Source organism: Bifidobacterium saimiriisciurei (assembly GCF_010667655.1).
Lineage (GTDB): Bacteria > Actinomycetota > Actinomycetes > Actinomycetales > Bifidobacteriaceae > Galliscardovia > Galliscardovia saimiriisciurei.
Genome location: NZ_WHZU01000003.1, coordinates 153,213 through 210,883, shown reverse-complemented (window position 1 = coordinate 210,883; position 57,671 = coordinate 153,213). Strand labels below are relative to the sequence as shown.

The window sequence follows — 57,671 nt, the reverse complement described above, 5'->3', positions numbered from 1 at the left end:
ATCGACAACTTCCCCCCGAAATGGCTTGAACCCGGCGACCCGCTGATCCGCGCCGAAATCACCGGGAACAACGCCGGCGAGCGCGTGCTGTGGGGCCGCGGCGCCACCGACATGAAGCCGTCCGACGCCGTGATGCTCTATCTGGCCGCCACGCTCGACGACGCCTCCCGCACGAATTACGACCTGACGTACGTCTTCTACGACCACGAGGAGGTGGAGGCCAGCAAGAACGGCCTGCGCAAGGTCGTCGAAACTCATCCCGACTGGGTGAAGGGCGATTTCGCCATCATCGGCGAGCCGACCAGCTGCGGCATCGAGGGCGGATGCAACGGTACGATTCGGTTCGACGTCGTCTGCCATGGCGTCGCCGCACATTCGGCCCGTGCATGGATGGGCGAGAATGCGATCCACAAGGCGGCCGAGGTGCTGAATCGTCTGAACGCCTATGAGCCGCAGACGATCACGGTCGAAGGCCTCGACTACCGCGAGGGCCTGAACGCCACGCTCATCTCCGGCGGCAAGGGAACGAACGTCATTCCCGACGAATGCCGCGTCCACGTGAACTATCGTTTCGCCCCCGACAAGACGCTTGCCGAGGCGAAGGCGCTGATGATCGGTGCCGATGCGGGCGCCGAGCTCGGCAACGGCGAGCACACGGCCACCGGCGGTGTGTTCGAGGGCTTCGGCATCGAAATGAAGGACGAGTCGCCGGCCGCGCGCCCCGGCATGGACACGCCGCTCGCGCAGTCGCTGGCCGCGCTCGTGAAGGAGCGCACCGGCCGTGACCCGCAGGCGAAGATGGGCTGGACCGACGTGGCGCGCTTCTCGCAGCTCGGCGTGCCGGCCGTGAACCTCGGCGCCGGCGACGCGCTGCTCGCCCACAAGGCTGACGAGCAGATCCCCGAATCCCAGCTCACCGACCTCGCCGACATCCTGGTGGAGTGGCTGAGCCGTTAAGCAAACAGTCCGGTGGACTGTTTGCAGGCTCAGGGCGCGCGATTCATCGAGCGCGCCGTCGGGCTTGGCGGGTGCGAGGCCGGTTCCGTCAATCGGCTCCCCCCCAATATGAGGGGAGCCGTCGGCGAAGCCGACTGAGGGGAGTTTCCACGCGTCATTGCGTCGTTGCACACCCTCATCCCGACGGTGTGTCATACTTATAGACGGCGGTTCTGCATGCCGCCGATTGTGCGGGTGACGTTGATCCCCTTCCGTGGCGCATTGAACATGTGAAAGCGCCGGAAGCGCCGGTATCCGTCGCCGTCACCAAAGACTTTGTTGTAGTGCCTGAGCAGTTGCGTGTAGCGCGGCCGTAGTGAGAGTGCGGTGTTGACAAGCTGTGTCAGGGTGGAGAACCAGGGCGTGATGCAGCATGCCCCCAAGGAGCATTTGTGATAACCGAAAACAACGACGGCGTGGAAGCCGCCGCAGACAACAACGCCGTTATGCCCAATGGCGCCGAGGCCCAGGCCGTGGTGTCCGCGGAATCCGCAGGAACCGCCGCTCCGGCCGCCCCGTCCTCGTCTTCTTCCGTGGTCAGCTCGCCCGCCCCCTCGACGCGTCGCCGTCGCGGTGGCCGTCGTGTGGTGCGTGTGGCCGGCGCCGCCGGAGCCAAGCTGCCGGTCAAGGTGGAATCCGCGCCCGTGGCCGAATCCAACGTGGATGCCAACGCGTCGAAGCCGGCCGATGAACCTTCCCAGACTACTGCGGACAAGACCGGTGCCAAGGCCGCCTCCGAAAACGACGCCAGGCCGGCCGCCGGCAACGTCGAACGTCGTGAGCCGAAGCACGCCGCCAGGCACGCCAAGCCCGCGGCCGCAGCCAAGCATGACGCCGACGCCGATGACGACAACGCGAACGGCGACGCCTCCCGTCGCAAGCGCATCAAGGCGCTCGCCGACGAACTGTTCACCGACAAGGGCATCCGCTTCGAACGTCCGGCACGCCCGTCGCGTGCGCATGACGACGAGACGAACGACGACCGTGGCGACGCCCGCAATACCCGCAGCGCCCGCGATGATCGCGACGAGGCCCGCGAATCCGTGAAGGCGGCCATCCGCGGTCTGGCCAAGTCCGCCCACGGCCGTCGTCCCGGCGACGTGCCGCTGGAGTTCTCGTCCCCCGAGGCCGAGGAGAGCAAGCCGGCCGGCCGCGTGCGTCCGATGACGTCGCTGCTGTTCCAGGAACCGGTCCTGCCGGTCGCCCGTCCCGTCCCGGCCGCGCCGGTCCATGACGACGAATCCGATGACGACGATCATCCGAGCGAGGGCATGTCCCGTCGCCGTCGCCGTCGCCGCGGCGGCGATCGAGACCACGCCCGCATCGACGACGCCGAGCAGAGCCTCCGTTCCGACGACCGTGACTCCCACGACGACAAGCATGCCGACCGTGACGCCGACCGTTCCGGTCGCGACGTCGAATCCCGCGGTCGCGCCGACGCCGACCGCGAGGGAGACGGCGAGCATGACGAGTCCCGTCGCTCGCGCCGTTCCCGCCGTCTGAACGCGCAGGAGCGTCGCGCTGCCGCCGAGGTCGAGCAGATCGAGCAGGACCTCGAATACGACGACATCCACTATTCCCCGATCGACACCGATGCCGACGACAACGAGTCGGCCGGCGAGACCCGTTCTCGTCGCCGTCGCCGTCGCGGCCACGACGACGATGCGGAGACGCCTCGTTCCCGTCGCGAGCGCGAGCGTGAACGCGACCGCGATCGCGAGGAGGACGAGGACGACGGCACCGTGACCCGTCGCCGTCGCCGTCGCCGCGGCTCGAAGGGCGAGACGGAGCAGCAGGAGCCGCAGATCCGCCGCAGCCGCAAGCAGCAGTACATCGACGAGATCACCGACATCGAGGGCTCCACCCGCCTGGAGGCCAAGAAGCAGCGTCGTCGCGACAACCGCCGCGACCGCAGCCGTCAGTCCACGCTGCTCGAACAGGACTTCCTCGCCCGCCGTGAGAACGTCAACCGTCTCATGGTCGTGCGCGAGAAGGAGAAGCACACGCAGATCTCCGTGATCGAGGACTCCATCCTCGTGGAGCATTACGTCTCCGACATCCAGGAGGTCTCGACCGTCGGCAACATCTACCTCGGCCGCGTGCAGAACGTGCTGCCGAGCATGGAGGCCGCGTTCGTCGACATCGGCCAGCCGCGCAACGGCGTGCTGTACGCCGGCGAGGTCAACTGGGATACCACGCGTCTTGAAGGCCAGCCGCGCCGCATCGAGCTCGCGTTCCGCTCCGGCGACCCGGTGCTCGTGCAGGTGACGAAGGACCCGATCGGCCACAAGGGCGCCCGACTGACCTCGCAGGTCACGCTCGCCGGCCGCTTCCTCGTGCTCGTGCCCTCCGGCGGCATGACCGGCGTGAGCCGCAAGCTGCCCGAGCGCGAACGCACGCGCCTCAAGGGCATCGTCTCGAAGATCGCGCCGAGCGAGATGGGCGTGATTATCCGCACGGCCGCCGAAGGCGCCTCCAAGGAGGCCATCGAAAAGGACCTCGAGAACCTCACCAAGCAGTGGGAGCATGTGAAGGAGGCCGAGACCAAGGCCCGCAACTCCAAGCGCCCCAAGCTGCTGCAGGGCGAGCCCGACGTGGCGATTCGCGTGGTGCGCGACATCTTCAACGACGACTTCAACAAGCTCGTCGTCGAGGGCGACAAGGTCTACGAGCGCATCAGCGACTACCTCGAGTCGATGGCGCCCGACCTGCGCGACAAGCTCGAGAAGTGGAACCCCGAGGAGCACGGCGGTGCCGATGTGTTCGACCAGTGGCGCATCGACAGCCAGCTGCGCAAGGGCATGGAACGCAAGGTGTACCTGCCGTCCGGCGGCTCGCTCGTCATCGACCGCACCGAGGCCATGACCACCATCGACGTGAACACCGGCCGGTTCATCGGCAAGGGCAAGTCGCTCGAGGAGACCGTGACCCGATGCAATCTCGAGGCCTCCGAGGAGATCGCCCGCCAGCTGCGACTGCGCGACATCGGCGGCATGGTGATGATCGACTACGTCGACATGGTCATGCCCCAGAACCGCGACCTCGTGCTGCGCCGACTCGTCGAATGCCTGGCGCGCGACCGCACCAAGCACCAGGTGGCCGAGGTCACCTCGCTGGGCCTCGTGCAGATGACGCGCAAGCGCGTCGGCCAGGGCCTCGTGGAGGCGTTCTCCGAGGAATGCCCGACCTGCAAGGGCCGCGGCTTCATCCTGCACGACAAGCCGACCGTCTCCGCCTCGTATGACGACCCGTACGCCCTGAAGGGCGGCGATCCGTTCATCAAGACGAACAAGCACAACCACGGCACGGCGGCCCCTGCCGCCCCCAAGGAGGACCCGGCTCTGCCGAAGGGCTCCACGCCCGACGTCAAGGCCAAGCTCGCCAAGATCGCCGCGGCTGCGCAGCGAGGAGCGGAGGAAGAGCGAGGCTGAGGTTCGCTCTGAGAACGTCGGCGCAGCCGCCGTCGCGGGCCTTGGCGGCCCGCTCCCCTCACCTACGGGCAGTCCACTGGACTGCCCGCTTGACGGTTCGGCTGCGCAGCGAGGAGCCGAGGAGGAGCGAGGCTGAACGGGGCTGTCCGACAAAGCTCCCCTCATGATTGAGGGGAGCTGGCCGCCGAAGGCGGTCTGAGGGGAGTTGAACGCCGTCCCTCGGCGGCGCCGTATTCTTCGTCTTCGGCACCGCTCGTCGGCGGCTTTCCGCCGGAGGGGCCGACGGCACCAAAAATTCAAGTAAAATCCACGCCGGAGTTGCGAAAGTCCGGCGTGTTGTGTAAATTAGATTGTCGGTGTCTAGCCATGCCTGTGTGAGGGCAAAAATCGTGCTAGACGACAATTAGCTTTCAAAACAGGCAAGGTAGGGCTATGTACGCGATTGTGAAGGCCGGTGGCCATCAGGAAAAGGTCGAGGTCGGCGACGAGATCATCGTCAACCGTCTCGCAGCCAAGAAGGGCGAAACGGTGGAGTTCCCCGTCGCTCTGCTCGTCGACGGTTCCAACGTGACCGTCGCCGCCAAGGATCTGGCCAAGGTCACCGTCAAGGCTGAGGTTGTTGACGACGAGGCCAAGGGTCCGAAGATCAACATCCAGAAGTTCAAGAACAAGACTGGCGTTGCTCGTCGCAAGGGTCACCGTCAGCCCCAGACCGTGGTGAAGATCACCGCGATCGCCTGAAATATTTTAATATTTTAAAGGCTTAGGTTATCCCGAAAGGACAAGTCAAATGGCACATAAGAAGGGTGCGTCCAGCTCTCGCAACGGTCGCGATTCGAATCCTCAGTACCTTGGTGTGAAGAAGTTCGGCGGTGAAGCCGTCGTCGCCGGCAACATCATCGTTCGCCAGCGTGGCACCAACTTCCACGCCGGTCACAACGTCGGCCTGGGCAAGGACCACACGCTGTTCGCTCTTGCCGACGGCACCGTGAAGTTCGGTGTTCGCCGTGACCGCAAGGTCGTCGACGTCATCGCCGCCTGATTTCCGGCAGACGATTCGTCGAATTCTGACTTCCAGCCGCATCCCTTGGGATTCCATAATTCCACGGGGGCGGCTTTTTTATTACCGATTACCAACCGATTCATGACCAACGATTTTCGTTGATACCAGTAAGGTTTGAACCATGAGTGATTTTGTCGATCGCGTGACCGTACACGTGAAGGGCGGCGACGGCGGAAACGGCGCCGCGTCGATCCGCCGCGAGAAGTACAAGCCGCTCGCCGGCCCGGACGGCGGCGACGGCGGCGACGGCGGCTCGGTCATTTTCGTGGCCGACACCAACGCCACCAGCCTGCTCGACCTGCGATTCATGCCGCATCGCAGCGCCGACTCCGGCACGCAGGGCCTCGGCGACTACAAGGACGGCCGTCGCGGCGCCGACATGGTGCTGAAGGTGCCGGTCGGCACCATCGTGTTCACCGCGAAGGGCGCCGCCGGCGAGCAGAAGCGGCCGGGCGAGCCGCTGGCCGACCTGCGCCATCCCGGCGACCGCTTCGTCGCCGCGAAGGGCGGCGCCGGCGGTCTCGGCAACAAGGCGCTGGCCAACCGTGCCCGCCGCGCCCCCGGCTTCGCGCTGCTCGGCGAGCCGGGCGAGGAACGCGACCTTGTGCTCGAGCTCAAGTCCATCGCCGACGTGGCGCTCGTCGGCTTCCCGAGCGCCGGCAAGTCGTCGCTGATCGCCGCGATGAGCGCCGCCAAGCCGAAGATCGCCGACTACCCGTTCACCACGCTCGTGCCGAACCTCGGCGTCGTGATGGCCGGCGACGGCCGCTTCACCATCGCCGACGTGCCGGGCCTGATTCCCGGCGCGTCGCAGGGCAAGGGCCTCGGCCTCGAATTCCTGCGTCACATCGAACGCACCGAGGTCATCGCGCATGTGATCGACTGCGCCACGCTCGAACCCGACCGCGACCCCATCTCCGACTACAAGGCGCTGGAGAAGGAGCTGGCCATCTACGCCGACGAGCTCGACCTGCCGCTCGGCGCGATCCCGATCGCCGAACGCCCGCGCATCATCGTGCTCAACAAGGTCGACGTGCCCGAGGCCAAGGAGCTTGCCGAGTTCGTGCGTCCCGAATTCGAGGAGATGGGCCTGAGGACGTTCGTCGTCTCCACCGCCTCGCATGAGGGTCTGAAGGAGCTGTCGTTCGCGCTGATGGGCATCGTGAACGAGATGCGCGAGCGTGTGCAGGCGCAGGAGGCCGCCGAGGAGGACGAGCGCGTCGTCATCCGTCCGCTGGAGACGAAGAACCGTCGCCGTCGCCCGAACGAGATCGGCCTGGGCTTCGACTTCGACATCGAGCGCGAGCAGGACGCCGACGGCAACTTCTGGTTCACCGTCACCGGCGAGAAGCCCGAACGCTGGGTCGTGCAGACCAACTTCGACAACGAGGAGGCCGTGGGATACCTGGCCGACCGTCTGGCCAAGCTCGGCGTGGAGGATGCGCTGCGCACGAAGGGCGCTCGCCCCGGCGACGAGGTGCGCATCGGCCGTGGCGCCCGCGCCGTCTCGTTCGACTGGGATCCGACGATCGCCGCCGGCGCCGAGATGCTCGACGGCACGCCGCAGTCCAGCCGAGGCGAGGACCTGCGACTGCAGGAGGGCGCCGGCCATTCCCGCCGACGCACCAACTCGGAGCGCCGTCGCGAATACCACGAGTGGATGGACGCGAAGGCCGCCGTGCGCGCCGCCATGCAGGCGGAGCACGAGGCCGGCCACTGGTCCGACCCGACCGTGCTCGACGATCCCGAGGACCACACCAGCCTCATCGACCGCATCGGCGAGAACAAGGACGCCGACGGGGACGAGGACTGAGTCCGTGTGATTCCGTAACCTTGGCCGGAGTATTCTCATTCTCATGGGAGTCTCCGGCCAATCGCATACCTGAGACAGCGCGTATTGCATGTCGTGGTGGTGAGCGCCGGTGTCGATGACGTTTTGATAAGAAGGCAGCATGTCCACGCAGTCACAGAGTGAAGTCCGCCGGTCCATCGCCGAGGCGCGCACCATCGTCGTCAAGGTGGGATCGAGCTCGCTGACGTCCAGTTCCGGCCACCTCGACCCCGAACGGCTGTTCAACCTCGTCTCGGCCCTCGCGCAGACCGTGCGCATGGACGCGCGCATCGTGCTCGTCTCCTCCGGCGCCATCGCAGCCGGATTCGGACCGCTCGGCTTCGACTCGCGCCCGACCGACGTGGCCACGCAGCAGGCCGCCGCATCCGTGGGCCAGGGACTGCTCATGAGCCAGTACGAGGCGGCGTTCGCCCGCTACGGGCTCAAGGTCGGGCAGATTCTCATCACCGCGCGCGACACCATCCAGGCCACGCAGTACCGCAACGTGCAGCGCACGCTGAACCGGCTGCTTGACCTCGGCGTCGTGCCCATCGTCAACGAGAACGACGCGCTGGCCAGCAACGAGATTCGATTCGGCGACAACGACCGGCTTTCCGCGCTCGTGGCGAACATCGTGCGCGCCGACGCGCTGATACTCCTCACCGACGTGGACGGCCTCTACACCGCACCGCCCAAGGAACCGGACGCGAAGCAGATTCCCTATGTGCCGAACGTGCTCGATACGCTCGACAACGTGCGCATCGGCGGCACCGGATCGGGCGTCGGCACCGGCGGAATGGTCACCAAGCTGGAGGCGGCGCGCGTGGCCGCGGTATCCGGCATCCCCTCCGTGCTCACCAAGGCGACGAACGCCGGTCCGGCGCTGATGGGCGACCGCGTCGGCACCGTGTTCGCGCCCATCAAGCGCCGCGGCACCTCGCGTCGGCTGTGGATCGGATTCGCGGCCGACCCGCGCGGCACGCTCATCGCCGACGCCGGCGCGGCCAAGGCCATACGCGGCGGGCACGCCTCGCTGCTCTCGGCAGGCGTGGTCGGCGTGACCGGCGAATTCTCCGCCGGCGACCCCGTGCTCATCGTCGACGAGCAGGGCAACAAGCTGGCCAGGGGGCTCTCCGGATTCGACTCCGAGGAGATCCCCGCCACACTCGGCCGCACCAGCGCCCAGCTGCGCAAGCTGCTCGGCAGCGAATACGCCCATCCGCTGGTGCATCGCGACGATCTCGTGCTGCTGTAGAGGATGGGGCCGAAGCGGATCGGCTCTGAAGAGGAGCTGACGGTCCTGCAAAAATGCCAAATGTAGGGACGACATCCTACATGCGGTATCGTGTTCTCGGCTTATCGGGGAGCCTTCCCCGACGATGGCTCCATTGATTGACGTTGATTCAACGAATGTAGAGAGCATAGAGAACACATCATGAGCGGCATGACACATACCGACATCACCGATACCGTCAACGGCAGCGACGGTGAACGCACCGACATCGCGCATGGCAACGCGGATTCCCGAACCGCCGCCGCCTCGACGGCCGACTCCGCCCGCGCCTGCACCACGCTGGGACTGGCGGCCGGACTCGGCTCGTTCCTCGGCGCCGGCACCATCCTCGCGCTGAGCTCCACGCTCGCATTGTGGCGCACCGGACTGGGCCTGAACGCCGCGCAGGTCGGCGCCGTCTCCGCGGTGCTCACGTTCGCCTTTGCCGCCGGTTCGTTCTGCGGCGGCTTCGTGGCCCAGCGCTTCGGCCTCGTCCGGCTGTTCAACATCAACGCGTTCCTGTGCGCGGCGGCGTTGGCCGCCTGCACGCTCGCGCCGAGCTTCATCGTATTGGCCGTCGGTATCGGCGTGGCCGCGCTCGCCGTGGGCATGGACCTGCCGGTCTCCATCAGCGTGATCACGCATGACGTGCCCGACGAGACGCTGAAGGGCCATCTCGTCAGCCGTACGCAGGTGCTGTGGTCGGCCGGCATCCTCGGCCCGTACGTGCTGGCGCTGATCGTGGCGCCGGCCGGCTTCCTCGGCGCGCGCATGGTGTTCGGCATCATCACCGCGGTCGCGCTGTTCACCGCCGTCTGGCGCGTGGCCGACCCGCGTATCGCACGACTCCATCGCGAGGCGGCGGAACGCGAGGCCGCCGCCGGCGCCGCCTCGAATACGGTCGCGGATCCGTCGTCCGTGACCGCCCGGCCCATGGGCATGGCCGAGGTCCTGCGCTCCATCGACGCACGCACCGGCCGCCGATACGCGCTGCTGTTCGCCGTGCTCGCGCTGTTCTACGTGATGTGGAATCTCATGGCCAACACCATCAACCAGTTCCAGACGTATCTGCTGGTCTCGCAGCACGCCAGCCAGATGCAGGCCGTGTTCATCGGCATCGTCTCCGCCGTCCTGTGCGTGCTCGGCGGCATACTGTACGGCCGTGTGCCCGCCTCCGGCCCGTGGCGCGCCCGCATGTTCTGGCTCGGCGCCGCCGCCCAGGTGGCGGCCATGGCCATCATGGCGGCCGGCGGCACCATGTGGTCCACCGCCGTCGCCGTGGTGCTGTTCCAGTTCTTCGGCAACTTCGCCGGCGAGATGAACGCCAAGGTATGGACGCAGGAGACGTTCCCCGTGGCCGTCTCCGCCGAGGCACAGAGCCTGATCCTCGGCATCGGGCGCATCCCCTGCGCGTTCGCCTCGCTCGTGCTGCCATCGCTGCTCGTGCCCGGCGTCATCGACGTGGCCCTGTGGGCGTTCGTCGCTGTCGCCGCGCTCGCCGGCCTGTTCGGCGGGCTTGTCGTGCGTCTCACCACGGTCCGCAACACGGCGGCCTTGGCGATTGCGTAGCATAGGGCGATCGCGTAGCATAAAGCCTCACAACTCGGGCTTTCATGGTTTACACCCTGAAGGTACGAAGTTGTGAGGCCTTTGTTTTCAGAATCGAATATCTGCACGATTCCCGGCGACAATACGAAGTGGGGGCAACGGCGAAACACCGTTGCCCCCACTTACATGTTCAGTTGATGGCGCGTAATGCGAGCGCGATTCATCGAGCGCGAAGCTCCAGAAGGCATACAAAAGGTACGTCGAGTCCTCCGCAACGACGAAGCTGCGCCTCACGTTCTCAGGTGATTTGCAATGATGCGTGCGGCTTCAAGGCGTGGGAGACGAAGGCGTACGAAGGTACGTCGAGTCTCCCACAACGACGAAGACGCTCCATCATTGCAGATCACAGTACGGAGCGGGTGTCCTCCTCGTAGTTATTCCGTCCCTGTCCGGTGGCCGCGGTGGTGCCGCCGTCGACGGGGACGACGAGGCCGGTGAGGTAGGAGGCGCCGGGGGAGGCGAGGAACAGCGCGAGGTCGGCGCAGTCCTCGGGGCGGCCGGTGCGGCCGAGGGCGACGCGTTCGATGTACGGCTTGAGGCGCTCGGGGTCGGTCCACACCTCCTTGTTGATGTCGGTTTCGATGAAGGCGGGGGCGAAGGCGTTGATGCGCACGCCGTACTGGCCATAGTCGAGGGCGACGCAGCGGACGAAGCCGTTCATGGCGTGCTTGGTGGAGTTGTAGGCGGTCTGGCCCCAATCGCCGAACAGGCCGGAGACGGAGGTGTCGACGACGATGTTGCCCTTGGTCTCCTTGAGGTAGGGGAGGGCTTCCTTGGTGAGGTAGAAGAGGCCGTCCATGTTGACGGAGAAGAGCTTGTGCCATACTTCGTCGGAGACGTTCTCGATCTCGCCGCCTTCGAAGATGCCGGCGTTGGAGACGACGACGTCGAGGTGGCCGAATTCCTTGACGACGTCCTGCACGAGGTCGTGCACCTGTTCGTGGCTGGAGACGTCGGTGATGTGGGTGTGGCCGTTTTCGTAGCCGGCGACGGTTTCGTCGAGCGGGGCCTGGCGCAGGCCGACCGCCACGACGGTGGCGCCGTTGTCGAGGAATCCGCGGGTGATGGCGCGTCCGATGCCGGTGCCGCCTCCGGTGACGATGACGACCTTGCCGTTGAAGTCGTAAGTGTTTGCGGTCATGTTGTGCATCTCCTATGATTGCCGAAATTCTGGTTGGGATTCGTTGAGCGTTCGACAACGGTGTCAACGTATTCAAGCATCAGTATAGGTAAAATGGACATTCATCCCTATATGTGAAACTTGCTGTTTTTGCCATCACCATGCGTATTGATGACCACCACAAAACCCGGCGTCCCGCTGCGGCCTACGCCGGCAGGAACGCGCTGAGCGCCGCCATGACGATCAGCGATATCACCGCCGAGACCGTCAGCGAGAAGCCGGCGAGCTTGGCCTTGCCGAGCGTCATGTCGGTGAACTTCGTGGCGAAGATGGCGATGGGGGCGAACATGCAGATCACGGCAATCTTGCGGGCGAACGGGGATATGGGAAGCAGGTACCATGCCGCCAGCGACCCGACGACGGCGATGACGAAACGCCATGCCAGCACCTTGAGCATCTCCCGGCGGTCGTCCGAAAGCTCGGGGACGTCCATCATCATGCCGACCATCGCCATGGAGCAGAAGGCGTTGGCATTCGACAGCGGTTCGATGACGGTGACGACCTCCTTGGGGATCGCGATGCCGGCGAACAGCAGCACGACCATCACCACATAGGTGTCGAACGCCGCCGACGTGTAGAAGTTCCGCGCCGCCGAACGCAGCTTTTGCCCGACGGTCTGCCGATGCCCACCGTCCGAATCGAGATGCAGCAGCGCGTTGGTGAAGACCAGCGAGCCGGCCGAGCACATGATGGCGTTGCCCATGTCGAACATGACGACGGGGACTCCGGCGGCGGGCCCCATGAAGGTCGTCACCACCGGAAGCGTGAAGTTGCCGATGTTGAACGTCGTGGCGTTGAGCATCTCGAACGTGCGGTGCTCGACGCTTTCGCGCCGCGTGGCGAAATAGATGACGAACAGGGGGATGAACGCGCCGAGGAAGCCAAGCAGCACGATCCAGAGCATGCTCATGTCGTGCCTGTTCAGCGCGAACGAATGGATGACGGCCGCGGGCAGCGTGACGTTGAACACGAAGACCTGCAGGATCTTGTAGTCGCGCTCCTTGAACATGCCGGCGCGCTTGAATGCATAGGCGCCGACGATGATGAGCAGCAGCGAGCCGGTTTTCAATATGAGTTCCATGGAATCCCCCTATCCATCATGACCAGCATAGGGCGGCCGGTTGCCCGTCCCATACGGGAAGGCTCCCGTCCCCGCCATGAGACGGGAACGGGAGCCTTCGGACGCCGATGGCATCGGACGGTCGCCGCCGCGGATCAGAACTTGTAGTACTTCTTGGCGTTGTCGACGAACAGCTTGTTCTGCTCGTCCTGGCTGAGGTCCTCGGTGGAGCGGATGAACGCGCCGATGGTGTCGACGTAGGAGCCGTGCAGCTTGTCGACGGGGAAGTTCGAGGCGAACATGCACTTGTCGATGCCGAAGGCGTCGAGCAGGGTGAAGATGGCCGGCTTGAAGCTCTCGATGGTCCAGTAGTGGTCGGTGGACGCCAGGCCGGAGATCTTCATGGTCACGTTGTCGCGCTTGCCGAGCTCGTAGATGCCGTTCTTCCACAGCTGGAATCCGGCGAGGTTGCGGTCGGCCCACATGCCGGAGTGGTTGACGATGAACATGATGTCGGGGTTGGAGTCGATGACCTGCAGGGCGCGGCGGTACTGCGTGGGGTAGAGCTGGAGGTCGAACGCCAGGCCGTGCTTGGCGAGCACGCGCAGGCCGGCCAGCCAGTTCGGGTCGTCCATGTACTCCTTGTTCACGTAGTTGTACAGCGGGTCCACGTGGGTGTTGATGATCTGGCGGATGGCGTGGACGTTGTCGGACGCGGCCTTCTCCTTCTCGACGATCTCCTCGAAGTCGGGGGAGGAGAGGTCGCCGCCGCCGACGATGGAGATCGGCAGGCCGTCCTCCTCGCTCATGCGCTGCACGGCGGCCACCTCGGCCACGGGGTCGTCGGCGTTCATCTGCACGTGCACGGCGCCGATGACCTTGATGTTGGAGCCCTCGGCCTCGGCGACGAGGTCGCGCGGATGGTAGGCGTGGATGATCGGCGTCCAGTCGCCCTCGAACGTGATGCCCTTCTTCGCCGGGTCGAACCACGAGAACAGGTCGGGCTGGATGATGTGCACGTGGGCGTCGATGATGGTGCGCGTCTTGCGGGCGTTCTCCTCCGACTGCGGCACGATGGTGTAGAGGCGGCTGGGGGCGGTGCCGGTGTATTCCTCGTTGAGGGTCATGGCGATTCTCCTTTGAATTCTGCTGAATCCTTACGGTGTTGGATGGTTTGCCGCGCCGATGGATGTCGGTTCATCGACTCGTATGTGCTGTGTGATGTCTCTGGTTGGAATCGTGCCGGCCCTGGTTGACATCGGAGCGGGCCGGCGCGACGGATGGCTGGTGTCGGGCGTTTGCCGTTGCGGATGAGGCGTTACTTCGCGGCCGCGGCGGCGGGCCTGCCGTCGGTCGTCGACGTCTTCGCGGGTGTCTTCGCGACGGCCTTGTCGTCATCGTTCTCGTCCTGTACGCCGCTCAATGCGGTCAGCACGATGGAGGCGCTCACGATGAGCAGGCCGATGACCTCGAGCAGGGTCGGGAACTGTCCGAAGAACAGGCCGATGATGAGGGAGATCACGGGGTAGAGCGCCTGCAGCACGGAGAACACGTTCGGCGCGATGGTCTTGAGCATGACCTGGTCGAGCACGGCGGCGATCACCGATGCGAGGATCGTGAACTGGATGATGCGCCACACGCTGTTGCCGGGGTCGATGGCCATCTGCTTGACGGCGGACGGGCCGACGAACGGGGCGAGCACGAGCGCGGCGAGCGTGATGGCCAGCGACAGGGCGTCAAGGGCGCCGTTGTGGGCCATCTTGTTGCCGAAGAAGATGTAGCCGGCCCAGGCGAGGGCGGCGACGAAGGAGGCGACCAGGCCGATGACGATGGTGTCGGACTTGTTGCCGGAGAGCGACAGGCCGGCGAGCATGGCCACGCCGATGGCCGCCACGACGATGGCGGAGCGCTGCTTCCAGTTCTTGCCGGTGATGGCGCCGATGGCCACCGGGCCGAGGAACTGGATCGGGACGGCGATGCCCATCGCGAGGTTGTCGACGCTGATGTTGTAGGAGGTGTACATGGTGCCGATGGAGACCGCGAACAGCGCGAGCCAGATGATCTGCTCCTTCGTCCACTTCTTCTTCCACGGCTGGCGCCACAGCAGCAATACGATGGCGGTGATGCTCAGGCGGACCCATGCCACCTGCACGCCGCCGACGGTGTCGAACGCCGGGGTGAGGAATCCGGTGCCGACGTAGTTGCAGGAACCCGCGATGACCACCAGGATGATGGCGAAGAGCAGAGGGTTCTTGGACCGTAGCCTCTCCCAGATGGATGGCTGCTTTGCGACTGGAGCTTCCATTGATGATCTCCTTTGACTTCGGCTTCGTTGCCTGGACCTGTCGTATGTTGACCTGTCCGGTGTCGCCTCCCAACGCCTACAACGTTGCAAACATTGGGTTTTCGTAAGTTTTCGGTTGTCTTCTCGTTGTTGCCGTTGTTTGCACAATGGCTGACGAGACCCACTATATGGCGTATGGAAGGGCGTGCCGATATGTGGGATTTCCAATCGTTGTACATCGGTAAATGTCGGTGCCGCGTCCCTATATTTGGTACGCCTGTTCAAGGCGTCTATATTCGGTAACTGAGATCGCCGAGGTCACCACGACAACCGTTCGACAACAACGTCGACGGACGCGAAGACGCGTGACGGTCAGACATAACACTCCAAACCACGGAGGGAGCAACAATGGCACTAGCACCAGCATTGAAGCTGCCCACGATCACGCACATCCGTGCGTACAGCATGGGCGGCGCCGCAGCCAAGATTCACGGTCAGGGCGGCGGCGACTACCACGATCAGGGCAAGGACCACTGGATCGACAACCATATCGCGACGCCGATGTCCAAGTACAAGGAGTACGAGCAGTCCCGCCAGTCCTTCGGCCTGAACGTGCTCGGCACGCTGGTCGTTGAAGTCGAGGCCTCCGACGGCACCACCGGTTTCGCCATCTCCACCGCCGGAACCATCGGCTGCTTCATCGTCGAGCATCATCTGTCCCGCTTCGTCGAGGGCAAGCGCGTCGACCAGATCAAGCTGATCCACGACCAGATGCTCAACTCCACCCTGTTCTACTCCGGTGGTGGCGGCGTGGTCATCAACACCATCTCCGCCGTCGACCTGGCGCTGTGGGACCTCTACGGCAAGGTCGTCAAGCTCCCCGTCTACAAGCTGCTCGGCGGCGCCGTGCGCGACGAGATCCACTTCTACGCCACCGGCGCCCGTCCGGACCTGGCGCAGAAGATGGGCTTCATCGGCGGCAAGCTGCCGACCCACTGGAGCTCCGCATTCGGCGACGAGGGCATCGAGAAGGATATCGCCACCCTCGCCGACATGCGTGAACGCGTCGGCGACAAGTTCTGGCTGATGTTCGACTGCTGGATGAGCCAGGACGTCAACTACGCCACCAAGCTCGCCCACGCGGCCGCCCCCTACAAGCTCAAGTGGATGGAGGAGTGCTTCCCGCCGAACCAGATCGAGTCCTACCGCGAGCTCAAGAAGAACATGCCGAAGGGCATGCTCATGACCACCGGCGAGCATACCGGCACCCTCGAGGGCTTCAAGGAGCTCTCCGACGCCGGCGTCGACATCCTCCAGCCCGATGTCGGCTGGTGCGGCGGTGTGACCTCGCTGTGCGAGATCGCCGCTATCGCCAAGTCCCGTGGCCAGCTCGTGGTGCCCCACGGTTCCTCCGTCTACTCGCACCACGCCGTGATCACCTTCACCAACACGCCGTTCAGCGAGATGCTGATGACCGCGCCGAAGGCCGATCATGTCCGCCCGCAGTTCGACCCGGTCCTGCTCGACGAGCCGGTTCCGCACGACGGCATCATCACCGCCGAGGAACTCGACAAGCCCGGCTTCGGCGTCGAGCTCAACCGCAGCTGCCCGCTCGAGCGTCCGTTCGAGCACTGATCGGCCGCCCGGCCGAATCAATCGGCCGGGCCGATCGCCGGCGCATGTGAGCACATGCTGCATATAACCGAACACGCATAATTCAATACCGATACCAACCAGGCGACCGAACGGCGGGAATCCTCCCGTCCGGCCGCCTCCCGACTTTTCCGTCGCAACGATTCGTCGTCAACGCACCGCATCCCCGCAGCCCGCGCCAAAGGAGACCGATGAGCTACGGCACCCATACTGGAGAACACGCAATGACATCATTACCGCACAACGCTTTCAAGCAGGCACTGAAGGAAGGCAAGGAGCAGTATGGTCTGTGGATGGCCATGGCTTCCTCCACCGCCGCCGAGATCTCGGCCGACGCCGGCTACGACTGGCTGCTGGTCGACGGCGAACACGGTCCCTACGACCTCAACACCATCCTCGACGTGCTGCGCGCCGTCGCGCCATACGACACCACGCCCGTCGTCCGTCCCGCCGCCGCCGACCCCGTGCTCATCAAGCAGGTGCTCGACCTCGGCGCCCAGACGCTGCTGCTGCCCATGGTCAACAGCAAGGAAGAGGCCGAGCTGATGGTCAAAGCCGTCAACTACGCGCCCGAAGGCATCCGCGGCGTCGGCTCGCCCATCGCCCGCTCCGGCCGCTGGGGACGCATCCCCAACTACATGCGCGACGCCAAGAACGAGATCTGCCTGCTGCTGCAGTGCGAATCGCAGGAGGCGCTCGACCACATCGACGACATCGCCTCCGTCGAAGGCGTCGACGGCATCTTCATCGGACCCGCCGACCTCTCCGCATCGCTCGGCCACCCCGACGACGCGGCCGCCATCATGGACCAGGTCTACGACGCGTTCGACGTCATCAAGTCGCACGGCAAGGCCGTCGGCTTCCTCGCATTCGACGTGGCCACCGCCAAGGAGGCCTTCGCCCGCGGCGCCAACTTCGTGGCCGTCGCCGGCGACACCGACCTCTACGTGCGCGCCCTCGCCGAAGGCATCAAGCCCTTCAAGGGCTGACGATCGGCGTGTCTCTCGCCTCTGCAGCCGCCGAAGGCGGTCTGAGGGGAGCTCGCCCAAGATTCGCAACCCACCAACACTTACCTCTCCTTCCTGTTGCTGACGCATGCAGCCGCCAGTCGATGGCCTGGGTCTTCGGCCCGTCCATCGTCCGGCGGCTGCACGCATTTGCCGACACACCATCCACTAAGGTTGAATCCCATGGCAGAAAACACCGCCGCCCCATCGGGTACACGAACGCTCATCCACGGCATCGAGGTCATTCGCAGCGTAGCGAACGGCGCCGCATCGCTGCGCGAGGTCGTCGAGGCCACCGGACTCAGCCGCAGCACCGCGCATCGCCTCATCCAGGCCCTGCGCATCGAACGCTTCCTGCGCGAAAACTCCGACGGCAGCCTTCTGCTCGGTCCCGCGCTCATCGAACTCGGCTTCCAGGCCCTCAACAGCGTGTCGTTGCAGGCCGTCGCCCACCCCATCCTCCTCGACCTCGCCCAACGCGCCAAAGACACCATCCACCTCGCCGTCGAGGACTCCGGCATGGCCCTCTACCTCGACAAGATCCACGGCACCCGAGGCATCGAGATCCGATCATGGCCCGGCTGCCGCATGCCGCTGACCTACACCGGCATCGGCAAGGCCCTGCTCCTCGACTCGCCCGACCGCTGGCGCTCGCAATACATCCAGGACCGCAACCTCACCGGACGCGATCCCGAACACGACTACGCCGACGAATCCGCATTCTCCGCCGCCATGGCCAAGTTCGCGCGTCAGGGCTTCGCCTACGACCTCGAGGAGAACGAGCCCGGCATCCGCTGCGTCTCCGCCCCCGTGCGCGACGGCCGCGGCAAGACCGTCGCCGCCATATCCGTCTCCGGCGCCATCCAATTCATGCCGCCCAAGCGCATGCGCGCGCTGGGCCCCGTCGTCGTCGACGCCGCCAGCCGCATCAGCGCGGAATTGGGGTATAAGACCGCCGCCAACGAAAATATAGAGTGATGCCGCACGCATTGCGCCGGGTTTTGCGCACGAATCGTTGAATACGTTCATATTCTCCCGATCGTGAATTCACGAATCGATGGATATCCCCATATCCGATGAATCATCCATCCGAAAATCATGCACGAATCATCGAATACGCGTCTATTCGATGATTCGTGCACGAAAATGTCGGGGATGAATCCGCAGAAAGGCCCATATTCGTCGATTCATGCACGGTATATGAAAACGGCGCCGCTGTTTCTCGAAATCATCGCCATCTGGTTATAGGCTTGAGACCATGGCTGAACTCGAATCATGGCAGACCCTGAGCGATCGAATCAATTCCGTTTCCCCCTCCGCCACGCTGGCCGTGGATGGCAAGGCGAAAGCCCTCAAGGCGGCGGGCGTGGACGTGATCGGATTCGGCGCAGGCGAGCCGAACTTCCCAACCCCCGACTACATCGTCGACGTGGCCGCCGCCGCATGCCGCGACCCGAAGAACCACCGCTACACGCCCACCGCCGGCCTGCCCGAGCTGCGTGAGGCCATCGCCGAGAAGACCCTGCGCGATTCCGGCTACGAGGTCGCCCCGAGCCAGGTGGTCGTCACCAACGGCGGCAAGCAGGCCGTCTTCGAGACGTTCCAGGTGCTCATCAACGATGGCGACGAGGTCATCATCCCCGCACCGTTCTGGACGTCCTACACCGAGGTCGTCAAGCTCGCCGGCGGCAAGCCCGTCGAGGTGTTCTCCGGCTCCGACCAGAACTTCACCCCCACCGTGGCCCAGCTCGAGGCCGCCCGCACCGAGCGCACCAAGGCCATCGTGCTCAACTCCCCGTCCAACCCCACCGGCGCCGTCTGGCCCGAGGAGACCGTGCGCGCCATCGGCGAATGGGCCGTCGCCAACCACCTGTGGGTCATCTCCGACGAGATCTACGAGCACCTCAACTACGACGGCGCCAGGACCACGTACGTCGGCGCCGTGGTGCCCGAGGTGCGCGACCAGCTCATCGTGCTCAACGGCGTGGCCAAGACCTACGCCATGACCGGCTGGCGAGTCGGCTGGTCCATCGCCCCCGAACCGGTCGCCAAGGTCATCGCCAAGCTCTCCGGCCACATGACCTCCAACGTCGCCAACGTCTCCCAGCGCGCCGCGCTCGCCGCCGTCGCCGGTCCGCTCGACGAGGTGCACGTCATGCGCGAGGCGTTCGACAAGCGTCGCCGCGCCATCGTCGCCGCGCTCAACGCCATCCCCGGCGTCGACTGCCCGACCCCCACCGGCGCGTTCTACGCGTTCCCCAACGTCGAGGCCCTGCTCGGCAAGCCGCTCGGCCCCAACGGCTCCGTGGCCGCCACCAGCTCCGACCTCGCCGCGCTCCTGCTCGACGAGGCGCACATCGCCGCCGTCCCCGGCGAGGCGTTCGGTGCCCCCGGCTACCTGCGCTTCTCCTACGCGCTCGCCGACGACCAGCTCGCCGAAGGCATGAAGCGCTTCCAGGACTGGGTCGCCGCCTGACGGCCTGACGGGCCTCGCCCTCCGAGCCGGGCCGATCGGGACGACCGTGCCGAATAGGTCGAACCTTACCGATCGCGCCGGCCGGATCTGTCGTGCCGAATGGCGGGGCATATGCAGCGAGACGCGGGGCTTCGTCGGGCGAAACGCCGTCCGACGAAGCCCCGTATTCATGCATTGATGCAAGACCGAGACGTCGGGATCCCGACCTGATATGGCATCGCGCCGGCCGTCGTTCGGAACGTCATGAAGACAAGGCGCCGCAGCCTGCGTTCCCATATATACCGTCGGTCGCGACTCGCCGCGAATTCCCAACGTTTTTCGGCGACTTCGCCCCTCGACTGGACGGAATCGCAAAAGACCGCTATTATCTTCACTTGGCGGTTTCACCGCCCGTCTAACACCGATGTTCGCATATGTGTGTATGATAGGCGAGGTTACTTAGGGAAGTGGCGCAATTGGTAGCGCAACGGTCTCCAAAACCGTAGGTTGTGGGTTCGAGTCCCGCCTTCCCTGCTAGAGATGAACAACGGTTCCGCCAACCAGTGAGGATGAATGATGGCCAAGAAATCAGACGCTGAAGCGCAAACGGTGAAGCCGAACATCTTCATGCGTATTGGCCTGTTCATCAAGCAGATCATTGATGAGCTTCGCAAGGTCATCACTCCCACGCGCAAGGAACTGCTGTTGTGGTCCATCGCCGTGTTCATCTTCGTTATTTTCCTGATGCTGTTCGTCTCCGCCCTTGATTTCGGACTGGGTAAGCTGGTCTTCTGGGTATTCGGCTGAGCCGCAGCTGCTGCGCCGGCACGTCTGAACCGCGGTTCTCGAACAACGAACGCCATTGGAATCTCACTGCTTTAAAGGATGCATGGTATGACTGACGAACTTGATGTGAACGAAGAATCCGTCGAAAACCCGGTCGACGTCGAAGCCGTCGCCGAGGAGGCCGTCGCGGACGAGACCGAGGCTCCCGTCGAGAACGCCTCCGATTCCGAATCCGACGTCGAATCCAGCGAGGACGCCGTCGAGGCCGGGAACGCCGACGACGAGGCTTCTTCCGAAGAGGACGTCGAAACCGAGGCCGAGACCGCCGACGCCGCCGACGAATCCGGCGAGCCGGCCGAGGCCGATGCCGCCGAAGGCGACGAGACCGCCGATTCCGAGGACGAGGATGTCGACCCCGGCCAGGCCGCCGTCAACGCCTTCTCCAAGAAACTCCGCGGACTGCCCGGCAAGTGGTACGTCCTGCACACCTACTCCGGCTACGAGAAGCGCGTCAAGACCAACGTCGAATCCCGCGTCACCTCCTTCGGTCTCGAAGACCAGATCTTCCAGGTCGAAGTCCCCATGGAGGAAGTCGAAAAGCATACCGACAAGGGCAAGAAGATCATCACCCGCGTCCGTATCCCCGGCTACGTGCTCATCCGCATGACCGACGACGAGGAAGCCCGCCGCATCGTCCGCGAGACCGAGGCCGTCACCGGCTTCGTCGGCCCCACCAAGGACCCGGCGCCCCTCACCCGCAAGGAAGTCGTCCAGATGATGGCCCCGATGATCGCCTCCGAAGCGCTCAAGGCCGCCGGCGACAAGCCCGCCGCCGCCAAGAAGCGCACCGTCGAGGTCTCCTTCAAGGTCGGCGAATCCGTCACCGTCAACGACGGTCCGTTCGCCTCCATGTCGGCCGTCATCTCCGAGGTCTCCCCGGCCACGCAGAAGCTCACCGTGCTCGTGTCCATCTTCGGCCGCGATACGCCGGTGGAGCTTAACTTCGACCAGGTCGAGAAGATCGACTGACCGAAATCCGATGATGGAGCGTCTCCGTCGTTGCTCCTCAGTCGACGTACCTTCGTATGCTTCCCTCGGTGCGTCTAGGAGACACACGCATCATCGAATTTCATACTGAAATTAACTGATGGAGTGTCTTCCGCGTTGTGGAAGACACGACGTACCTTCGTATGTCTTCGTCCTCCACGCCTTGAAGCCGCACGCATCAGTGAATTTCAGAGGCTGAGAATGTCAAGGACTTCTGCTTGAGCAGGAGTCCTTTTTTTATCCATTTCGGGAAACTTGGTTAAAGCGGTTATGAACGGGTCGTTTTCGGGGCCTTTATATCGGTTTTTGCCAAATTACGGGCCGACGACGCGCAGACGTGTCTTGTCCAACGTCGTCGGCATAATAGGAAAGCTTGTGTCTGGAGGGATTCGGGCGATGCGGAACGCGGCTCGACGCCGCAAACGCATGGTCACCCGCTAGCACAGCACATAGCAATATTCAGGTTGCGGGAGGAGTTCGCCGCCGCCGAACCGGACGGCTCGCCGACCGGCAGGCACGGACGTTCGCCGATATCACCGCTTCACAGAAAGAAGAACCATACAATGGCTCCTAAGAAGAAAGTCTCGGCGCTGATCAAGCTCCAGATTCAGGCTGGCAAGGCCAACCCGGCCCCGCCGCTGGGCCCGGCCCTGGGTTCCCATGGCGTGAACATCATGGACTTCTGCAAGGCATACAATGCCCAGACGCAGGACAAGATGGGTCAGGTCATCCCGGTCGAGATCACCGTCTACGAAGACCGCTCCTTCACCTTCATCCTGAAGACCCCGCCGGCCGCGGCTCTGCTGAAGAAGGCCGCCGGCATCGACAAGGGCACCGACAACCCGCTGACCCACAAGGTCGGTTCCGTCACCAAGGCTCAGGTTCGTGAGATCGCTGAGATCAAGATGGCCGATCTGTCCGCTCGCGACATCGAGGCCGGTATGAAGATCATCGCCGGCACCGCTCGCTCCATGGGCATCACGGTTGAGGACTGAGAGGGGATAAGGACACATGGTAAAGCGTTCCAAGAAGTACCGCGAAGCTGCTGAGCAGATCGATCGCACCAACCTCTACACCGCCAACGAGGCCATCGCCCTGCTCAAGGGCATGCCGGCCTACAACTTCGACCAGACCGTCGAAGCCGTGTACCGTCTGAACGTCGACCCGCGCAAGGCCGACCAGCTGGTCCGTGGCACCGTCAACCTGCCTCACGGCACCGGTAAGACCGCCAAGGTCCTCGTGTTCGCCCGCGGCCCGAAGGCCACCGAGGCCACCGAGGCCGGCGCCGACATCGTCGGTGATGACGACCTGATCGCCAAGGTCCAGGGCGGCTTCCTCGACTTCGATGCCGTGGTCGCCACTCCGGACATGATGGGCAAGGTCGGCCGTCTCGGTCGTGTGCTCGGTCCCCGCGGCCTCATGCCGAACCCGAAGACCGGCACCGTGACCATGGACGTCACCAAGGCCGTCAAGGACATTAAGGGCGGTAAGATCGAGTTCCGCGTCGACAAGCACGGCAACCTGAGCTTCCTCATCGGCAAGCTCTCGTTCGACGAGGCCGCCCTCGACGAGAACTTCAAGGCCGTCGCCGACGAGATCAAGCGTCTTAAGCCGTCCACGGTGAAGGGCCGCTACATCACGAAGGCCACCATCACCTCCACCATGAACCCGGGCGTCCCGCTGGACGTCGCCACCCTCGCCTGATTTTTCCGGTTCGCCGGATGATCGGCCGGCTGCCGAACGTCGACATGGCGTCTTCGCGTCGTCGACATGGGCGGCCGGGTGAAGGACATGGTATTCGGTGAGATTCGTCTCCATCAATATGGCGGAGACGAATCCCGCTCCAGCTTTTAATAAGCAAAGATTGCAACACGAAGGCCCCGAGAGCCGCAAGGCTCCCGGGGCCTTTCGTATGTGTGCCACCGTTTTCGGGCCGCCCAACGAACGGGAATCATGGGGATGGGTTGATTCCCATCCGTTGCACGCACTCCAACAAACAGGAATCTGACGTTCCCTCTGGTTCCTGTTCGTCGTACGTACTGCAACGGATGGGAACCAGGGAGTCGCCGCGGTTCCCATCCGTTGCGTATCGCCTAACCAACGGGAACCCTACGTTCCTTTCGGTTCCTGTTCGTTGTAGACCATCCAACAAATAGGAACCAAAGTGCGGCCACGGTTCCCATCCGTTGCGAGGAACACGCGGGTCGATTCCCTACCCCTCCAGCATCATGCCGATCTTGATGGCGGTGAGGAGCACATACGCCTCGCGCGGGTCCATCGGATCCCAGCCCGTCACCTCCACAGACCGCTTCAGACGGTAGCGCACCGTATTCGGGTGCACGTTGAGTTCGCGCGCCGTGACATCCAGAGAATTGCCCGACCGGAGGAACGTCGACAGCGTCAGCAGCAGCGGATTATGCTCGTCGTCGCCGCGCAGCACGCGATACACGTTGTTGTAGAGTTCGCGGCGCGCATCGTCGTCGCCGAGCAGCGCGCGCTCCGGCAGCACGTCGTCGGCACGCAGCGGCCGCGGCACGTTCGTCAGACACTTCGACGCCTGACGGCTGTGCATCGCCGCACGCATCGTATACGATGCGCCGGCGAGGCCGTCACGCACCGGCCCGACGCATACGGCCGAATCATCGAACAACGGCAGCAGCGCCAACGTGAAATCGGTGCTTTCCATGCCATGACGCGGATCGATGAGCATCACCGTAAGCCCGTCATGCTCGCTGATGAGGCATTCGCCGCCGAGCGTGCGCACGGCCTCGCGCACATGACGATGCGCGAGCGCCAGGCTGATGTCGCCCGTGTGCGACAGCATGCCGACGATGGCGAAACACGAGAAATCACTGCGCCAACCCAGCAGATTCAGGCGCGACGCCACCTGATGGCTGGTCGTGCCGTCAAGCAGGTCGGCGATGGTAAGCGCCTCGAGCCGCGCGTCCCAGTCGCCGCGCGCCTGCGCGCTCGACGCGTATACGTTCGCCGCCGAGAACGCGACCTCGCGCGAATAGTAGAGCATCGCGCCCGACGTGGCCTGCTCCTTGCCCGGCTCGGCGAAGCGCGATACGTTCGCCTCCATCTGGTCCACGATGAACCGCGTCAGCTCCACGACCTGATTGAGGGAGATCGACTTGGTGAACTCCAACGGCGCCACGAAGAAGATCTCGTCGGTGTGCGGGCGCGGCAGGTCCTGCGCGGGAACGTTCGGGTCGAGGATGATGTCCTTGACCTCCTCATACCAGCTGACGAAGTTCGCCACGGCCGTCTCCGCCACGATGTTGAGCTGGTTCTTGTCGTCGGGAGTCAGCGCGCGGTACCAGGCGACATCGGCGTTCATCTTGTCCTGCGCGGTGAGCACAATCTGACGGATGACCGGCGGCAGATCGGGATGCGTGTCGATATGCGGCTGCCTGAGGCGGAAGCGTTCGGCCAGGGCCTGCGCCTCCTCGGCCACGTCGGGTTCGCGTTCGGTGATGTGCCGCACGTCGGCCGCGACCTGGTCGGACGTGGGGGAGTGCGGTGCGGCGGCCGCCGGGGCCGATACGGATGGGATGCCTGACCGCGATTGGTCTGCGGCGCCGGGCCGGGGGGCTGCCTTCGGCGCGGGGACGGCGTTCTTGCGCGTGGTCTTCGCGCGTACGGTTGTTTTGCGTACGGGCTGCCTGCGCTTGGCGGGGGCGGCCTGCGACGTGGCCGTTGCGCTGTCGTCGGTTGTGCGTCCGTGGGCGGCGTCGGCTTCGGGGGACGGCGCCTTGCGTTCGGCGGCCTGGCCGTCGTCGTCGCGTGCTTTGCGGGAGTGCAGAACCGAGAATTTCATACCGATTAGCATAGTCGCCGCATATCGGTCTTCGCGTCGCGGCGGAACCAGAGGGCGAGGAACGCGAACACGAAGACCAGCGGCAGCATATGGCGGTCGAAGTTGTTGGCCGGCGCGGTGATCATCACGCCCATGAGCAGCAGCATCGGCAGATGGAACGCGAGCGCGCGCCAACGCCGCAGCACCACTTCGGCCGCGCCGACGACGAGCACGAGAATCGTCCAGAAGTTGCCGTGGACAGGCCATCCGAGCACCGGGATATGCGACCAGCCGTTGAACACCCAGGCGACGGCGTCGCGCCATCCGCCCAGCCAGCCGCCGATGAACGGCGCGTTGGCTTTGATGACGCCGTTGTCCATGTAGTAGATGGCCGAAACGTAGGGTACGTCGGTCACATCGAAGTATCCGTAGCATTCGGCCAGCAATGCGTCGATGGCGACGACGGGGCTGGCCTTGACGATTTGCATCCACGCGTCGTTGAACCGAGTCATGTCGTCGGCGGTGACGGTCTGCCACTTGTAGGCGATGAGCTTGTCCTCGGCCGAACCGGACGATTTCATACGGTCGGCGTCCTGCGGGAAGTAGGCCTGCGCGGCGGCGTCGAGGTCGACGATCGGCGCGATCTCCTCGCGTGCGCCTTGCGGGATGCTGCCGGGGTCGCGCTGCGCGATGCGGCCGATCTGCTGCAGCTGAATGCCCTTGCTTTCGATGCCGTCGCCGTTGATGATGGTGTTCGTGGCGGTGAGCGCAGTAAGCATGCCCTGGAACGCGATGAGCGGGATGAGCAGCGCGACGGCCCATGTGCGCCAGCGGCGGCGGTCGGCCAAGAGGGCGAGCACGAGCTGCAACGCGACGATGTACAGCGCGTATTTGGCGCTCGCCAGCATGACGAGCGTGGATACGGCCAGCGCGACGACGGTGCGTGCGGGAACGGGGACGGCGTCGGGGCCGTCGGCTGCAGCGCCGGCAAAAGCCTTCGTCGCATGAATCTCGTACAGCACGCCGAACCACCAGACGAATGCGAATGCGAACAGCGGCGACTTCGTCAGGGCGATGGTGCTGGTCACGACAATGGGATTGAGCAGCAGCAGCGCGAGCACGACGATGCGCGTGGTTGCGGAAGCCGGGCGGGGGAGCGCGGCTTCCGCTGTGGAGATGTTCGGGTTGTTCTTCATTGGTTCCGTCGGCTCCCCTTGTCGAGGGGAACCGGCCGCCGTATGGCGGGCCGAGGGGAGGGAGGCGCCTGCGGAGCCGGATGCGTCGTGGCGCAGGAACGGCATGTTGAGGAAGCGGTTCGCGGTGGCGGCGCAGCAGAACGCGGCGAACGCGAACTGCAGGCCGGAAAGCAGTATGATGCCGGCGTCGACCGCGCCGGTGAGCGAGCGGCTCGCGAAGGCGACTCCGCCGTACAGCAGCGTGAGCAGGATGTTGTGCTGGTTCGTCAGGAACGTCGGATCGGCCGGCCACAGGTAATGCGCGGTCGGATAGACGTCCATGATGGTGTTCACCACGCCGGTGCCGTCAAGATAGGTCTGGGGATTGCCATGGGCCTGCTCCCAGAACGACGTGAACTCGCGGATCTGCGAGAACAGGTCGGCGCCGAACGCGCTGAGCAGCGTCACGTAGCACCACAGCCATCCGATGATGAACACCGCGACGAGCTTCCATGTGCGGTCGGTCGCGTGTACAATGGCCGGCTCATGCCTCGCGAGGAATCCGCGGAGTTTTCCACCGGCCGCGCCTTTGCTGCGTACAACTTTGGGGATATTCCACCCGCCGCGCGAAAGCCTCGCCAATCCGACGACCAGGCCGAGATACGCGGCGAACGCCACGATGCCGATCGCCGCGTTGCCCCACGAAAAATCGGCTATCGACCCGTCCGCACGGTAGATCGGTCCGACCGCCGTGCACAGGGCCAGCCACAGGCAGGCCAGGGCGGCCAATATCCATCGCAAAACATTCCAAACCGTATTCATCGCCCCCGATTCTATCGGGAGCACGTCATCTGGTCGCGCGAATCGACGGATGCATACACATCCGTCGATTCGCGCGGGAAAGCGAGATTATTTGCGGTGGGCGAGGCCGGCGCAGACGGCCGACACGATGACGGCCTTGGGCAGGTCGCCGATGAGGAATCCCAACGACGCCGTCATCACGGCGGCGAACGGCACGCCGGTCAGCACCGACTGCACGAACGCGCCGAACGGGTAGAGCACCACGATCACGCCGAGCACGATGGCGCCGAAATAACGCAACGCCGTCAGCACGCGGCCCCTCGCCGAATCGGTGCGAGCCTCGCCGCGCGTCAGCGCCGTGATGGTCACTGCGGGCAGGAACCCGATGAGGAAGCCGGCGCTCGGACCGACCAGCGCCAGCGTGGACGCGCCGCCCGCGAACACCGGCAGACCCATGGCGCCGGCCGTCAGATACGTGGCCACCGCGCCCGCGGCCTCGCGCCAGCTGAGCGTGAGCGCGGCCAGCATCAGCACGAACGTCTGCATCGTGATCGGAACCGGCGTGCCCGGCACCGGGATCTCGCCGGCGGCCGCAGCGGTCCACATCAGGCCGGCGAACAGCAGCGCCCTGGCTCCCGAGACCAGCAGACGCCGCGCGCCGGCGGCGTCCGCCGTCCGGGCGATGCGATCGAGGGCAGGACGATGGTGTTGTGAAATCATACAAATCCCTTCATAAGGTGACGTCGGCAATGATGCCCGTACGTCAAACGTTCTACGGTCGTGATTGTCAAAAACGTTGAAAAATCAAGTATTTTACGTAAGAGATGACCGCTGGTAATCCAGCATAGGAAACGGCCTTACGGAACCGTTTGTATGAACGTACAAAAACCGGCGGTGGATTTTGTCGCTTTCGGGATTCCGTCGCACCCGCGCGGATTGATAGCGTGGCGAATATGCCGATTCATGACTTTGTCTGGCGGGCGCCCGCCCCGCGAACCGCCGCCGAGGCGGATTCGCTGACGATTCTGGATACGGTCGATTCCACCAACACGATGATGACCCGCGACATCGCGGCGGGAGCGCACGGTGGGGATGCCGTGTCCCGCATCGCGAACCTGTACGGCGGGGAGTCCGGGGCCACCGCCGACGCGACGAAGACGAACGCCGCCGCATCGCATGCATTGCCGGTCGCCGTGGCCGTCTCGGACACGCAGACCAAATGCCACGGCCGTCTCGGACGCGTCTGGTACAACCGGCCGGGCCAGTCGCTGCTCGCATCGTTCGCCGTGCCCGCGCCCACCGCGCTCATCGGCGCCTCGATGGGCGGCTGGATCACCATGAGCGCCGGCCTCGCCGTGCTCGACGCCATGCGTGACGCCGCCGGCGAATACGAATTCACGGCGATTGTCGGCGACGACGGCGCCGAACGGGGGAAGCTCACCATCAAATGGCCGAACGACATCTTCTGCGATGGGCGCAAGCTGGCCGGCGTGCTCAGCGAATTCGTTCCCGTCGACGAGCGTTGGTCGGCCGTGGTCATCGGCATCGGACTGAACCTGTTCGTGCCGCGGGACGACCTGCCGACCGACATCGCCACGTCGCTGCAGCTGCACTACGACGGCCTGCCCGGCTATGCGACGCTGCGCGACGCGCTGATGGCCGGCATCGTCCGCCACCTGCGTGAACGCCTCGAACGCCTCTACGCCGATCCGAAGGCCGGCGTGGCCGGCGTGCTGCGCGAAATCGAGGCCGTGAGCTGGACGCTCGGCCGCCGCGTCGAGGCGCGGCTCGCCGACGGCGGCAGCGTCCACGGCACGGCGACGGCCATCAATCCCGACGCCTCGCTGACCATCCGCGACGATGCCGGCGAGACCCACGTCGTCACGACCGGCGACGTCGGCGTCATGCCGATGCCGGGTGTCATGCCGATGGCGGCCGCCTGAGACCCGAATCCTCATACCTCAATATCCAATACGAAAACACGAATCCACGAACCGAAGGACCCTATGCGAAAACTGTTGATCGCCAACCGCGGGGAGATCGCCCTGCGTGTGGTGCGAACCGCCCAGGAGATGGGCATCGGCACGGTCGCCGTGTACGCCGAGCAGGACCGTGACGCCATGTACGCGCAGATGGCCGACGAGGCGTATCTGCTCTCCGGCGACACGAACCTCAAGACGTATCTCAACGAGGACCTCATCGTCGACATCGCCAGGCGTTCCGGCGCCGACGCGCTGCATCCGGGATACGGCTTCCTCTCCGAGTTCTCGTCGTTCGCGCGCAAGGTGCAGGACGCCGGCATCTCATGGGTCGGTCCCAAGCCCGAGGCGCTCGACGAACTCGGCGACAAGATCAGCGCCTGCAAGGTGGCCGCGCGCGCCAAGGTGCCGGTCGTGCCGGGCCTGGCCGAGCCGGTCACCGACATGCGCACGCTGCTCGACTTCGCCAACGCGAACGGCTACCCGGTCATGATGAAGAAGGCCGACGGCGGCGGCGGGCGCGGCATCACGCTCATCCACAACGACGACGAGCTGCGCCAGTTCTACCTCAACCACGACGCCCTGCAGGGCGGCGACCTCGGCGACTACTTCATCGAGAAGTTCGTCGACAAGGCCCGTCACGTGGAGACGCAGTCCGGGCGCGACAGCCACGGCAACTTCACCGTCTACTCCACGCGCGACTGCTCCGTGCAGCGCCGCAACCAGAAGCTCGTCGAGGAGGCGCCGGCCCCGTTCCTCACCGCCGACGTGCGCGCCCAGCTCGAAGGCTTCTCCGAACGCCTGTTCAACACCGTGGACTACGTGGGCCTCGGCACCTGCGAGTTCCTCGTCACGCCCGCCGGCCGCGTCTACTTCATGGAGGTCAACCCGAGGCTCCAGGTGGAGCACACGGTCAGCGAGCAGGTCAGCGGCCTCGACCTCGTGCGCGAGCAGCTCATCATCGCCGACGGCGGCGAGCTCACCAAGGCGCCCGCCCCGCGCGGACACGCGTTCGAGCTGCGCATCACCAGCGAGGACCCGGCCACGAACCTCACGCCCAGCTCCGGCACCATCGAATCCATCACCTGGCCGTCCGGCCCCGGCATCCGCATCGACACCGGCGTGGAGGTGGGCGACACCGTCTCCCCGAAGGACGACTCCATGATGGGCAAGGTCATCGTCACCGCCCAGGACCGTCTCGCCGCCGTCGCCCGCGTGCGCCGCGCCCTGCGCGAGCTGAGCATCGAGGGCGTGCCCACCCCGGCCGGCCTGTTCCAGAAGATCTTCACCAACCCCGACTTCACCGCAGAGAACGGCCATCCGTTCGAGGTGACCACCAAGTGGCTGGAGCGCAACTACCTCAATGCCAAGCCGCAGGCCGTGTCCGCCGGCCAGCCCGCCTCGGTGAGCGGCCGCGACGAACGCCGCCCCTCCATGGAGACGTTCAACGTGGAGGTCGACAACAAGCGAGTGAAGCTCGCCGTTCCCTCCGATCTGCTTGCGGGCATCGGCTCCGGTCGCGGCGCGAGCGGCCCGCGCCGGCCCACCCAGCCGTTGCGCGGCACCGGACTGCACGACGTCGGCGAGAACACCCGTCATACGGACGACGCCGCACGCTCCGGCATCATCGTCGCCACCATGCAGGCCGTCGTCACGCGCATCAACGTGGCCGAAGGCCAGACGGTCGACAAGGGCGACCTGCTCGTCGTGCTCGAATCCATGAAGATGGAGAACTACGTGTACGCGCCCGCCAAGGGCGTCATCAAGGAGATCAGCGTGGGCGTGGCCGACGGCGTCGACCCCGGCCAGACGCTCGTCTCGATGGACATCGAAGGCGCGACGAACGAACATCATCGCGACGCCGACGCCGCCGCGGCCGGCGGCGAGACGGCCGGCGAAACGCATCCGACCGACGGAAAGGAGGCCTGAGATGACCGATACGCTGGGAGTCTCCGTCGACCTGACGAACGCGGCCGCCGCCCGGCACCAGCCGGTGCGCGAGGCCATCGCGCGCGCGGCCGAGCTCGCGCGCGACGCCGAGGCGAACGCCGTCAAGCGCCAGCACGCCAAGGGCAAGTACACGGCGCGCGAACGGCTCGACCTGCTGTTCGACACCGACACGTTCGAGGAGATCGGACGTTTCAACGGCGGCGACATCAACGCCGGCAAGGCCGGCGCCGCCGTCATCACCGGCTTCGGCAAGATCTACGACCGCAAGGTCGCCGTCTACGCGCAGGACTTCTCCGTGCGCGGCGGCACCATGGGACTGGCCGAGGGACGCAAGATCTGCCACCTCATGGACATGGCCATCGACCTGAAGATCCCCGTCGTGGCGCTCATCGACTCCGGCGGCGCGCGCATCCAGGACGGCGTGGCCGCGCTCGCCCAGTACGGCCACATCTTCCGCAAGACCTGCGAGGCCAGCGGCTTCATCCCGCAGATCTCGCTGATCCTCGGCCCCTGCGCCGGCGGCGCCGTCTACTGCCCGGCGCTCACCGACCTCATCATCATGACCAAGGAGAACTCGAACATGTTCGTCACCGGCCCCGACGTGGTCAAGGCCGCGACCGGCGAGACGATCAGCATGGACGAGCTCGGCGGCGGCTACGTGCACAACGCCAAGTCCGGCGTGGCCCACTACCTCGGCGAGGACGAGGCCGACGCCATCGACTACGCGCGCACCGTGCTCGCCTACCTGCCGTCGAACAGCGACGAGCAGGCGCCGACCTACGCGTACGCGTCCGGCCACGCCGAGCAGGAGGCCGCCAAGCGTATCGGCACCATCATGCCCGACAACGACCGTCAGCCGTACGACGTGCTCGACGTGATCCGCTGCATCGTCGACTACGGCGAGTTCGTGCAGGTGCAGGAGCTCTACGCCCAGTCCGCCGTCGTCGGCTTCGCCTGCATCGACGGCCGTCCCGTCGGCGTCGTCGCCAACCAGCCGAACGTGCTGGCCGGCATCCTCGACGTCGAGGCCTCCGAAAAGGTGGCAAGGTTCGTGCGGCTGTGCGACGCGTTCAACCTGCCCGTCATCACGCTCGTGGACACGCCCGGCTACAAGCCCGGCGCCGACCAGGAGCACAGCGGCATCATCCGCCGCGGCGCCAAGGTCATCTACGCGTACGCCAACGCGCAGGTGCCGATGATCACCGTCATCCTGCGCAAGGCGTTCGGCGGCTCATACATCGTGATGGGATCCAAGGCCATCGGCGCCGACGTGAACGTGGCGTGGCCCAGCTCGCAGATCGCCGTGCTCGGCGCGGCCGGCGCGGTGAACATCATCCACCGCAAGGACCTGCAGAAGGCCAAGGAGGCCGGACAGGACGTCAACGCCCTGCGACAGCGCCTGGCCGACGACTACGAGAAGACCACCGTGAACGCCAACCTCTCGCTCGAAATGGGCGAGATCGACGCGATGATCGACCCCGAACAGACGCGCGACGTCATCGAACGATCGCTCAGGCTCCTCTCCACCAAGCGGCGTCGCCGCCTGACCGGCAAGCACCACGGCAACCAGCCGATGTGACCGTCGGGCATGACCGCAGCGATGTCACGCCGCCCCGCAACCCAAGACTTGAATCAACCAACAGACCATAAGGAACACATGATGACCAACGAATTCTTCCTGAGCCGTCTTGCCGAACAGCCGCATGCACTGGCATTCGCAGGCCAGTCCACGCCGTGGCCGGTCGCGCTCGCCGACGAACTGCAGAACCCCGCGCTCGCCGAGACGCTGCACGGCCACGCCGCCGCGGCCCAGCGACTGCTCACGCCCGTCTCCGCCGAACTGCTCGCCACCACCGGACGCCCGGTCGACCTGTTCGGCTTCGAACCGAACCCGGCCCGTCTCGGCGCCGCGGCGGACGCGCCCGCCAGCGTGCCCGGCATCGCCCTCGCTCAGCTCGGTGCGCTGCTTGACGCCGCCGACCTCGGCTATGATGTTTCCGCCGCCCGCCCCGTGGCAGTGCTCGGCCACTCGCAGGGCATCCTCGCCGTGCACATGGTCAGGGCCATGCAGGAGGCCGGCTCCATCGACGCCGCATCCGACGCCATCGACGAGATCCTGGCGATCGCCACGCTGATCGGCGTGGCCGGCACCCGACAGGCCCGCAGCAGCGCGCTCGCCAGCCGCAGCGGCGACGCCACCCCGATGCTGTCCGTCAAGGGCGTGACCCGCGAGCAGATCGACGCGCTCGTGGCCCGCGTGGTCAACCCGCGCGGCCCGATCTCCGTGGCCGTGACCAACTCCGGCAACCACTACGTGCTCTCCGGCTACCCGGAGGACCTCGCCTCCTTCGAGATCGAGGTGGGCAAGGAGCACCGCCACCAGGCCAAGCTGCGTGAGGAGAAGGTGCGCGGCGGCCGCGTGTTCGACCCCACGCTCGAATACCTTGACGTGACCCTGCCGTTCCACAGCCCGATCATGGCCGACGGCGTGGAGCAGGCCGTGGCCTGGGCCCGCGAGTGCGGACTGGACGCCGGCCGCGCCCGCCTGCTCGCCGCCGAAGTGCTGCTCAACCATGTGGACTGGGCCGCCCGCGTGCGTGAGGCCCTGGAATCCACCGACCCGGGCAAGCTGTGGGTCGTGGACTTCGGCCCCGGCACCGTGGTCGGCAAGCTGCTGAGCACCGTGGCCCAGGGCACCGGCGTCGGCGTGGTGGATGCCTCCACCGCGGACGCCCGAACCACGCTCTCGGCGCTTGAGAGCGAGCCGGCCCGCACCCAGAACTGGACCCGCTACGCGCCGCGCGTCGTCGAGACCCCGGCCGGTCCGAAGGTGCGCACCGCGTTCAGCGACCTCACCGGCAAGCCCCCGGTGCTGCTCGCCGGCATGACGCCCACCACCGTGGACCCGGAGATCGTGGCCGCGGCCGCGAACGCCGGATACTGGGCCGAGCTCGCCGGCGGCGGCCAGGTGACCGCCGAGGTGTTCGACCGCCATGTGGCCAAGCTCGAGGAGGAGCTCGAGGAAGGCCGCACCGTGGAGTTCAACGCCATGTTCATGGACCGCTACCTGTGGAACCTGCAGTTCGGCTCGCAGCGCATCGTGCCGAAGAAGCGCGCCTCGGGCACGCCCATCGACGGCGTGGTCGTCTCCGCCGGCATCCCCGAGCTGGACGAGGCCGAGGATCTCATCCGCACGCTCAACGCCGACGGCTTCCCCTACGTGAGCTTCAAGCCCGGCACCGTCGACCAGATCCGGCAGGTCGTGCGCATCGCCAAGGCCGTGGCCCCCACGAAGGTCCTCATCGAGGTCGAGGGCGGCGCGGCCGGCGGCCACCATTCCTGGGAGTCGCTTGACGACCTGCTCATGAGCACCTACGCCGAAGTGCGCGAGCAGACGAACCTCGTGCTCGTCGTCGGCGGCGGCGCCGGCACGCCCGAACGCGCGGCCGACTACATCACCGGCCAGTGGTCGCGTGCCTACGACCTGCCGCTCATGCCGGTCGACGGCGTGCTCGTCGGCACCGCCGCCATGACCGCCAAGGAGGCTCACACCAGCCCGCAGGTCAAGCAGCTGCTCGTCGAGACCCCCGGCATCACCGGCGCCGACAAGGACGCCGACCCGTTCGCCCCGCTCGGCGAGCGCTGGGTGCCGTCCGGCAAGTCCGTCGGCGGCGTGGCCTCGGGCCTGAGCCACCTGCACGCCGACATCTACGAGGTGGAGAACTCCTCCGCCGTGTGCGGCCGTCTGCTCGTGCGCGTCATGAAGCACCCCGAGGAGCTTGACGAGCGCCGCGACGAGATCATCGCCGCGCTGAACAAGACCGCCAAGCCTTACTTCGGCGACCTCGACACCATGACCTACTACGCGTGGGCCAAGCGCTTCGCCGACCTGTCCTACCCGTGGGCCGACGAGACCTACGCCGACCGCTTCCTGCACCTGCTGCAGCGCATCGAGGCCCGTGTGCGCGACCAGGAGTCCGGCGAGTTCGAGTCGCTGTTCACCGGCCGCGACGACGTGCTCGAACCGGCCGCCGCGCTGAAGAGGCTCAAGGACGCCTACCCGCAGTCCGACGAGATCACCGTGGTGCCGAGCGACGTGGCATGGTTCCCCGTGCTGGTTCGCGAATACCCGAAGCCCATGCCGTTCGTGCCGGTCATCGACAACGACCTGCTGCGCTGGTGGGGCCAGGACCAGCTGTGGCAGTCCGAGGACCCGCGCTACTCCGCCGACTCCGTGCGCATCATCCCCGGTCCGATCTCCGTGGCCGCCATCACCACCGTGGACGAGCCGATCGCCAGCATCCTCGGCCGTTTCGAGTCCGCCATGGTCGAGCGCGTCAACGAGGCCTCGGCCGCCGCTGGCGCCGAATCCCCCGCCGCCTTCTCCACGCTCGGCGACTCGACCTCCGCCGAGGAGTTCATCCGCAAGAGCCCGAACATCTCCTGGGTCGGCCATCTCATGGCCAACCCCGCCTACGGCACCAAGGTCGGCGACGAATACTACGAGATTCGCAAGGTCGGCGAGGAGGGCGCCGTCGAGAAGTTCGACCTCGACATCCATCTCGACACTTACTGGGACAACGATCCCGACGGTGGCAGGAGCAAGCACGCCGTGCGCGACATCGTCATCCCGCTCAACGTGAACGGCGATGAGACCGGCCTGTTCCCGGTCGTCGACCGCGATCGCCTGCCCGAGCACGTGTACCGCATGCTGGCCGACACCGCCGGCATCGGCAACACCGCCATCACCGGCGACAAGCTCACCGCCATGCCTGAAATCGAGAAGGTCGCCGACACGACGACGTATCCGTTCGGCCAGGCCCATGCTACGTACACGCTGAGCGCCAACCTCGGCTTCGACCACGAGGCCGCCACCGGCGGCGCGCTGCCGGCCAGCCTCGTGCCGTCTCGCATCGCGCCCGACGCGCTCGTCGGCCCGGCGTGGCCGGCCATCTACGCGGCGCTCGGCTCCGTGTACGTGCATGGCTTCCCGGTCATCGAGGGACTGCTCAACGCCGTGCACCTCGACCATCTCATCCGTCTTGAGGTTACCGAGGACGAGCTGCTCGCCCACACCGGCGACACCATCTCGCTCACGTCGTGGGCCGAGGACTACTTCGAGTCCGCCTCCGGCCGCGTTGTCACCATCCACGTGACCCATGCCGCCGCCGACGGCACCGTGCTCGCCAACGAGACCGAGCGTTTCGCCATCCGCGGTCGCGCCTACTCCGACGCCCTGCCCGCCGAGGCCCCCGACTTCGGCGGCATCGACGCCGAGACGCTGGACACGCCGCGTCGTCTGCTGCGCCGAGTGAAGGTCGTCGCCCCCGGCGAGATGACCGCGTTCGCCCGCACCTCCGGCGACTTCAACCCCATCCACACCTCGCACCGCGGCGCCGCCGTCTCCGGACTCGCCGCCCCGCTCGTGCACGGCATGTGGCTTTCCGCCACCGCCCAGCATGCGGTGCAGGCCGTCGACGACAAGGGCGCCCACTACGAGATCGCCGGCTGGACGTACAACATGTACGGCATGGTCCAGCTGAACGACGAGGTGGAGATCTCCGTCGAACGCGTGGGCAAGGTGAGCCACGGCGGCATGGTGCTCGAAGTCACCAGCCGCATCGACGGCAACATTGTTTCACGTGGAACAGCCATCGTCCGTGCGCCGAAGTCCGCGTTCGTCTACCCCGGCCAGGGCATCCAGAAGCAGGGCATGGTGCTCGACGAGCGCGCCAAGTCCGCCGCCGCCCGCGACGTTTGGGAGCGTGCCGACAAGCTCACCCGCGCCAAGCTCGGCTTCTCGATCCTCGCTGTCGTGCGTGACAACCCGAAGGAGCTCACCGCCAACGGCGTAACCTACCGCCACCCGGACGGCCTGCTCAACCTCACCCAGTTCACGCAGGTGGCGCTCGCCACCGTGGCATTCGCCCAGACCGCGCGCCTGCGCGAGACCGGCAGCGACATCTGGCCCGCCTACTTCGCCGGCCACTCGCTCGGCGAGTACAACGCGCTGTCCGCGTTCGCCAACGTGATTCCGCTCGAGACCGTGCTCGAACTCGTGTTCCACCGCGGCTCGACCATGCACCATCTGATTCCGCGCGACGCCCAGGGCCGCTCCAACTACCGCATGGGAGCGCTGCGTCCGAACCAGTTCGGCGTGGACGACGCCCACGTGAAGGAATACGTGGAGTCCGTGGCCGAGAAGAGCGGCGAGTTCCTGCAGATCGTGAACTACAACCTCGCCGGCCAGCAGTACGCCGTCGCCGGCACGATCGCCGGACTCAAGGCCCTCAAGGCCGACGCCGCCCGCCGCGTCGCCGAATACGGCGGCAAGCCGGCGTTCATGCTCGTGCCCGGCATCGACGTGCCGTTCCACTCCACGCTGCTGCGCAAGGGCGTGCCCGAGTTCCGCGACAAGCTCGACGCCCTGCTCCCCAAGCACATCGACTACCGTGGACGCCTTGTCGGCCGCTACATCCCGAACCTCGTGGCCACGCCGTTCGAGATGACCAAGGAATTCGCCGCGAAAATCCTCGAGGTCGTGCCCTCCGAGCGCATCAAGGCCGCTCTGGACGACGACGCCGTATGGCAGTCCTACGCCGAGGACGACCAGAAGCTCGGCCGGCTGCTGCTGACCGAACTGCTCTCCTGGCAGTTCGCCTCCCCGGTGCGTTGGATCGAGACCCAGGCGCTGCTCTTCGGCGAGCCGGCCAAGGGCGGTCTCGGCGTGGAGGAGTATGTGGAGGTCGGCCTCGGCAACGCCCCGACGCTCGCGAACCTCGGCACCAAGACCCTGCGCCTGCCCGACTTCAAGAACCGCAAGGTCACCGTCTACAACGTCGGTCGCGACGAGGGACGTGTGTATATGACGGATTCGGACTCGCTGGTTCCCGAGGAGGAGCCGGCGGAGGCTCCCGCCGCCGAGCAGCAGGCCGCTCCGGCCGCCGCTCCTGCGGCCGCCGCCGCACCGGCATCCGCCCCGGCCGCTGCCGCCGCACCCGATTCCGCAGTCGGACAGCTCGGCTCGGCTGTATCCGGCCCCGTCGAGGACCTGCCGTTCAAGGCATCCGACGCCATCGGCGTGCTCATGGCCTACTCCACCAAGATCCGCCTCGACCAGATCGGCGCGAACGACACCACCGATACGCTGACCAACGGCGTCTCCTCCCGACGCAACCAGCTGCTCATGGACATCAGCTCCGAGCTTGGCGTGGCCAGCGTGGACGGCGCCGCCGAGGCCACGCTGCCGCAGCTCGCGCAGATCGTAAACAAGGTGGCCCCGAACTACAAGCCGTTCGGACCGGTGCTTTCCGACGCCATCCGCGACCGCATGCGCTCGCTGTTCGGCGCTGCGGGCGTCAAGCCGGCACACATCCGCGACCGCGTGACCGGCACGTGGCAGCTCGGCGAAGGCTGGGTGGCCGCCGTCACCGCGGCCCTGCTGCTCGACACCCGCGAGGGCGCCAGCTCCCGCGGCGACGACCTGGCCAAGCTGCCCACCGGCGCCGTGGCCAACGCGGCCGCCGCCGACAAGCTCATCGATGACGCGGTCGTGCTCGTCGGCCAGACCAAGGGCGTGGCCGTCTCCAAGCCGAACGCCGGTGGCTCCGCCGGCGGCGCCGTGGTCGACTCCGCCGCACTCGACGCCTTCGCCGAAAAGGTGACCGGCGCCAACGGCGTGCTCGCCTCCACCGCCCGCTTCGTGCTGAACGAACTCGGCGTGGCCGCACCCGTGGCCGCACCCGGCGAGGACGAGAACGCCGCCGTGGTCGAGGCCGTCAATGCCGAGCTCGGCGCCGACTGGCCCAAGCAGGTCGAGCCGCGCTTCGACGCCAACAAGGCCATCCTGTTCGACGACCGCTGGGCCTCCGCCCGCGAGGACCTCGCCCGCGCGTTCTACAACAATGACGCCGATGCGCTGAACGGCTCGTTCCTCGGCCTCGGACAGGCCGTGGCCGACGAGGCCAAGTGGTTCGCTGCCAAGGCGACGGACAACGCCGACGCCTTCGCCCGCATCGCCGAGCAGGCCCTCGAACCGGCCTCCGACGACGAGACGGCATCCCGCTTCGCGGGCGACGTGGCCGTCGTCACCGGCGTGGCCCCGAACTCCATCGCCGCACAGGTCGTCAACGGCCTGCTCGCCGGCGGCGCCACCGTCATCGCCACCTCGCACAGCTTCAAGCCGAGCGTGAAGGCATGGGCCAAGCAGACCTACCGCGAGCACGCGGCCGGTGACGCGAAGCTGTGGCTGGTTCCCGCGAACCTCTCCAGCTACCGCGACGTCGACGAGCTGGTCGCCTGGGTCGGCAACGTGCAGAAGAAGGTCAACGGCGCCACCACGACCATCCTCAAGCCCGCCTACGAGCCGAGCCTGTTCTTCCCGTTCGCGGCGCCGCCGGTGCACGGCACCCTGGCCGATTCCGGCGAACTGTTCGAATCCCAGGCGCGACTCATGCTCTGGGGCGTCGAACGCGCCATCGCCGGCCTGAGCCGCATCGGCGCCGACACCGACGTGCAGCACAAGCTGCACGTGGTGCTGCCCGGCTCCCCGAACCGCGGCATCTTCGGCGGCGACGGCGCCTACGGCGAGGTCAAGTCCGCCTTCGACGCCATCGTCAACCGCGCCCGCGCCGAAAAGGTGTGGTCCGGCCGCGTCACGTTCGCCCATCCGAAGATCGGCTGGGTGCGCGGCACCGGCCTCATGGGCGGCAACGACCCGCTGGTCGCCGTCGTCGAACGCCACGGCATCCACACGTACTCCACCGCCGACATGGCCGTGAAGCTGCTCGACCTCGCCGATGCCGAGGCCCGTGCCAAGGCCGTCGAGGCCCCGCTCGACGTGGACCTCACCGGCGGACTCGGCAACGAGCCCATCGACATCAAGGCCCTGCGCGCCGAGGCCATGGCCGACGCCGCCAAGGCCGAAGCGGCCGAAAACGAGGAAACCGCCGAGCGGCCGGCCGAGGCCGCCGCCAAGGGCGAGACCATCAAGGCCCTGCCCACGCCGCACGTGCCGCACCAGGCGCCGGTCGACCTCGCCGACTGGACGAACGTCACCGCGAAGCCCGAGGACGAGATCGTCATCGTCTCCGTGGGCGAGCTCGGTCCGTGGGGCTCCGGCCGCACGCGCTTCGAGGCCGAACTCGGCATCCACTCCGACGGCGAGGTCGACCTCTCCGCCGGCGCCATCCTTGAACTCGCGTGGAACATGGGACTGCTCACGTGGAACGACAGCCCGAACCCGGGCTGGTACGACACCGACGGCAACCTCGTTCCCGAGGAGGACATCGCCGAACGCTACCACGACGAGGTCGTGGCCCGCTCCGGCATCCGCCCGTTCGAGGAGGGCATGGGCGACGACTACAAGGACGGCGCCGACGAGGAGGAGGCCGAGGTCTACCTCGACCACGACGTCACCTTCTCCGTTCCCACCAGGGACATCGCCGAGGAATACGTCAAGCTCGACCCGAAGCACACCGACATCGCGCCCGACGCCGAATCCGGCGAGTGGAACGTCACCCGCCACGCCGGCTCCATGGTGCGCGTGCCGCGTCGCGCCACGATGACCCGCACCGTCGGCGGCCAGTTCCCCAAGGGCTTCGACCCGCTCAAGTGGGGCATCCCCGCCTCGATGGTCGGCGATGTCGACAAGATCGCGCTGTGGAACATCGTCACCACGGTCGACGCCTACCTCTCCGCCGGCTTCACGCCCGCCGAGATCCTGCAGTCCATCCACCCCTCGCAGGTGGCCAGCACGCAGGGCACCGGCTTCGGCGGCATGATGTCGATGCGCAAGCTCTACCTCGACCGCTTCCTCAACCACGAGATCCCGACCGACATCCTGCAGGAGGCCCTGCCGAACGTCGTCGCGGCCCACGTGATGCAGTCCTACATCGGCGGCTACGGCAACATGATCCAGCCGGTCTCCGCCTGCGCCACCGCCGCAGTCTCCCTCGAGGAGGGCGCCGACAAGATCGCGCTCGGCAAGGCCGACTTCGTCGTCACCGGCGCCATCGACGACATCGGCGTGGAATCGGTCATCGGCTTCGGCAACATGAACGCCACCGCCAACTCGCAGGAGATGTACGACAAGGGCATCGACGCGCGCTTCTTCAGCCGTGCCAACGACCGTCGTCGCGGCGGCTTCCTCGAATCCCAGGGCGGCGGCACGATCCTCCTCACCCGAGGCGACATCGCGCTCAGGCTCGGTCTGCCGGTCGCCGGCGTGGTCGGATTCATCCACAGCTACGCCGACGGCGCGCACACGTCCATCCCGGCCCCCGGTCTCGGCGCGCTCGCGGCCGGTCGCGGCGGCAAGGACTCCAAGCTGGTCCACGATCTCGCGAAGCTCGGCGTCACGCCGGACGACATCGCCGTGGTCTCCAAGCACGACACGTCCACCAACGCCAACGACCCGAACGAGTCCGAGCTGCACAACACGCTGGCCCACGCCATCGGCCGCACCGACGGCAACCCGCTGTTCGTCATCTCGCAGAAGACGCTCACCGGCCATGCGAAGGGCGGCGCCTGCATCTTCCAGGTCAACGGCCTGACGCAGCTGTTCAACAGCGGCGTCATCCCGGCCAACGCCTCGCTCGACTGCGTGGACCCGAAGCTCAGGCGCGACGACCACATGGTCTGGCTGCGTTCGCCGCTGCACGTCGGCAGGGTGAAGGCCGGCCTCGCCACCTCGCTCGGCTTCGGCCACGTGAGCGGTTTCGCCGCAATCGTGAACCCCGGCGCATTCGAGGCCTCCGTGGCCAACACCGCCGGCGCCGACGCGCTCGACGAATGGCGTAGGCACGCCAACGCCCGCCTCGCCGCCGGCCAGCGCCGACTCGAGGAAGGCATGATGGGCCGCGCCGCGCTCTACGAGCCGATCGACAACCGTCGCTTCCGCGAGGACGGCACGAAGCTCGCCGACGGCGGCCGCTACGACTCCCACGAGGTCGAAAAGGCCATGCTCCTGAATCCGGACGCCCGTCTCGGTGTCTCCGGCTACTACGAGGCGTGATGCCTTGCCAGGGCTGCGTCCGGATTCCGTGCGCGGCCTTGGCGGCCGCTCCCTTCGCCTACGGACAGTCCACTGGACTGTCCGCTTGACGGCTCAGCTGGACGCCCGTCTCGGTGCTTCCGGCTACTACGAGGCGTGACCCTACCCCTCGGCTCCCCTCAAGTATGAGGGGAGCTGTCGGCGTAGCCGACTGAGGGGAGTTGCCGTCTTGTCAAGCCATACGGCTCCCTTCCTCTCCGAAGGGAGCCTTTTTCATGCCACGCAATCACTTATCCGTCCATTTGCGCATTCCGTGCCAGGTTTTTGCGGCATGGAACATCGAAAATCCGCATGATGCGTTTCCCTGCCAATCAATCTGCCACAGAAACGCATTTTGACGAAAAATCACATTCCGTGATTACCGAAAACGTTGGAATTGCAACGAATGCTGTTTGTGGGTCGAAAAGGTCGTTGTCACGGAATTTCATATGTCGCCTTTTCGTCATTCCATGCCAAGTCCACGTTCGGATTCCGTGCGCGACCTCCCGCCTCCCGTCCCTCGGGCTCCCCACGCATGAGAAGAGCCGGCCGCCGTAAGACCGGCTGAGGGGAGGCTGGCACGTCGCATAGTTTCCCGACCGCCGTTGTGCATATTGGGAAAGATATTGGATTGTGAAACGTGTGGAGGCGCCGACTTGCGCGAACCTCGTTCCCGTGTCATGATGTTCAGGTTGCCTGACGCGAGCAGGTCAAGCGTCCTGATTGCGAAAAGGAAACGCCCGGCGGATTTCCCAAGCGGTCAAAGGGAGCTGACTGTAAATCAGCCGCTTCGTGCTTCAGTGGTTCGAATCCACTATCCGCCACGCCTCGATAGCTCAGTGGTAGAGCACTTCCTTGGTAAGGAAGAGGTCGCGAGTCCGATTCTCGCTCGAGGCTCCCAGATGCGTCACATCATTGTGCCGTATACAAAACAAGGCCGGAACCCATCGGTTCCGGCCTTTGTCATATCCGCCGTTCGTCATATCCGGTCATGTCGGTCATATCGACCGTGCCGCATCCATACCGCGCCGGACGCCGCCGGCATCACTACCAGCGCACGGAGATGCGCTCGCCGACATGCGCGTCCGCCGGTGCGGCGACGGCCTCGTCGACGATGGCGATGGCGTAGTCGGCGTAGCTGACCGCGCTTTCGCCGGTCGTCTCGTTCACGCCGAACTCCTCGCCGCCTAGAACGTATGCGCCGGTGCGCGGTCCGTCGGCCTGGAAGTCGGCGGCGGGGGAGACGAACGTCCACCTGACGTCGCCGCGTTCGCGCAGTTCGGCGAGGGCCTTGCCCTGCGCCTTGGCAAGCGGCTTGTATTCCTCCGGGAATCCGTCGGTGTCGTAGAGCTGCGTGGTGTGCTCGGGGTCGACGTACAGACTGCCGGCGCCGCCGACGACAATCAGTCGGGTTCCGGTGCCGGAGAGGATGTCCGCGAGGTGCTTGAGCGAGGCGGAGTGCAGCGGCAGCGTGTCCGGCGTCCATGCGCCGAACGCGTCGACGACGACGTCGAATCCGGCGAGGTCGGCCGCGGTCAGGTCGAACAGGTCCTTGGCCAGCGTGTGCTGGGCGACGGTCCCGTTCTCGCCGCGCACGACGGCGGTGACGTCGAGGCCGCGGCCGACGGCCTCCTTGGCGATGAGTCGGCCGGACTTGCCGTTGGCGGCGACGATGGCGATGCGCTGGGTCATGATGTGCTCCTTGTCGATGTGGTCCTTCGTCGCATCGGTTTCGATGCTTCCGATAGTGGTTTTCCTTGGTTTCGTTGGCGGTTCTTGCCGTCCCGCCGCTAAGACAGTACGATATTGGAGTACTTTCCTGAATGGAAGAGGGCACCTTGAAGTGCTATAGTTACCAAAAGGAAACCATTGGACGATTCCAACGATTCGAGGAGGATGATTCATGGTCGATGTCACGACGCTTCCGGCGTGTCCCGTGGAGACGACGCTTACGTTGATCTCCGATAAATGGAAGATTCTCATCGTTCGCGACCTCTTGCCCGGCACCAAGCGATTCAGCGAGCTGCGCCGTTCGATCGGCCACATATCGCAGAAGGTGCTGACGTCGAATCTGCGGCAGATGGAGGCCGACGGACTGGTGCACCGCGAGGTCTATGCCGAGGTGCCGCCGCGCGTCGAATACTCGCTGACCGACACCGGTCGCAGCCTCAAGATCGTCATCGACGCCCTGTGGGATTGGGGCGAGGAGTACAAGGCCGGACTCGCGGCGTAGACGTCCGTGCGGGTGCGGTGGATTGGGAACCGTGCGGGTGCGGTGATTCTTGTTCGTTGCGATGGCTGCAACGAACAGGAACCGGGCCGTTGCCTGGGTTCCTTTTCGTTGTGGGTTGGCAACGGATGGGAATTGTGGACGCTGTTGCATTCCTATTCGTTGCGGTGATGTGACGGAAAGGAACCGTGCAAGGTGCGGGATTCCTTTCCGTTGGGAATCGGCGACGGATGGGAATCGTGGGCGGCGTTGCATTCCTGTTTGTTGTGATGGGCGTGACGGACGGGACCGTGAATAGACGATGCGGCGGTGGGGCGACGCCACCGCCGCGTGTTTCCCGATGCCGGCGGGGCCTCTTATATCGCTCCCTTCCTCATGTGAGCGCTCGCCTTGTGCGACACGGTATCGAACCGGTTTGATACGACGGTTCGATGCGCTACGATGGGAGATGTATTCACAACAATCGGGCGTTTGATGGAACGAAGGAGTTTCCCATGCCGAAAGCCGAGAAGAAGACCGCCGCAAAGACCGCCGCACGCTCCACGCGAGCCACGAAATCAACGAAACCCGCCAAGCCCGTCGTGGACGACTCCATCTTCCAGGAGCGCCTCGCCCGTCATGCCGACGAGCTCGGACGCCTGTTCTCCGAACTCTATTCCGACGCCTCCGCCCTCGACGACCTCAAGGCCGCCATGGCCGAGGCATACGCCGCCCGCCCCGAAGACCTCAAGGAGCTCGACGCCAAGCGCGAGGCCGATCCCGACTGGTACAAGCGCGGCAACATGTTCGGCATGACCCTCTACACCGACCTGTTCGCCGGCGACCTCAAGAAGCTCGCCGACCGCGTGCCCTACCTCGAGGAGCAGAAGCTCACCTACCTGCACCTCATGCCGCTGCTGCAGATGCCGCACCCGCAGAACGACGGCGGTTACGCGGTCGAGGACTTCGACAACGTCGACCCTGCGCTCGGCACCAACGAGGACCTCGCCGCCCTCACCGCCAAGCTGCGCAAGGCCGGCATCAGCCTCTGCCTCGACTTCGTGATGAACCACACCGCCTCGTCGCACCGATGGGCCAAGGCCGCACAGGCCGGCGACCCCGAATACCAGGACTACTACTTCTGCTACGACGACCGCACCATCCCCGACCAGTACGACGCCGTCGTGCCGCAGGTGTTCCCCGGCACCGCGCCCGGCAACTTCAGCTGGAACGAGCAGATGGGCAAGTGGGTCATGACCCAGTTCTACCCGTTCCAGTGGGACCTCAACTACCGCAACCCCAAGGTGCTCGTCGCCATGCTCTCCAGCGCCCTGCACCTCGCCAACCTCGGCGTTGAGGTGCTGCGCATCGACGCCGTGCCCTACATCTGGAAGGTGCTCGGCACCAACTGCCGCAACCTGCCGCAGGTCCACACCATCGTGCGTATGCTGCGCATCGCCCTCGAATGCGTGTGCCCGGCCGTGGTCCTGAAGGGCGAGGTCGTCATGGCCCCCAAGGAGCTCGCCGCCTACTTCGGCACCGAAGAGGCCCCCGAATGCCACATGCTGTACAACGTCTCCATCATGGTGAACCTGTGGAGCGCGCTCGCCAGCCAGGACACGCGCCTGCTCAAGGCCCAGATCGACAAGCTCAACGCCCTGCCCGAGAACTGCTGGTTCGTCAACTACCTGCGTTGCCATGACGACATCGGCTGGGGTCTGGACGAGGACGTCGAGGAGGAGATCGGCATCGACCCGCTCAAGCACAAGGAATTCCTCTACCACTTCTACGAGGGATGCGTGCCCGGAAGCTGGGCCATGGGCGAGCTGTACAACTACGACCCCGCCACCAAGGACGCCCGCAGCTGCGGCACCACCGCCAGCCTGTGCGGCGTGGAGAAGGCGCTCATCACGCACGACCGCCCCTCGTACGAGCGCGCCCTCCAGCGCGATCTGCTCATGCACCGCGCCATGGCGTTCCTGCGAGGCTTCCCCATGCTCAACTGCGGCGACGAGATCGGCCAGCTCAACGGCTGGGACTACAAGGAGGACGCCGCCCGCGTGGAGGACAGCCGCAACCTGCACCGCAGCAAGTTCGACTGGGAGAAGGCCGCGCTGCGCGAGGAGCCCGGCACCCTGCAGAACCGCCTGTGGGAGGGCATGGAGGGCCTGCGCGAGATGCGCGACGACCCGTGCTTCGCGCCCGACGCCTGGACGAGCACGTGGGACACGCACAACAACGCCGTCCTCGCCGTGATCCGCAAGTCCGGCGACCGTACGCTCATCGGCCTGTTCAACTTCTCCGGATTCGAGCAGTCGGTGCATCTCGACGGCAGCGAGGGCCTCATCGCCCGCGTCTCCACCGACCTCAAGCCCTACGAGGCCAAGCTCATCCACCTGTGAGTTCTCGGGGCCGGGTCTGGGCGCTCGGGTTCGGGTTCATGGGTTGACTGCTCGGACGTGAGTTTCCGGACTTGGCCTTTCGGCACTCCTCGGCCGGTTCCTCTTTGCAGGAACCGACCGTTGTTATTTCTGGGTGTCGCCGTGTCATCGAATCATGTCATCGAATCATGTCATCGGATGTCGTATTTGTTGATTTTCGTACTCCGTGCCGCAATATCGTGACACGGAAGCGTCATTGAGTCAGATTTGTTATTCCGCGGTGATTCACATGAGATATGCCTCCTTAGAAACGTTGAAATTGCAATAATGTTGATAGCCGCCGCCTGTTGAATTCTGGCGGCGAATCGCGACTATTGCGAAAATCGTATTCCGTGCCAACGGAATACGGCGGAGAGGCCTATAGGCCCGTGATATTGCATTCCGTGCCACTCGTTCCGTTCGTAAGATGATTACGTTGGCTGAGTCGTCGATCGGTCGCGGACGCCGAACCGTCGGAGCGGCTGGAGACAATGGATGGAGGGACACGGCATCATGAACACTGATTCGATCGGCATCCCGCGCCCGTCCGCGGTCCTCGGACTCGGCCACGACGTGGTCGACATCGCCGCGTTCGCCGAGCAGCTGGCCGAGCCCGGATCGCGCATGCGTGCGTTGTTCTCATCGCGCGAACTGCGGCAGGCGGCATTGCGCGCCCGTGTCAAGCACGACGACGAATCCGCGCATCTCGCCGTGCGATGGGCCGGCAAGGAGGCCGTGCTCAAGGCGTGGAGCGAAGCGCTTGGGTCCCGTCCGAACCCATACACGCTCGACGATTTCCCATGGTCCGGCATCGAGATCCTCGACGATTCGCGCGGCCGGCCAAGCGTGACGCTGCGTGCCGGCGTCGAACGCACACTGCACGAATCGTTGGCTGATGTCCCATCGGCCGTTTGCCTGGCATGGCATATCTCGCTGAGCCATGACGGTCCCGTCGCGTCCGCCGTCGCCCTGCTGATTCGCGGATGATTCCTGTGGCCGAAAAACTCACAAAGCAACATCTTGCCGCCAGACGTTCAAAAATGTTCGTTTTATGCTTCGAAGGACAAGTGATATCAACGGTGATTTTTCCTGTGAAATATCTCACAAAACGGGGTGAATGCCCTTAGGTGCTTGAAAACTACCCAAATCGAACATGTTTCATTGTTTAGTTGACCGTTTTGCGAGCGTATATGCCATATTTGTTGTTCCCATTTGTTTCCTTCGTGTTTGACTAATTGCGTTTTTGGGGCCACAATAGCGTTGTTCACGCAAACCGATGACGGTATTGCACTCCGGCGCCGCAGCCGGAGGGACGCATGGAAGGAAGGACGGAACAGCATGATTACTGGTGCTGTCGGGGAATCTGCGATTCGCCTGTCGCTGAGCTGGGTGGATTGGCTTATCCTCGTTATTTATTTCGCAATGATCGTGTGGATTGGCTACACCATCCACAAGCAGCAGAAGTCCAGTGAGGACTTCCTGCTGGCAGGACGTTCGATGCCGGCGTGGATCGCAGGCCTCGCGTTCTGCGCCGCAAACCTCGGCGCCACCGAGATCCTGGGCATGGCCGCAAACGGCGCCCAGATCGGTATGCCGACCATCCACTACTACCTCATCGGCGCCATCCCCGGCATGGTGTTCCTCGGCATCTTCATGATGCCGTTCTACTACGGCTCCGGCGTGCGCTCGGTTCCTGAGTTCATGCGCAAGCGCTTCGGCAAGGGCGCGCAGCTCATCGTGTCGCTCTGCTTCGCCGTCTCCACGATTCTGCAGGCCGGCATCAACCTGTACGCCATGGCCCTGATTCTGCAGGCCATGCTCGGTTGGAGCCAGTGGACCGCAATCATCCTCTCCGCGATCTTCGTGCTCGCCTACATCACGCTGGGCGGCCTGACCTCCGCAATCTACAACGAGGTCATGCAGTTCTTCGTCATCGTCGCGGCCCTTATCCCCGTCACCATCGTCGGCCTGCACCAGGTCGGCGGCTGGAGCGGCCTGACCGCCAAGCTGTCCTCCATGCAGGACTGGTCCGGCTCCATCCACGCCTGGGCCGGCACCGGCTTCGGCAACGTGACCAACCCGGTCGGCGGCGACTGGTTCTCCATCCTCATGGGCCTCGGCTTCGTGCTCGGCTTCGGCTACTGGACCACGAACTTCACCGAGGTGCAACGCGCATTCGCGGCCAAGAGCATGACCGCCGCCCGTATGACGCCTATCATCGGCGCCATCCCGAAGATGCTCATCTGGCTCATCATCATCATCCCGGGCCTTGTGGCCGCCGCCACCGTCGGCAACCTGTTCGCCGGCGACCACCCGGTGCTGCAGTACAACGAAGCCATTCCGTACCTGTTCAAGATGTACCTGCCGAACGGCGTGCTCGGCGTCGCCATCACCGGTATGATGGCCTCCTTCATGGCCGGCATGGCCGCGAACGTCTCCTCGTTCAACACCGTCGTCGTCTACGATCTGGTGCAGGACTACATCAAGCCCGGTGAGAAGGACGCCTACTACCTCAAGCTCGGCCGCTGGATCACCTTCGCTGGCATCGTCATCTCCGTCGGCACCGCATGGATCGCCAGCCAGTTCGGCAACATCATGACGTACCTGCAAACGCTGTTCAGCTTCTTCAACGCCCCGCTGTTCGCCGTGTTCATCCTCGGCCTGGTGTGGAAGCGCGTCTCCAACGTGGCCGGCACCGTCGCCTACGTGGCCGGCATCATCGCCCCGCTCATCACCTACATCCTGTACCTGAACTCCGTGGCCGCCGGCAACCCGATCTTCGGCTCCGCGACCGCCGAGACCTGGTACGGCGCCATCATCTCCCTGTTCGCGACCTGGATCGTGGCGGCCATCCTCACGCCGTTCACCAAGGCCAAGACCGAGGAGGAGCTCGAGGGCCTCACCTTCTCCACCGGTGGCATGAAGTACTTCAAGGCCGCCAAGGACGAGGAGCTCGAGGACGCCAAGCGCGCCGCCAAGGGCGTCAAGGACACCGCACTGGTCAAGGTCCCGTGGTTCAAGAAGCCGGCCGTTCTTGGTTCCATCATCTTCATCCTTGGTCTCGTGTTCTACATCCCGTTCTTCTAAACATCGGTTTGAGCATAATTTTCTAAGGAGTTTGCAATGGCAGAAGATACCAAGGCCGGTGCTTCCGGCAAGGGCCTGTTGACTCAGGCCGAAAAGGACCAGGCCGTCAAGGCCGCCCGCCGCAACGATCTGCGTCTGCTGATCGGCGTGCTGTTCGTGATCTACGGCGTCATCGTGACCATCGTCGGCATCGCCGACCCGGCCGCCGACGTCGCCAAGACCGGCGGCATCGCCATCAACCTGTGGACCGGCATCGGCATGCTGATCATCGGCGTGCTGTTCCTCGTGTGGAACTTCGTCCGTCCGCTCGCCGCGGAGGACATCATCGCCTCCGCCGAGGCGTCCGCCGCCAAGGCGCAGATCCAGCACGAGGGTCGCAAGGACTGATCGCCGAACGGCCGGGACGATCGCCGGTGGCAATCGCCGCATCCGTCCGCGCTGACGCGTTGAATCCCTGATTCACGGCAAAAAGGGCCTCCCGAATCGGTTTCCATCCGATTCGGGAGGCCCTTTCGTGTGCGGCTCCACGGCACGGGGATCTCGGGGGGAGCCTATTCCGCGAACACGTATTCGCTCAGGCGGCGCATGGCCTCCTCGACGCGGGACTTCGGCAACGCCAGATTCATGCGGATCGCGCACGGATGCTGGAACTGCCGGCCGTCCTGCCAGCCGACGCCCACATCCGAGCCGCGCTTCTGCAGCTCGTCGATCGTGACGCCATGCTTCCCGCACCATTCGGTGCAGTCGAGGAACAGCATGTACGTGCCCTGCGGCTTCGACACCGCGATCCCGTCGAAATGCCGTTCGATGTAGTCGACCGCGTAGTCGACGTTGTCGCTCAGCACGTCGAGCAGCTGCTCGAGCCATTCGCGGCCCTCGGGGCTGAAGGCGCCCACGAGCGCATGCATCGACAGCACGTTCATGGCGTTGTAGTGCGTCTTCTCGCTCACGGCCGTCAGACGGTCGCGCAGATAGTCGCTGTAGACGATGTGGTAGCTGCCGACGAGGCCGGCCAGCGAGAACGTCTTGCTCGGCGCGTAGAACGCGATGACGCGGTTGCGCGCGTCATCGCTCACCGACTGCGTGGGGATGTGGCGGCTGCCGCGCAGGATGATGTCGGACCAGATCTCGTCGGAGATGACGACGCAGTCGTTGGCCGCGTAGACCTCCATCGCACGTTCGATCTCCCATCGCTCCCACACGCGTCCGCACGGGTTGTGCGGCGAGCAGAACACCGCCACATGGATGTTGTTCTCCTTGATCTTGCGGTCCATGTCGTCGAAGTCCATGCGCCACACGCCGTCCTCGTCGCGCTTGAGCGGGCTGTGCACGATGCGGTATCCGTTGCCGCCGATCGACATGGTGAACCCGACGTAGGTGGGGGAGTGCAGCAGCACCGCGTCGCCGGGCGTGGCGAACGCCTTCATCGCGCTGACCACGCCGCCGAGCACGCCGTTCTCGTAGCCGATGTGCTTCGCCTCGAGGCCGGTCACGCCGTTGCGGTCGCGCTGCCAGTCGATGATGGCGTTGAAGTAGTCGTCGCTGGGGTCGAAGTATCCGAACAGCGGATGCTCCGTACGTTTGACGATCTCCCGCGTGATGCTCGGCGCGGTGGCGAAGTTCATGTCGGCGATCCACATGGGGATCTCGTCGAAGCCGGGCCTGGGCGCGTCGGGCGCGAATCCGGGCATGGAGCCGACGCCGTCCACGGCGATCGCGTCCCTGCCGTGGCGGTCGATGATGGAGGTAAAGTCGTAGCGCATAGTAGTACGGTATCGGGCCGGCGGGCGGCACGCGCCGCGCCGGCCCGCAACAATGCTTATCGACCTATGGCAATGTTGAATGACGCTGCCGGGCGACGATGCCGGCCGACGATGGATTTTGCAAAATCAGGAACGTATGTAATAATCGTTTTTCGGAAGTTTGCGCTTCCACTGCGGATGTAGCTCAATGGTAGAGCCTCAGTCTTCCAAACTGATTACGCGGGTTCGATTCCCGTCATCCGCTCCACTTGAGACCGTTGCCATGGCAACGGTTTTCTTGTATTCGGGAAGCCCGATTTTCCGCGGGGACGAACGATTGGAGCGTGCATGGCAACCGAATCAAGCAAGACGAGTCGCGACATGGACGGGATGCCGGCCGGCGTCGGAACGCAGTATGACGCCGATATGAAGGCCGTTGATATGAAGGGCGCCGAGGCCAAGGACGCCGGCGCGAAGGCCCGGGTGACCGATCCGAGCGAATCCCATCCGCGCGAGCCGTCCATCGCGGAGCTGGGACGTCGCCGCTGGCACAAGGGCCGTTGGGCGGCGTTCATCATCGCGCTGATCGCGGCCATCATCGTGCCGTACGGCGGCGGCCGCCTGCTGGCGATGAACGGCACGCAGCTCGTCGTCGATTTCGTCGAGCCGTTCGATCCCCGTGGCATGGCGCTGCTGTCGTGGGCGATCACCGTGGTCATGTTCGCCTCGCTGGGCATGGCGGTCATGGAGACGAAGCGCGTGCTGTGGCGTGTGCTGTTCATCCTCGCGCTGGCGTTGGAGCAGCTGGTCGCCGGCGTGGGCCTGCTTCGCCTCAATTTCTGGAATTCCACGTACGTGGTGTATGGCGAGGCGGCGCCGCCCATCAACGCGGCCAACCTCGGCATCATCTCCGCGGCGGTGGGGCTGGCGGTGTTCGCCGTGGTCTATGTGGGCCTGCTGGTCACGATTCACAAGGACTCCCGGCTCAATACGCTCACGCGCAGCTGGTCGGCGCTGTCGATGTTCTTCGTCATCGAGGTGGTGGCGCTGCTGGTCGTGCTGCTCGGCGGCCTCGTCACCGCGGTGTGAGCGTGACGCACGGTCGGGGCTTCGTCCGCCCTGCGTGTATACTTGAATTTTGGCGTGTTTCGCCCGCGGATAGAGAGCGCTGTGAGCATCATGCCCACGGCACCGCGCAACAACACTGAACACAAGGAGGAGCTGTGGCTCTTAGCAACGCTGAAAAGCAGGCAATCATTTCCGAGTACGCGACGCACGAGGGCGACACCGGTTCGCCCGAGGTTCAGGTGGCGCTGCTGTCCAAGCGCATCTCGGATCTGACCGAGCACCTCAAGGAGCACAAGCATGATCACCACTCCCGTCGTGGCATGCAGCTCATGATCGGTGATCGTCGCCGTCTGCTGGACTACCTCAAGCGCGTTGACATCGAACGTTACCGTTCCCTGATCGAACGCCTCGGTCTGCGCCGATAATTGAATTCTTCCGCCCGGGCATAACCTGCTCGGGCGCTTTTGCATGTCGGGGGATTGCCGACTGTGAGGAAAGACGAGGAAGAATCCCCCTGGCCACAGAGGTTGGTCGCGAAGGGCGCCAGAGCAGCGCGGCCGAAAGGGGCGGCCTGGGATTCGGATGAGGTATGGAATCTCATCGAGGAATACGTCCGGCATGCAAAAGACGCGTGATCCATGGCATATCACGCGCAGGGAGCGCGGAAGAAAACCGGCTCCCCCCGAGGCCTTCGCCTCCCCGGCCGTGCGGCGAGCAGCCGTCGGGCCGCCGGGGTCGGCACGGGCCGGCGGGAAAAGAAGAGGCATGGATAGATAGTAGGAATATCGACAAAAGGAGGAACCCTGATGGAGGGTCCCGAGATCAAGGCCGTAGAGGCCGTTATCGACAATGGTTCATTCGGCAAGCGCACGCTGCGCTTCGAGACGGGTCGTCTCGCCCAGCAGGCGGATGGGGCAGTAGCCGCCTATCTTGATGATGATTCCATGGTGCTGAGCACCACCACCGCCGGCTCCAGCCCGAAGGAGAACTACGACTTCTTCCCGCTGACCGTCGACGTCGAAGAGAAGATGTACGCCGCGGGCAAGATCCCGGGCTCCTTCTTCCGCCGCGAGGGCCGTCCGAGCTCCGAGGCCATCCTGGCCTGCCGCATCATCGACCGCCCGCTGCGTCCGCTGTTCCCGCACACGCTGCGCAACGAAGTGCAGGTTGTGGAGACCATCCTCGCCATCAATCCCGAGGACGCCTATGACGTCATCGCGCTGAACGCCGCCTCCGCCTCCACGCTGATCTCCGGCCTGCCGTTCGAAGGCCCGGTCTCCGGCGTGCGCCTGGCCCTCATCGACGGCCAGTGGGTCGCCTTCCCGCGTTGGAGCGAGCGCGAGCGCGCCGTGTTCGAGATCGTGGTCGCCGGCCGTGTGATCGAGAACGGCGACGTCGCCATCGCCATGATCGAGGCCGGTGCCGGCAAGAACGCCTGGAAGCTCATCTACGAGGACGGCCAGATCAAGCCCGACGAGACCGTCGTGGCCGGTGGCCTCGAGGCCGCCAAGCCGTTCATCAAGGTGATCTGCGAGGCCCAGAACGAGCTCAAGGCCAAGGCCGCCAAGGAGACCCGCGAGTTTCAGCTCTTCCCGGAGTACACCGACGACCTGTACAACCGCATCGACGAGATCGCCCACGGCCAGCTCGACGAGGCCCTGTCCATCGCCGAGAAGCTGCCGCGCCAGGACCGCATCGCCGAGATCAAGCAGCAGGTGAAGGACACCCTCGCCGGCGAGTTCACCGACATGGACGACGCCGAGAAGGAAAAGGAGATCGGCAACGCGTTCAAGGAGCTGCAGCGCCAGATCGTCCGCCGCCGCATCCTCACGCAGGACTACCGCATCGACGGCCGTGGCCTGCGCGACATCCGCACCCTGTCCGCCGAGGTGGACATCGTGCCCCGCGTGCACGGCTCCGCCCTGTTCCAGCGCGGCGAGACCCAGATCCTGGGCGTCACCACGCTGAACATGCTCAAGATGGAGCAGCAGATCGACGCGCTTTCCGGCCCGAACACCAAGCGCTACATGCACAACTACGAGATGCCGCCGTACTCCACCGGCGAGACCGGCCGCGTCGGCTCCCCGAAGCGCCGCGAGATCGGCCACGGCGCCCTCGCTGAGAAGGCCATCGTGCCGGTGCTGCCGAGCCGCGAGGAGTTCCCCTACGCCATCCGTCAGGTCTCCGAGGCCATCGGTTCCAACGGCTCCACCTCCATGGGCTCCGTGTGCGCCTCCACCCTGTCTCTGCTTGCCGCCGGCGTGCCGCTGAAGGCCCCGGTCGCGGGCATCGCCATGGGTCTGGTCTCCGGCGACGTCGACGGCCAGCACGTCTTCAAGACCCTGACCGACATCCTGGGCGCCGAGGACGCGTTCGGCGACATGGACTTCAAGGTCGCCGGCACCAGCGAGTTCATCACCGCCCTGCAGCTCGACACCAAGCTCGACGGCATCCCCGCCGACATCCTGGCCGCCGCCCTGCAGCAGGCCCACGAGGCCCGCGCCACGATCCTCGACCTCATCAACGAGTGCATCGACGGCCCGGCCGAGATGAGCGAGTACGCTCCGCGCATCATCACCACCACCGTTCCGGTCGACAAGATCGGCGAGGTCATCGGTCCGAAGGGCAAGATGATCAACCAGATCCAGGAGGACACCGGCGCCGAGATCGCCATCGAGGACGACGGCACCGTGTTCATCTCCTCCGAGGGTGGCGAGGGCGCCGAGAAGGCCAAGCAGATCATCGACCAGATCGCCAACCCGCATGTGCCGGAGGCCGGCGAGCAGTACAACGGCAAGGTCGTCAAGACCACGTCGTTCGGCGCGTTCGTGAACCTCACCCCGGGCACCGACGGCCTGCTGCACATCAGCCAGATCCGCAACCTCGCCAACGGCGAGCGCATCGACGCCGTCGAGGACGTGCTCAAGGAAGGCGACACCGTCGAGGTGATCGTCCAGGGCGTGGACGACCGCGGCAAGATCTCGCTGGCCATCCCCGGCTTCGAGGACCAGGAGTCCGGCGCCGGTCGCGGCGCCGATCGTGGCGGCCGTGGCCGCGGCGATCGCGACGACCGCCGTGGCGGCCGTGGAGACCGTGATGACCGCGGCTACCGTGGCCGTGGCCGTCGTGACCGTGATGATCGCCGCGATCGCGACGACCGTCGTGACCGTGACGACCGCCGTGGCCGTCGCCGTCACTACGACGACTATGAGGACGACCGCGATTTCGATCGCGACGACGACCGCGACTACCGCGACGATCGCCGTCGTGACCGTGATGACCGTCGCGATCGCGATGACCGCAGGGATCGCGATGACCGCCGTGGCGGCCGTCGTGACCGTGACGATCGTCGTCGCGACGACTACCGCGACGATCGCCGTGGCGGCCGTCGCGAGGCGCCGCGCTACGCCGTCGACGACTCCTACGACGAGTACCGCGCCGACCGCGAGGAGCGTTCCGAGCGTCCGCGCCGTCGCGTCCGTCGTGACTTCGATCCGTTCGAGGACTGATGGTCCTCTCACGGATCCGTGCGCGACCTTGGCGGTCGCTCCCCTCGCCTAAGGAGAGCCCACTGGGCTCTCCGTTTGACGGCTCGGCATTCGAGGACTGATGGTCCTCTCACGGATCCGCATGTGACCTGACCCATGGAGGGGCGGGGGCCGAACCATCGTCGGCGCCCGCCCCTCCATTTGTATTCGGCTTGTATTCGGCCGTTAATCACGAGATTGTCATGGGGGGGGGTATTTTTTTCACCGTGCGGTTCAAGTGAAGAGGGGTCGCGCAGCTCCCAGGGGATTTTCGAAGGCTTCCTATTGGGATGGTTTATATAAGGAGATAGTAGGAAGTACTGTCGAGGTCCAATTATGAGTTTCAAGAAGGTTATTGCGGGTGTCGCAGCAGTGGCCGCTCTGACGGTTTCGGCACCGTTTACCGCGCAGGCCGAAGAGAACCCCGCAAATGAATGCACGGTCAATTTCCGTGTGAATACGTATATCGTCGCATCTCAGACCAGCTGCGACGCGACCGTCGCCACCGCATTCGCCAACGTCGAGCGTTCCGTTGACGTGCCGGAAGGCAAGGCCATTGATTACTGGACGCTGAACGGCCAGCGCGTGAACACCGGCGCCAAGATCGGCGAGCCCGAGTTCAAGGCCACGAACGTCGCCGGCGTTCCCGGCGCCACGCTCGACGCCGTGCTGAAGGACGTCGCCGCCCCGGCCCCCGTCAAGCACACCGTGATCGTATCCACCAAGGGCGGTGTGATCCAGAACGGTGAGTTCGCCGGCCAGTCCGGTGACGTGCAGCTCACCCTCACCGAGGGCGCCAACCTGTCCGCTTCGCTGCCGACGCTGAACCGTCTCGATTACGTGTTCGGCGGCTGGTACTACGAGAACGGCAAGGCCGTCGGCGCTACCGATACGGTGACCGGCAACGTCTCCGTGTTCGCCAAGTGGACCGCCGCCGAGGTCGATCCCGGCATGGGCGTGACCACGCACACGGTGACCGTGTCCACCAAGGGCGGTGTGATCCAGAACGGCGAGTTCAAGGGCGAGTCCGGTGACGTGCAGCTCACCGTCGGCGAGGGCGAGAAGCTGTCGTCCGTGCTGCCTGAGCTCAAGCGCGACGGCTACACCTTCCGCGGCTGGCACTACACCGACACCGTGGCCGTCGGCACCTCCACCGCCGTCGGCGCCGACGATGTCGTCAAGGGCGATGTCGCCGTCTACGCCAC

The 57,671-nt window shown here is 65.4% G+C and carries 36 protein-coding genes, 4 tRNA genes and 2 pseudogenes (2 of these 42 cut by a window edge); 33 read left to right on the top strand and 9 right to left on the bottom strand.

Annotated elements, in window-relative coordinates; genetic code table 11:
• From dapE to GFD18_RS03080, 7 genes are all read left to right on the top strand, one after another.
• Window positions 1-957, top strand: partial view of a succinyl-diaminopimelate desuccinylase gene (gene dapE, locus GFD18_RS03110; RefSeq protein WP_163199905.1) — the 3' portion only. It extends 249 nt beyond the left edge of the window; 957 of the gene's 1,206 nt are visible here — the last part of the coding sequence; the start codon falls outside the window, past its left edge; it ends in the stop codon at window positions 955-957.
• Between the two features lie 431 nt (window positions 958-1,388).
• Window positions 1,389-4,427: an Rne/Rng family ribonuclease gene (locus GFD18_RS03105; RefSeq protein WP_449727614.1), complete on the top strand. Its 3,039-nt coding sequence runs from the start codon at window positions 1,389-1,391 to the stop codon at window positions 4,425-4,427.
• A 432-nt stretch (window positions 4,428-4,859) separates the two neighbouring features.
• On the top strand, window positions 4,860-5,168 hold the full coding sequence (gene rplU, locus GFD18_RS03100) for a 50S ribosomal protein L21 (RefSeq protein WP_100510584.1): 309 nt from the start codon (window positions 4,860-4,862) through the stop codon (window positions 5,166-5,168).
• 49 nt (window positions 5,169-5,217) lie between these two features.
• Window positions 5,218-5,469 (top strand): 50S ribosomal protein L27, encoded by a 252-nt coding sequence (rpmA, locus tag GFD18_RS03095; protein ID WP_100510585.1) that lies wholly within the window; start codon window positions 5,218-5,220, stop codon window positions 5,467-5,469.
• A gap of 142 nt (window positions 5,470-5,611) precedes the next feature.
• Complete coding sequence (gene obgE / locus GFD18_RS03090) at window positions 5,612-7,303, top strand: GTPase ObgE (protein WP_163199906.1); 1,692 nt, start codon at window positions 5,612-5,614, stop codon at window positions 7,301-7,303.
• Between the two features lie 139 nt (window positions 7,304-7,442).
• Complete coding sequence (proB, locus tag GFD18_RS03085) at window positions 7,443-8,576, top strand: glutamate 5-kinase (protein WP_163199907.1); 1,134 nt, start codon at window positions 7,443-7,445, stop codon at window positions 8,574-8,576.
• 180 nt (window positions 8,577-8,756) lie between these two features.
• Window positions 8,757-10,163, top strand: coding sequence for an MFS transporter (locus GFD18_RS03080; protein ID WP_163199908.1), 1,407 nt, complete (start codon window positions 8,757-8,759; stop codon window positions 10,161-10,163).
• A gap of 382 nt (window positions 10,164-10,545) precedes the next feature.
• Here the strand turns inward: GFD18_RS03080 and GFD18_RS03075 are convergent, their stop codons facing one another.
• The 4 genes from GFD18_RS03075 to GFD18_RS03060 all read right to left on the bottom strand — a co-directional run bounded on the left by GFD18_RS03075 (window position 10,546) and on the right by GFD18_RS03060 (window position 14,747).
• A complete protein-coding gene (locus GFD18_RS03075) occupies window positions 10,546-11,343 on the bottom strand; it encodes an SDR family NAD(P)-dependent oxidoreductase (RefSeq protein WP_163199909.1) in 798 nt (265 codons plus the stop codon).
• A 184-nt stretch (window positions 11,344-11,527) separates the two neighbouring features.
• Entirely contained in the window at window positions 11,528-12,463 is a 936-nt protein-coding gene (locus GFD18_RS03070) for an AEC family transporter (RefSeq protein WP_163199910.1), read from the bottom strand.
• 134 nt (window positions 12,464-12,597) lie between these two features.
• On the bottom strand, window positions 12,598-13,569 hold the full coding sequence (locus tag GFD18_RS03065) for an amidohydrolase family protein (protein WP_100510591.1): 972 nt from the start codon (window positions 13,567-13,569) through the stop codon (window positions 12,598-12,600).
• Between the two features lie 191 nt (window positions 13,570-13,760).
• Window positions 13,761-14,747, bottom strand: a complete 987-nt coding sequence (locus GFD18_RS03060; protein WP_163199911.1) for an EamA family transporter — start codon at window positions 14,745-14,747, stop codon at window positions 13,761-13,763.
• A 387-nt stretch (window positions 14,748-15,134) separates the two neighbouring features.
• Between GFD18_RS03060 and rhmD the strand changes: the two genes are divergently transcribed.
• The 9 genes from rhmD to rplA all read left to right on the top strand — a co-directional run bounded on the left by rhmD (window position 15,135) and on the right by rplA (window position 23,378).
• On the top strand, window positions 15,135-16,361 hold the full coding sequence (gene rhmD / locus GFD18_RS03055; protein ID WP_204313988.1) for an L-rhamnonate dehydratase: 1,227 nt from the start codon (window positions 15,135-15,137) through the stop codon (window positions 16,359-16,361).
• A 242-nt stretch (window positions 16,362-16,603) separates the two neighbouring features.
• Window positions 16,604-17,368, top strand: coding sequence for an aldolase/citrate lyase family protein (locus tag GFD18_RS03050; protein WP_163199912.1), 765 nt, complete (start codon window positions 16,604-16,606; stop codon window positions 17,366-17,368).
• 201 nt (window positions 17,369-17,569) lie between these two features.
• Window positions 17,570-18,364: an IclR family transcriptional regulator gene (locus GFD18_RS03045; protein WP_163199913.1), complete on the top strand. Its 795-nt coding sequence runs from the start codon at window positions 17,570-17,572 to the stop codon at window positions 18,362-18,364.
• A 280-nt stretch (window positions 18,365-18,644) separates the two neighbouring features.
• Window positions 18,645-19,862 (top strand): pyridoxal phosphate-dependent aminotransferase, encoded by a 1,218-nt coding sequence (locus tag GFD18_RS03040; RefSeq protein ID WP_163199914.1) that lies wholly within the window; start codon window positions 18,645-18,647, stop codon window positions 19,860-19,862.
• Window positions 19,863-20,302: 440 nt separating this feature from the next.
• Window positions 20,303-20,375, top strand: a tRNA-Trp gene (locus GFD18_RS03035).
• Between the two features lie 42 nt (window positions 20,376-20,417).
• Window positions 20,418-20,648 carry a preprotein translocase subunit SecE gene (secE, locus tag GFD18_RS03030; protein ID WP_163199915.1) on the top strand — a complete coding sequence of 77 codons (231 nt, stop codon included), beginning with the start codon at window positions 20,418-20,420 and terminating at the stop codon, window positions 20,646-20,648.
• A gap of 87 nt (window positions 20,649-20,735) precedes the next feature.
• On the top strand, window positions 20,736-21,656 hold the full coding sequence (gene nusG, locus GFD18_RS03025) for a transcription termination/antitermination protein NusG (protein WP_163199916.1): 921 nt from the start codon (window positions 20,736-20,738) through the stop codon (window positions 21,654-21,656).
• 581 nt (window positions 21,657-22,237) lie between these two features.
• Window positions 22,238-22,669: a 50S ribosomal protein L11 gene (gene rplK, locus GFD18_RS03020; RefSeq protein WP_100510598.1), complete on the top strand. Its 432-nt coding sequence runs from the start codon at window positions 22,238-22,240 to the stop codon at window positions 22,667-22,669.
• A gap of 16 nt (window positions 22,670-22,685) precedes the next feature.
• Window positions 22,686-23,378, top strand: a complete 693-nt coding sequence (rplA, locus tag GFD18_RS03015; RefSeq protein WP_100510599.1) for a 50S ribosomal protein L1 — start codon at window positions 22,686-22,688, stop codon at window positions 23,376-23,378.
• Between the two features lie 508 nt (window positions 23,379-23,886).
• Here rplA and GFD18_RS03010 read toward each other — a convergent pair.
• The 3 genes from GFD18_RS03010 to GFD18_RS03000 form a co-directional block, all read right to left on the bottom strand.
• On the bottom strand, window positions 23,887-25,497 hold the full coding sequence (locus tag GFD18_RS03010) for a PucR family transcriptional regulator (RefSeq protein ID WP_163199917.1): 1,611 nt from the start codon (window positions 25,495-25,497) through the stop codon (window positions 23,887-23,889).
• Between the two features lie 5 nt (window positions 25,498-25,502).
• Window positions 25,503-27,473, bottom strand: coding sequence for a DUF6020 family protein (locus GFD18_RS03005; protein ID WP_163199918.1), 1,971 nt, complete (start codon window positions 27,471-27,473; stop codon window positions 25,503-25,505).
• A gap of 87 nt (window positions 27,474-27,560) precedes the next feature.
• Window positions 27,561-28,172, bottom strand: a complete 612-nt coding sequence (locus GFD18_RS03000; RefSeq protein ID WP_163199919.1) for a biotin transporter BioY — start codon at window positions 28,170-28,172, stop codon at window positions 27,561-27,563.
• Window positions 28,173-28,405: 233 nt separating this feature from the next.
• Between GFD18_RS03000 and GFD18_RS02995 the strand changes: the two genes are divergently transcribed.
• From GFD18_RS02995 to GFD18_RS02970, 7 genes and pseudogenes are all read left to right on the top strand, one after another.
• Complete coding sequence (locus tag GFD18_RS02995; RefSeq protein WP_163199920.1) at window positions 28,406-29,395, top strand: biotin--[acetyl-CoA-carboxylase] ligase; 990 nt, start codon at window positions 28,406-28,408, stop codon at window positions 29,393-29,395.
• 63 nt (window positions 29,396-29,458) lie between these two features.
• Window positions 29,459-31,360, top strand: coding sequence for an ATP-binding protein (locus GFD18_RS02990; protein ID WP_163199921.1), 1,902 nt, complete (start codon window positions 29,459-29,461; stop codon window positions 31,358-31,360).
• Between the two features lies 1 nt (window position 31,361).
• A complete protein-coding gene (locus GFD18_RS02985; RefSeq protein WP_163199922.1) occupies window positions 31,362-32,960 on the top strand; it encodes an acyl-CoA carboxylase subunit beta in 1,599 nt (532 codons plus the stop codon).
• A 9-nt stretch (window positions 32,961-32,969) separates the two neighbouring features.
• Window positions 32,970-36,053 (top strand): annotated as a pseudogene (locus GFD18_RS11370) (fatty acid synthase subunit beta domain-containing protein); the annotation flags it as partial.
• Between the two features lie 615 nt (window positions 36,054-36,668).
• Window positions 36,669-42,395 (top strand): annotated as a pseudogene (locus GFD18_RS11365) (acyltransferase domain-containing protein); the annotation flags it as partial.
• A gap of 760 nt (window positions 42,396-43,155) precedes the next feature.
• Window positions 43,156-43,237 (top strand) — tRNA-Tyr (locus tag GFD18_RS02975).
• Window position 43,238: 1 nt separating this feature from the next.
• A tRNA-Thr gene (locus tag GFD18_RS02970) sits at window positions 43,239-43,310 on the top strand.
• Between the two features lie 150 nt (window positions 43,311-43,460).
• Here GFD18_RS02970 and GFD18_RS02965 read toward each other — a convergent pair.
• Complete coding sequence (locus GFD18_RS02965) at window positions 43,461-44,105, bottom strand: NAD(P)-dependent oxidoreductase (RefSeq protein ID WP_163199923.1); 645 nt, start codon at window positions 44,103-44,105, stop codon at window positions 43,461-43,463.
• A gap of 211 nt (window positions 44,106-44,316) precedes the next feature.
• Here GFD18_RS02965 and GFD18_RS02960 point away from each other — a divergent pair, with 211 nt between their 5' ends.
• The 5 genes from GFD18_RS02960 to GFD18_RS02940 all read left to right on the top strand — a co-directional run bounded on the left by GFD18_RS02960 (window position 44,317) and on the right by GFD18_RS02940 (window position 50,516).
• The gene (locus tag GFD18_RS02960) at window positions 44,317-44,646 is read left to right on the top strand and encodes a winged helix-turn-helix transcriptional regulator (protein WP_163199924.1); all 330 of its coding nucleotides are present in this window, start codon (window positions 44,317-44,319) and stop codon (window positions 44,644-44,646) included.
• Window positions 44,647-45,137: 491 nt separating this feature from the next.
• Complete coding sequence (locus GFD18_RS02955) at window positions 45,138-47,024, top strand: alpha-amylase family protein (protein ID WP_163199925.1); 1,887 nt, start codon at window positions 45,138-45,140, stop codon at window positions 47,022-47,024.
• A gap of 531 nt (window positions 47,025-47,555) precedes the next feature.
• Window positions 47,556-48,029 (top strand): holo-ACP synthase, encoded by a 474-nt coding sequence (locus tag GFD18_RS02950; protein WP_163199926.1) that lies wholly within the window; start codon window positions 47,556-47,558, stop codon window positions 48,027-48,029.
• Between the two features lie 351 nt (window positions 48,030-48,380).
• Window positions 48,381-50,129 (top strand): sodium:solute symporter family protein, encoded by a 1,749-nt coding sequence (locus GFD18_RS02945; RefSeq protein WP_163199927.1) that lies wholly within the window; start codon window positions 48,381-48,383, stop codon window positions 50,127-50,129.
• Window positions 50,130-50,165: 36 nt separating this feature from the next.
• Window positions 50,166-50,516, top strand: coding sequence for a hypothetical protein (locus tag GFD18_RS02940; protein ID WP_163199928.1), 351 nt, complete (start codon window positions 50,166-50,168; stop codon window positions 50,514-50,516).
• Window positions 50,517-50,680: 164 nt separating this feature from the next.
• Here the strand turns inward: GFD18_RS02940 and GFD18_RS02935 are convergent, their stop codons facing one another.
• Window positions 50,681-51,892 carry a MalY/PatB family protein gene (locus GFD18_RS02935; protein ID WP_163199929.1) on the bottom strand — a complete coding sequence of 404 codons (1,212 nt, stop codon included), beginning with the start codon at window positions 51,890-51,892 and terminating at the stop codon, window positions 50,681-50,683.
• A gap of 173 nt (window positions 51,893-52,065) precedes the next feature.
• On the opposite strand from GFD18_RS02935, the gene GFD18_RS02930 reads away from it, so the two are divergent.
• The 5 genes from GFD18_RS02930 to GFD18_RS02910 all read left to right on the top strand — a co-directional run.
• Window positions 52,066-52,139, top strand: a tRNA-Gly gene (locus GFD18_RS02930).
• Between the two features lie 80 nt (window positions 52,140-52,219).
• The gene (locus GFD18_RS02925; RefSeq protein ID WP_163199930.1) at window positions 52,220-52,960 is read left to right on the top strand and encodes a hypothetical protein; all 741 of its coding nucleotides are present in this window, start codon (window positions 52,220-52,222) and stop codon (window positions 52,958-52,960) included.
• A 134-nt stretch (window positions 52,961-53,094) separates the two neighbouring features.
• Window positions 53,095-53,364 carry a 30S ribosomal protein S15 gene (gene rpsO, locus GFD18_RS02920; RefSeq protein WP_100510611.1) on the top strand — a complete coding sequence of 90 codons (270 nt, stop codon included), beginning with the start codon at window positions 53,095-53,097 and terminating at the stop codon, window positions 53,362-53,364.
• Window positions 53,365-53,745: 381 nt separating this feature from the next.
• Window positions 53,746-56,448, top strand: coding sequence for a polyribonucleotide nucleotidyltransferase (locus GFD18_RS02915; RefSeq protein ID WP_163199931.1), 2,703 nt, complete (start codon window positions 53,746-53,748; stop codon window positions 56,446-56,448).
• Window positions 56,449-56,919: 471 nt separating this feature from the next.
• A protein-coding gene (locus GFD18_RS02910; protein ID WP_163228254.1) for an InlB B-repeat-containing protein crosses the window boundary here: on the top strand, window positions 56,920-57,671 show its 5' portion. It continues 1,063 nt past the right edge of the window; 752 of the gene's 1,815 nt are visible here — the first part of the coding sequence; its start codon is at window positions 56,920-56,922; its stop codon lies off the right edge, out of view.

What these genes read in the sequence shown, in the direction of transcription:
- GFD18_RS02960 (WP_163199924.1), top strand. Translation starts at nt 44,317, where the DNA reads ATGGTCGATGTCACGACGCTTCCGGCGTGTCCCGTGGAGACGACGCTT.
- GFD18_RS02945 (WP_163199927.1), top strand. Translation starts at nt 48,381, where the DNA reads ATGATTACTGGTGCTGTCGGGGAATCTGCGATTCGCCTGTCGCTGAGC.
- GFD18_RS03075 (WP_163199909.1), bottom strand. Translation starts at nt 11,343, where the DNA reads ATGACCGCAAACACTTACGACTTCAACGGCAAGGTCGTCATCGTCACC.
- GFD18_RS02965 (WP_163199923.1), bottom strand. Translation starts at nt 44,105, where the DNA reads ATGACCCAGCGCATCGCCATCGTCGCCGCCAACGGCAAGTCCGGCCGA.
- GFD18_RS03005 (WP_163199918.1), bottom strand. Translation starts at nt 27,473, where the DNA reads ATGAATACGGTTTGGAATGTTTTGCGATGGATATTGGCCGCCCTGGCC.
- GFD18_RS02985 (WP_163199922.1), top strand. Translation starts at nt 31,362, where the DNA reads ATGACCGATACGCTGGGAGTCTCCGTCGACCTGACGAACGCGGCCGCC.
- GFD18_RS03000 (WP_163199919.1), bottom strand. Translation starts at nt 28,172, where the DNA reads ATGATTTCACAACACCATCGTCCTGCCCTCGATCGCATCGCCCGGACG.
- GFD18_RS02925 (WP_163199930.1), top strand. Translation starts at nt 52,220, where the DNA reads ATGGCAACCGAATCAAGCAAGACGAGTCGCGACATGGACGGGATGCCG.
- GFD18_RS03050 (WP_163199912.1), top strand. Translation starts at nt 16,604, where the DNA reads ATGACATCATTACCGCACAACGCTTTCAAGCAGGCACTGAAGGAAGGC.
- rplK (WP_100510598.1), top strand. Translation starts at nt 22,238, where the DNA reads ATGGCTCCTAAGAAGAAAGTCTCGGCGCTGATCAAGCTCCAGATTCAG.
- GFD18_RS02955 (WP_163199925.1), top strand. Translation starts at nt 45,138, where the DNA reads ATGCCGAAAGCCGAGAAGAAGACCGCCGCAAAGACCGCCGCACGCTCC.
- GFD18_RS03070 (WP_163199910.1), bottom strand. Translation starts at nt 12,463, where the DNA reads ATGGAACTCATATTGAAAACCGGCTCGCTGCTGCTCATCATCGTCGGC.
- GFD18_RS03045 (WP_163199913.1), top strand. Translation starts at nt 17,570, where the DNA reads ATGGCAGAAAACACCGCCGCCCCATCGGGTACACGAACGCTCATCCAC.
- rplU (WP_100510584.1), top strand. Translation starts at nt 4,860, where the DNA reads ATGTACGCGATTGTGAAGGCCGGTGGCCATCAGGAAAAGGTCGAGGTC.
- GFD18_RS02995 (WP_163199920.1), top strand. Translation starts at nt 28,406, where the DNA reads ATGCCGATTCATGACTTTGTCTGGCGGGCGCCCGCCCCGCGAACCGCC.
- GFD18_RS02990 (WP_163199921.1), top strand. Translation starts at nt 29,459, where the DNA reads ATGCGAAAACTGTTGATCGCCAACCGCGGGGAGATCGCCCTGCGTGTG.
- GFD18_RS03060 (WP_163199911.1), bottom strand. Translation starts at nt 14,747, where the DNA reads ATGGAAGCTCCAGTCGCAAAGCAGCCATCCATCTGGGAGAGGCTACGG.
- rplA (WP_100510599.1), top strand. Translation starts at nt 22,686, where the DNA reads ATGGTAAAGCGTTCCAAGAAGTACCGCGAAGCTGCTGAGCAGATCGAT.
- secE (WP_163199915.1), top strand. Translation starts at nt 20,418, where the DNA reads ATGGCCAAGAAATCAGACGCTGAAGCGCAAACGGTGAAGCCGAACATC.
- GFD18_RS02950 (WP_163199926.1), top strand. Translation starts at nt 47,556, where the DNA reads ATGAACACTGATTCGATCGGCATCCCGCGCCCGTCCGCGGTCCTCGGA.
- nusG (WP_163199916.1), top strand. Translation starts at nt 20,736, where the DNA reads ATGACTGACGAACTTGATGTGAACGAAGAATCCGTCGAAAACCCGGTC.
- GFD18_RS02940 (WP_163199928.1), top strand. Translation starts at nt 50,166, where the DNA reads ATGGCAGAAGATACCAAGGCCGGTGCTTCCGGCAAGGGCCTGTTGACT.
- GFD18_RS03010 (WP_163199917.1), bottom strand. Translation starts at nt 25,497, where the DNA reads ATGAAATTCTCGGTTCTGCACTCCCGCAAAGCACGCGACGACGACGGC.
- GFD18_RS02915 (WP_163199931.1), top strand. Translation starts at nt 53,746, where the DNA reads ATGGAGGGTCCCGAGATCAAGGCCGTAGAGGCCGTTATCGACAATGGT.
- rpmA (WP_100510585.1), top strand. Translation starts at nt 5,218, where the DNA reads ATGGCACATAAGAAGGGTGCGTCCAGCTCTCGCAACGGTCGCGATTCG.
- GFD18_RS03080 (WP_163199908.1), top strand. Translation starts at nt 8,757, where the DNA reads ATGAGCGGCATGACACATACCGACATCACCGATACCGTCAACGGCAGC.
- GFD18_RS03065 (WP_100510591.1), bottom strand. Translation starts at nt 13,569, where the DNA reads ATGACCCTCAACGAGGAATACACCGGCACCGCCCCCAGCCGCCTCTAC.
- GFD18_RS03040 (WP_163199914.1), top strand. Translation starts at nt 18,645, where the DNA reads ATGGCTGAACTCGAATCATGGCAGACCCTGAGCGATCGAATCAATTCC.
- proB (WP_163199907.1), top strand. Translation starts at nt 7,443, where the DNA reads ATGTCCACGCAGTCACAGAGTGAAGTCCGCCGGTCCATCGCCGAGGCG.
- obgE (WP_163199906.1), top strand. Translation starts at nt 5,612, where the DNA reads ATGAGTGATTTTGTCGATCGCGTGACCGTACACGTGAAGGGCGGCGAC.
- rhmD (WP_204313988.1), top strand. Translation starts at nt 15,135, where the DNA reads ATGGCACTAGCACCAGCATTGAAGCTGCCCACGATCACGCACATCCGT.
- GFD18_RS02935 (WP_163199929.1), bottom strand. Translation starts at nt 51,892, where the DNA reads ATGCGCTACGACTTTACCTCCATCATCGACCGCCACGGCAGGGACGCG.